Origin of the sequence: Aquimarina aggregata (genome assembly GCF_001632745.1) — a bacterium.
Classification (GTDB): domain Bacteria; phylum Bacteroidota; class Bacteroidia; order Flavobacteriales; family Flavobacteriaceae; genus Aquimarina; species Aquimarina aggregata.
This window is the reverse complement of the sequence record NZ_LQRT01000060.1, coordinates 173015-230685: the sequence shown is the minus strand read 5'-3', so window position 1 is coordinate 230685 and position 57671 is coordinate 173015. Positions and strand designations below refer to the sequence as shown.

Below are 57671 nucleotides of genomic sequence, written 5' to 3'. Positions count from 1 at the left end.
GCAAAGGTACAAATTATGTACTAAATACTGATTACTTACGTATAGTCGTATGCCCCTAATTTAACTAACATTATGATTTTTTTATTATCAATTAAGCATTGTCTATTAATTTTCTTGTAAAAACATCGTTTTTTTGTTCTAATAGAAAAAGTAATCACCTATTTAGTAACAAATATGGGTATTTAATGTCTAATAGTATGTAGACAAAATATCAATAGATAATTTCAGTTATCTTTACAACCCAAAAAAATATCGTACATGATTAAATGGTTTGCAGCCATATTAGGAGCAGGATTTTTTAATGTCCCAGGAGCAATTCTTGGTTTTATAATTGGTAGTTTAATCGATGCCTCTACAAATAAAGGCGGCAGTGTATTTAAAGAAGTTTTTAAACAAGAATCTAATATTACACCAGCAGATTTTGAGCTTAATTTATTGTCTCTATCTTCTATGGTTATCAAAGCTGACGGCAAGGTAAATCAAACAGAATTAGACTATGTAAGACAATATTTTGTAAGTGCCTATGGTAAAGATAGGGCTAATGCCACCTTTAGAACCTTTAATGAAATAATCAAAAACAGAGAAGTTTCTGCACAGCGTATTTGCATGCATATTAACCAACACACCAGATACCCTTCTAGATTACAGATTCTTCATTTTTTGTTCGGAATTGCAAAAGCCGATGGTCATGTAAGTGAGTCTGAAGCCGAAGAAATACAAAAAATCGCAGGGTTTATGCGTATCAACTTTAGAGATTTTGAAAGTATAAAAGCCATGTTCTTTAAGACTGGTGACCATGCTTATAAAATCCTTGAAATTGATAAAACTGCTACAGATGCAGATGTAAAAAAAGCCTTTAGAACTATGGCAAAAAAATACCACCCTGATAAAATTCAGCATATGGATGAAATCCATATTAAAGGTGCAGAAGCCAAATTTAGAGAAGTGCAAATGGCTTATGATCAAATTAAAAAAGAACGAGGTATGAGTTAGTTATTCATCAAAAGTGCTTATCTAAAAATACGTTGCCATAATACTTTTAAAAATAACCCAGCAGGAAGACTTGTTGTTATCTTTATTTCCTCTACAATTGAAGTTTCTTCGTCTAGAAATTTCAGAATTTTAACTCCTTTGTTCTTTTGAAATAACTTTGAAAACAATGTCGCTCCAATATAATTTTTCTTATACAAAAGGTCTATAAATAGTAGATCGTAATACCAAAACCTGTTTCTTTTTCCAAATTTAGACATATTGGTATTACCAGCTTTTAAGTAAAAGGTAAGTTCCTTAATCTTTTTTAAGGTTAAGCTAAAAGTAAATCCAGTACTGGGTTTGGTCCAACCACCTGCGGTACCAATATGTATGATATTTTTCGAATTATGTTTTCTAAAATCATAGCATGTCATAGGAATACAACCTTGCTCCTTTTCGACAATTTCGTAATCTGTAATTCCTTTGTTTTCTAAATACTTAATGATTTCTGTTTCATAATCCTGATATTCCAAAAGATCTTCAGAAAATAAAGTATACTCAAACAATGCTTCATTTTTAGAAAGTGAAAGCATATACATAAATCGTGTATTTCCTTGCTGGGCTAGTTCAAAATCCATAAAAGTGGCTGTATCAGCATCAAAAATTGAAGTAGTAGTTTTTACAAACCAACCAACAAAATGTTGATTTAAAACAGGATATTGCTTTTGATTTTTAAAATCAGTGGATAGCATCACACTATTAAAGATTTTTTGACCAATATAAATTCGAGTATCCGTTTTAACAATAGCTTTATCTCCTTCATCGCTAATAGAGATAATACTTTCATGGTGAAAGGTTATATTAGATTTTGTCTTTATTGTATCAAAAATATATGTATAAAAATCTTTGCTTCTGATCAATTTATATTGATATGGGAGGATTTTTATAGTATCTGAAAATTTTTGACTCCCAAAATAAATGGTATTCCACTTTTTACTTACAATTTCATCCCAAATCCCCAAGTCTTTTTCCCAAAAACACCAAGTACGATCATTTTGATTTTTGACTTCTTTATCTAAGATTAAAATTTGCTTTTCATCAAAAAAAGGATCAATTGCCATGTGGTAGGCCAACATTAATCCTGACGCTCCAGAACCCGAAATGATATAATCAAAATTTTGCATCTACAGAAAAGAAAAAGTCGTAAAAAACACCAATATAGCAATAAAAATATGTAGCGATATCTTGAAATGAAATACTTTTACGCTTTTTTGAAAAAGTATGTGCGCCAAAAATGCAGTAAAAAACCACCCTACGTAGTTTTGGATAGGAACTACATTATTTTCAAATTGCCAAAAATCAAATTTAGGAGCGACTCTTTCGATAACCACATCTAAAAGAACCATTAGCATAGCGGCCAAAGCAGATGTTAAAAATATGTTTTTATGAATTTTTATCACCAATCCTGCAGAACAATATACTAAAATCGCCCAATTCACGCCAATAATCCAAGGTACACCATAAATCTTAGCACCTAAATTATTTCCGTATTCATAATTCCCAAAAATCAAACCGTAGTTAACTCCCAAAAATTCTGTTATCATTCCTATGCTAAACGGAATTAACAAAAAGAGCAATAAATTCTTGTTGAATCCAGCGTTCCAAATAATAAGTATCAGATAAATAACTAGGTTAAGGCAGGTAAGTGGTAAAAACCAATCTTCATACCCGATAAGAATACCTATAATTCCCGAGATAGTAAACAGCCAAATGATAACAGCAGATATTATATTTTTTGTACTTGAGTGCATATAAATTATTTCTTAAAATCTTTTTGAACTAGTTCTGAAACTATCTTTCCTGACAATAAACACAGTGGTATGCCACCGCCTGGATGCACGCTGCCACCACAGAAATACAAATTTTTAATTTTACCAGAAAAATTAGCATGCCTTAAGAAGGCAGCATACTTATTATTACTTGATGAACCATACAATGAGCCTTTATATGATTGGGTTTTAGATTCTATAGACTTTGGATCCAAAATTTCTTCAGTTTCTATTAAACGCCGAATGTCTACTTTCAAAATCCTAGATATTTTTTTCAAAATATGCTGTCTTGACGTTTCTATGATCGTATCCCAATCTTGATTTTCATTGCACGGCACATTTATCATTACAAACCAATTTTCGCAACCGTCAGGGGCATCATTAGGCTCGTTTTTTGAACTTATATTAATATAAACCGTAGGATCTTTTGAAACTTCTTTTTTATTAAAAATAGCATCAAATTCATCCTTATACTCTTTTGCAAAAAATACGTTATGCAACTCTAATTCTGAAAACACTCGTTTGATTCCCCAGTAAAATATAAGAGCAGAACTTGATCTAGATTGTTTGAGTATTTTATTAGGATGCTTTTGATCCGGAAGCATTTTTTGATACGTAGGCACAATATCCATATTTGAAACTACTATATCTGCTTGAAGATATTCATCTTTGATTAAAACCCCTTTAGCCTTTTTGTTTTCAACAACAATTTGATCAACTGTAGTATTAAATCTAAATTTTGCTCCTAAATCTAGTGCTAATTGATATAAGCTTTTTGTTATGCTATACATTCCTCCTTGCGGAAAAAACGTTCCGTAGTGTTGTTCTAAATGCGGAATCATAGACATGATCCCAGGAGTTTTATAAGGAGATGAACCATTATATGTTGCAAATCGATCAAAAAACTGTACCAATCTAGGGTCTTTATATGCTGATGTATTAACCTTATGTAATGTTGAATCAATATCCAACACACCAATCTTCGCAATTGCCTTTAAAGTATCTTTAGAGAAGTATGTAGAAAACTTATGCAGAGAACTTGATAAAAATATTGAGCTAGTAAGGTCATATTTTTGCTTGCTCTTTTCGAAATATTTTAAAATTTGAGATGCTTTTACATCAAAAACGGATGAAGCCTCTTGGGCAAACTTGTTTTTGTCTGCAAATGCAGTAAACCGAGTTGTATCTTCATAAAAGTAATTGCAAACTTTCTCTTTTTTTACATAGTTAAGGTACTTGCTAATATCTTTTCTGCTGCTCTTGAATAGTTCCTCAATAAACTGTGGCATTGTAAATAAAGAAGGACCACAATCAAATCGGTACCCATTCTTTTTAAACTCTGTTACTTTTCCGCCAGGTGTGGTATTAGATTCTAAAACCAAAACATTGAAATTTTGGTTTTGCAGACGTATCGCAGCTGCAAGACCTGCCATACCTGAACCAATAACAATTGCTGTTTTTTTATTCATATCATACTTTAGAAGTATGTTCAAAATTCCGAAATAAGATCAGACTTTAAAGCTATACACGTTGTTTTTTGTATATCTTTAACTTCTGTTAAACGCGCTATGAGACGATTACTTATTCTACTGCTATATATAGTATCGACTGCTTCAACAATTGCTCAGGATACTACCAAAATTGAAATCCCAAAAATAATTTCAAAACTTAAAATCGAACATAGCTTAGACTTTGACTCAAAAAGCATCAAATTTGTTCGTGTACTTGAAGATTCTAGATGCCCAACAGGTGTATCTTGCATGTGGCAAGGCGAGGTAAAAATTCTTATTGAAATCTCTGAGAACAAAAAAGTAATTGAAGAAAAAGAACTTGTTTTTGATTCAAAATCTTCTTCACCTGATAAAGCAATACAATTACTTGTAACAGACCAAAAAACAATTTATGCATTTAATGTTAGCCCTTATCCAACTTCTGAAGGACCTATTATGAAGACAGCATATTTTCTTGAATTAATTGTTAAATAACGAAGACAGTACCTCATGAATCCAGTTGGTTTTGCTTTCTTTGCCAAATGATTTCAAATAAAGCTAAAGCTCATCTCGCCTTATTAACAGTTAATATTACTTATGGTGCTAATTACCTTATTGCTAAAGGGCTAATGCCGCATAAAATTGAAGCTTCTGCTTTGGTGTTTCTTCGTATTAGTGGCGCAGGACTTTTATTTCTATTTCTGAAATTTTTTATTAAAGAAAAAGTAGAGAAAAGAGATATCCCTAGACTTGCATTATGCGGAGTTTTAGGTGTTGCTACAAATCAGTATTTCTCTATGAATGGTCTTAGTCTAACCTCGCCCGTTGATGCTGCAATTATAATTACGGCAATGCCTATTTTCACTGTAATCATAAGTTATTTTTTACTAAAAGAACCTTTAACAACTCAACGAATTCTTGGCATATCAATTGGTGGCCTTGGAGCTGTTTTATTGATCTATTTAGGAAACTCTGGACTAGGAACCGGATCTCTTATTGGCAACGTTTTTATTGCTATTAATGCATTAGCTTTTGCTTTTTATTTAGTAATTATTAAGCCACTCATGGCCAAATACAAACCCATGACAGTTATCGTATGGACTTTTTCTTTCGGGTTTATAGCGATGTTTCCATTTTGTATCAGCCCCTTAATTAATACGGATTTTCACGCATTCGAGTTTTCAAATTGGATATCCCTATTTTATGTAGTGGTAGGTCCAACTTTTTTAGCTTATTTACTTAATATGTTTGCACTACAATATGTAAAGCCAACCGTTTCTAGTAGCTATATTTATGTACAACCGGCAGTTGCAATGATATTAGTTGGTATAGTGTCTTATCTTGTAGTAAATAGTCAATACCAAGGTGATATAACAGTCACGAAACTTTTATGTTGTATTCTAATTTTTGTTGGCGTATACTTAATTAGTAGCACACCTTTAAAGCGATTAAAGAAGTGATGATTTCTTTTTAAAGTATTGTCTTAATATTAATGTCATGGGTAGTACAATTGCTATTCCAAAAATAGCATACAAGACTCCTGAGTCCAATATATACAATACAAAAAGGAAAAAGAATATAAGTATTGATAGAAAAGATAATCCCCCTTTAAGATCAGATATAAACTGCTTGGGATTGTGTTTATAATCTAAGTAATATCCTATGATTATAAGGATCAATGACATCCACAACCAGAGTTACCGCAGGATTTTGAGCTTTTTTTCTTAGCAGAAGCCATTGATGGTTTCCAAAAAAACTTTCTAACAATAAAACCAATCGCTCCCGCAAACACTAGTAATACCAATATATTTTGTACAAGAATATTCATGATTTTTAAATTGTCGTTTAAAGATATTAAAAATTACATTATTTATTTCAAAACCTGGTAAGCAATTAAAGAAATACTATACGCTAAGACACTCATAAATACAAGTTGTGCCATTGGCCATTTCCATCCATTAGTTTCTCGTTTTACAATAGCTAGAGTACTCATGCACTGCATTGCAAAAGCATAAAATAGTAATAAAGAAATTCCGCTAGCTAGATTAAATAATGGTTCTCCTGTTTTTGCACTTACTTCTGCAGCCATTCTGTTTTTTATAGTTTCTTCTTCGTCACTACCAACGCTGTAAATTGTTGCCAATGTTCCTACAAAAACTTCTCTAGCAGCAAAAGAACTTATGATTCCGATACCAATTTTCCAATCATATCCTAAAGGAGCAACTATAGGTTCTATTGCTTTACCTGCATATCCTATAAAGGAATGTTCTAGCTTATACGAAGCAATTTCATTTTCTAAATCTTGTTCTGATAAATTCGTGTATTTCTCGGTTACTATTTCTTTAGCATTATTAAAATTATCATTAGGTCCAAAGCTTGCCAATACCCATAATATAATTGATATTGCTAAAATTATTTTTCCGGCACCAAAAATAAAAGCCTTAGTTTTTTCGATAACATTTATAGCCACATTCTTAAACAAGGGCACCTTATATCCAGGCATTTCGATCACAAAGTAAGATTTACTTTTAATCTTTAATATTTTATTTAATATCCATGCAGATCCAACCGCTGTTGCAAATCCAAGAAAGTACAACAACATTAAAGTCAGACTTTGATAACTAAATATCCAACCAATTTTTTTATCTGGAATCACTAATGCAATTATAATAAGATACACTGGCAATCTAGCCGAACAAGTAGTAAACGGTACCACTAGAATAGTAATCAATCTTTCCTTCCAGTTCTCTATATTTCGAGTAGCCATAACTGCCGGAATTGCACATGCGGTTCCTGAAACTAATGGAACAACACTTTTACCACTTAATCCGAATTTTCGCATTACTCTATCCATCAGAAAAACCACTCTACTCATATAACCACTTTCTTCTAAAATGGATATAAAAAGAAATAAAAATGCAATCTGTGGAATAAAAATAACAATACCTCCAAGTCCAGGGATAATACCCTCTGTAATTAAATCTACAAATGGCCCTTCGGGCAAAATAGATTTTGTAGTTTCACTTAACCAGGCAAAACCCTCATCGATAAGATCCATCGGGTATGATGACCAATCGTAAATTGTCTGAAATATTAATAAGAGAATGCAAAAGAATATAAAATACCCCCAAAATTTATGAGTAAGCACTCTATCTAATCTTGCACGCATACCAGTCGCTGCCTTTTCATCAATAACTTGTCCTTTTTTGAGAACATTATTAATAAATTGATATCGCTTAATGGTTTCCTTTTGCTGTAATCTTTTGAGCTCACTTTCTGACTTAATCTTAAAATCTGGTGCTAATGATATATCCTGCTTATCAATCTTTCTAAAGTTTACATCTTGAGTAATTACTAACCAAAGTTTATATAATGATTCGTTCGGAAACGCTTTTTGTAATCTTTCAAAATATTCTGGAGCAAATGATAATGCATTTACACAAGGTGTTTTAGATAATGATCCGTAAGATTCTATCAATTTTTTAAGCTCATCAATACCCTGATTTTTACGAGCACTTATTAACGCTATTTTAGTATTAAGTTCCTTTTCCAACAAAGGAATATCTAAAGTAATCCCTTTCCTATTCATGCGATCAGCCATATTGATCACTAAAATTGTCGGAATTTCTAAATCTTTAATCTGTGTAAAAAGAAGCAAGTTTCTTTTCAGATTTTCTACATCACTTACCACTACGGCTACATCGGGAAAATCTTTGTCTTTTTTATTAAGTAGCAATTCAATCACTACATTTTCATCAAGAGATGAAGCATTGAGACTGTAAGTTCCAGGTAAATCAAGAATATGAGCTTTTACACCACGAGACAACTTGCAAATCCCTTCCTTTTTTTCGACTGTGATTCCTGGATAATTACCTACTTGCTGATTCAGACCAGTAAGCAAATTAAAAACAGATGTTTTTCCAGTATTGGGGTTTCCTATAAGTGAAACTTTAATTTGCTTTGCCATAAATACTCCTTGCAATTATATAATCTGAACTTCTATCTGAGCTGCAATTTCTTTTCGGATTGCAAGATGACTACCATTTATAGTAAGATACATAGGGCATTGAAACGGAGCCGTTTGAAGCAATTCTACTTCATTACCAGGCAAACATCCCATTTCTAGTAGCTTAAGAGGAATAATATCTGAAGTAATCTCCTTAATTAATGCACGTTGGCCTCTTTTAAGATTAGCTATTGTAGTCTTCAAGTATTTATTTAGATTAATTTTAAACAACGCAAAAATAGGGGAAAAAATCGTATTCGAAAAGCTAAATTTTTCAAAATACAAATGACATATCATGAATTTTGTTTTTTAAATCAAAAAAACACATCTCAAAAAATAGGTTTTTAACGCTGTATGTATAGGCATACACCCCATTTTGAGTCCAATATCTTTGAAAATCAAAATTTTCGGACACTTAAATTTCATCCACAAAGTAGATTCGCTAACATCTAAATTTAGAAACAGGCGGAAACCGAAAAGCCTTAAAGAGAGTAGGTATTTATTAAAAATACCGCACAATGATTTCAAATTTTAAAACTTATGTATGCATCATCTTCTGTAGTCTCTTCATTATTTCATGTGAAAAAACAGAATATCCTACAGATAGCACAATTCTTGATCAGGAAATTTCTGAAAACAAAGCTGAAGTTATCCTAGAAAATGGAAACAAAATCAGTTTTCATAATATCGAGGACGGAGAACTTAAAGGTACTTTTTTACTAGAAGAGAGTGATTGTAATGAATGTTCTGTTCTTGCTAATATTAATGAAATGAACGATAATATTAGTGAAGAAGAGATTTTCTGGGCACTTTCTGAACCGGGAACACCAGTGCCTTCTTTTTTAACCATTAAAAACAAAAATACTTTAAACAAAACATCAGAATCTCAGGGATGGGCACGTAATGCTGCTATAAATTTACCTATTGGTATCGCTGGAAACCCAAGAAGAACTATTGCTTGTAAAAACAGCTCGTTTACCAACTCTATCGCTGGCGGTTTTTTAGGTACTCCAGAGTTCGTTGCTTTAGATAAAACGCCAAATAATTATCAAGGTTTTGTAAATGATTGTGCAAGTTTATCTCCGTCTGCATGTAATAAAGGTACACGTTACAAACTACATGCTGTAATGAATGACATCAAAAAGTGGCGAGGAAAAATTTGCAGTAAAGCTGTTCAAAACAGCAGCAATGATCATTATACGTCGAACAGTCCTACAGGTGGTTTATGTCAAAGTCCTCCTTGTAGTGCATATGTGGGTCCTGAATTATATTTTGAATATTATGCCAATAGAAGGTGGAAATCTATGAAGAATCCTTCAGAGTTAATCCCAAAAGGTTTCGAAGTTCCTGCAAATAGTACCAAAGTGTATACTTATGCATGGAATACCTCTAAAAAAACCTCATTTCGTTTACGAGTAAAAAATGCCATGGGTAAAGATCAATTTGATTTTATGATGGATAAAAAAGATGTAGAAATCGACCCTGGAAATGGCGGAGACAATGGAAATGTAACCCCAGGTGATTTTCCACAACTTCCTGCTCATATCGACCTGTCTTATGGTACGCTTGGATCCCAAAATTATCGAATTGTTGTAGATTTCACCACAATCATTGATGAAAAACCAAGAATCACGATTCCTGTACAATTTTTACCTACTCTTCCTTTTTACGAAGACGAAGTAATATTACCCAATAATTTTTGTGGAATGAGAATTAAAAAACCTTCAAGATTTATTTGGGAAACTGGAGATGGGCAATTAGTGAATAGTGATCCGTATAATTATGTTCCAGAAAATGGCCCTAATAGTTCAGTACAAAATATGTTTGGAAACAGTTATTACTTTGACGGCATACACTTTTCTGGTCCTATCGGAGCCTGCTCTACAAGTAATGAAAATTGGCATTTCCCATTTCCTTTTACAGATACGGGAAATCTGACCAATCAACCTCTTAGACTTACCATAGAACTAGAAGGAGAATCTGAAATAGAATTTCTAAATCACACATTATTAAATCCTGAAGAACCACTAGGAGCTGATGAATTATTTGAAGATGTTGATTTTAATGAGTTAATCGAATTCTTTAACGAAACTTTTTACGAAGGATTCCAACCTTGGATCGATGCAGTATGTGACGAAAATCCAGCAGAATGTCCTTTACAAGGGTAATAACTAAATAACTGAATTTATATTCAAAAACATTTATTTAGACGAGTTCGAAGTAAAAAACCTAATAGGTCTTAAGATCTTAGACCTTTACAGTTTCTAATTTCGGACTCGTCTATTTATAAATTTGAAGATCATTTCTTGACCTTTTCCTTTTTTAAAATAGCAATATCCTCTAAGAGCTTATCAATATCTTCTGGATTGGTACCATCATAAAACCCTCGAATCCTTTTTTTTGTATCAACTAACACAAAATTTTCTGTATGCACCATATCATAAGGCCCACCGTCTCCATCAGATTTTGCTGCTAAATATGATTTACGCGCTAGATCATAGATTTGCTTCTTATCCCCAGTAACTAGATTCCATTTTGTATCATCAACCCCTTTTTCTAAAGCATATTTCTTTAATCTAGCAACACTATCAATTTTTGGCGTAACGCTATGTGATAGTAATAACACTTCATTATCATTTTTTAGTCGATCTTGGATTTCTTTCATATGTCCAGTCATTATTGGACAAATTGTTTGGCAAGTTGTAAAGAAAAAATCAGCAACATAAATCTTATCTTTATAGGTGTCTTGCGTAACTTTCTCCCCATTTTGATTAGTTAAATTAAAATCTGCGATTTTATGGTACTTCCTGATATATTGTACTGTAGTATCCACTAACTCTGCATTTACCATTTCAGGTTTATAAACCAATAATTTTTTATCGGGTTTAAGAATGGAATAAATAATTGAAATAATAATCGAGGATAATACAAAGAGCACTACCGCAAAAAATTTATATCGAGAAAAAAACTGAAGCATAACCACCTTTTATATCTGCAAAATTACAAGGATTATTAGTTATAAAATCCTTTGCATACATTAAAAATATACTAAATCTTATGATATGAGTTATCGATATTTTTATATGCTCGTCTAAAAGGTTACTTTTGCGTGATTTAATTTTCAATTCGACCCATGAGTCCATTTTTTATAAAAGCAATACAGCTACTATTAAGTTTATCAATTCTTATCGTTCTTCACGAGTTAGGACATTTTATTCCTGCCAAGTTATTTAAAACTCGAGTTGAAAAGTTTTATCTCTTTTTTGATGTAAAATATTCACTTTTCAAGAAAAAAATAGGTGAGACTGTTTATGGTATTGGCTGGTTACCTTTAGGTGGTTATGTTAAAATTGCCGGAATGATTGATGAAAGCATGGATAAAGAACAAATGGCCGGGCCACCACAACCATGGGAGTTTAGATCTAAACCAGCATGGCAACGATTAATTATTATGCTTGGTGGAGTTACCGTAAACTTTATTCTGGCAATTATCATTTATATCGGAATAGCCTATAGTTATGGTGATATTTATATTCAGGCAGATAGTTTAAAAGACGGATTTCATGTTACTAATCAAGAAATAGGAGACAAACTAGGTATACAAACCGGCGATAATATTTTAGCTATCGATGGTACTAAAATTGAAGAATTTGGAAAATTACCTTTAGAAATCATTAATGGCAATATCATGACCATCCAAAGAGATGGAAGAACTTTTGATCAAGAAATACCTGTTGATTTTATCGCCAAATTACTAGAGAGTGATGAGAAGACCTCTTTTTTATCGGTACGTGTTCCTTTTATAATTAACGAAATTTCTGCAGGTTCTCACAATACTGGAGCAGATTTGAGCGAAGGAGATCGTATTGTTGCAATTAATGGAAACAAAGTTGCTTATTATGATGAGATTGTTTCATTTTTAGAAAATAATAAAAATTCTGAAGCCAGTTTCACGGTAAGCAATGAGAATGGGTCAGAAAAAATAGTTTCACTTAAGATAAATGAAGAGGCAAAACTTGGGTTAAGTTATCTTGCGGCTTATAGTCAATTAGAAAAATATGGCGCGTTTAGTCTTAAAACAATAAAGTATTCTTTCTTAGAATCTATTCCTGCAGGTATTCATAAAGGTACATCAACGCTTAGTAGTTATGTAAAACAGATGAAAAAAATCTTTAATCCTAGTACAGGTGCTTATAAAGGCGTAGGTGGTTTTGGAGCGATTGGAGGCCTTTTTCCAGATACTTGGAACTGGGGGGCATTCTGGAGTACTACTGCTTTTATATCGATCATATTAGCATTTATGAATATACTTCCTATTCCAGCTTTAGATGGAGGGCATGTAATGTTTTTGTTATATGAGATTATAACAGGTAGAAAACCTAATGATAAATTCATGGAGTATGCCCAACTAGCTGGATTTATTATTCTTATTACATTATTACTTTTTGCCAATGGTAATGACATATACAAAGCAGTCTTTGGATAAGTAGTCATTCTTAAAAATATTTTAAAAGCCCACTCCAAATTTCTTACGAGTGGGCTTTTTTTTATAGTATTCCTATTGATAAATAACAATTTTCATCTTTTTCCATGATTATCAAACCATATCTCAAAATTTGAGACATAGTACGATTAGTTTTACATCAGTTACCAAAATATAAGGTACAGGAATATTAAAATTATAAAATCAATTAAAAGATGAAAAACGTAATCGAATTAACAAATTTAGAAGCAAAAAACATCAATGGTGGAACAGGTCCAACAAATGGGGTTATTGATGACGGATCAGGAAACGGTTGTACAAGACCAAATCATCCTTCTATGCCATCTTTTCCTTATCCAAAAGAAATAATTTCATTCTAAAAAAATTGCTATCTCTAACTATTAAGAATAATGGGTAGGCTTTTTATGACGAGGTAGCTTAATAAATCCCTGAGTATCAAAAAATGACTTAGGGGTTTATGACATTAATTATCCCAAAATAAAATTGGATTTAGAGTGTGTTATTTTTTCTTGATTTATACTTTATGAAATAAAAAGTATAAAAAATTGAAAAAATCTTTTTGAGAACTAAAAAATAGTATATATTTGCACTCGCAAAAAGAGAAAAACGCTCTATATTTGCAAGACCAAAATTCCTCCTTAGCTCAGTTGGTTAGAGCATTTGACTGTTAATCAAAGGGTCCTTGGTTCGAGCCCAAGAGGGGGAGCAAAATTAAGCCTTAACTTATTAAAGTTGAGGCTTTTTTGTTTTGTAATATTAAAGTTATATCGATCATTTTTAGCATTATTTAATCATCATTGGTTATGAGAACAATGATGTTTTCTGCATTATCCCCTATTTTCTGGTTTTACATGAACTACTTAAGATTAATAACTAAAAAACTTAAGAAAAAACTAGCTACACATCTTTAGATAGTGCAGTTAAGCTACAAACTCTCACCATTAAGCTAAAAAAAGGCTTAGTATCAATACTTCATTTTACTTTTAATATACTTTATAAGAGTAAACAACTATAAAATAACCAAGGCTAACCTGAACATGACAATCTTTATATCTACATTTTGTTGTTTTTAGTTTAATCTCTGTTTTGAAGACCTACTAAATACTAAAAAATATAAATTAAAAAACTTAACTCTTAAAAACCATATTCTCATGAGAAAATTGCACTACTATCTCCAGTTATTTTTGCTAACAACCCTACTATTTACAACGCTACAAACACATGCTCAAAAAAGAGTGGGATATATGCAAAGTTGGAAAAATCAAATCACTTCAGATCAAGCCTCTAAGTTGACACATGTCATTTACTCATTTGCAACCATTCACCCTGATTTAGATGGTAAGTTAAATGCTATAGACGGTACTTACCTTAGTACTATGACATCTATAGCACACGCTCAAGGAGCTAAAGCTATTCTTGCAGTAGGAGGTTGGTTTCCGTGCAGCTATGCAAATCAATCTGGACCTTGTGCTGCTGATGCAAACCCAGAAGCGTTCGATGCGGTATCTAAAGGGATTGCAAAAACAAATTTTGTAAACAACCTCTACAATATGGTTGTACAATATAACTTAGACGGTATCGATATAGATTGGGAATATCCTAGTGCAAGTAGTCAAGGATTATATGTTGATTTATTAGCAGCACTTAGAACAAAGATGAATACACATCCAACAAAAAATTTAGAACTTTCTACAGCTGTACCTGCATCTGCATTTAGAGGTCAATATTTCTCTTCAGCTGCCCTGCAATATCTAGATGATATTCATATCATGGCTTATGATGCTAGCCCAAGGATAAATCATTCAACATACACTTTTGCTGCTAATGCCATAAATTATTGGCAGAGTCGCGGGGTAGCTAGTTCGAAACTACAATTAGGCCTTCCCTTCTACGGTTGGAATTCTAGCGGCGCTTCTATGGCTTATAAAGACATTGTAGCAGCAGATCCTAGTGCTCCAAACAAAGTCTATCCCAACAATAACACTTGCGATCAATCAAACGGCTATGGTTACAATGCAAAAAAATTGATTGAGGATAAAGTACAACTAGCTTTAAATGAGAACATTGGCGGCATCATGATTTGGGCTATTGACCAAGATCACTCAAACCCTTCCTATTCGTTGCTTAACACTATTGATGCTAAACTGAATAACGGAGGAGGTGGAGACGGAGGAGGTGGAGACGGTTCTGGTTCATGTACCGCTTGGTCAGCAGGTACACAATACAATGTAGGCGATATTGTAAAGTATAAAGGCAGTAATTATATCTGCGTAAATGATAATCCTGGTTATGATCCCGTAATTAGCACATGGTTTTGGGACCCAACCTCTCAAAATTGTGATGGTGGTTCTGGTGGAGGAACCTGTGCGCCATGGTCAGCAGGAACCCAATATTATACTGGAGACATCGTATCATATAGCGGATCCAACTATATCTGCGAGCATGATAATCCTGGCTACGACCCTACGATTAGTACTTGGTTCTGGGAACCTACATCTGCTGGTTGTAAAGCGAGTAGATCAAAAACCAATCTCGTTGAAAAAAATAAGAATGTACGCATCTACCCAAACCCATTAAGCAATACCATTCTCAACTTAAGTATTAAATTAACTGAAGGTTCAGAAATTGACATAAAAATTCTTGATATTCAAGGTAGAGTAATTAAGAAGGTTAGCTTAGGTAAAGTAGGTGCTGGTCAAAACAGTTTCCAGTTAGACGCGTCTGAATTGAAAACAGGTTCTTATTTACTCTATATCATTTCTGACCAGGGTGTAAAAACCGATCGGTTCAATGTGCTATAATTTTCAAAGTATAAAAGTAGGTTGATTGATTATTTTATAATTACTTAACATTCAATTCATAAACCTTGTAAGGAAAAAGAATATTTTTCGACTTTGTTGTTAAGGGATTTTTTGTTAGTTGGAATTAGCCCATTTTTCCATAATAAAAAAATCACGATTAGGCCTTAGGAATTAATTTTCTAAGGCTTTTTTGTATCTTATTGTTTACTAGTATTATCGCATAATTCTCCCCCCTTTTTGAAATTCTTTTCGAATACCATTTACAATATATTCATGATAAATTGTTTTTTGTTTTGCCTCTAGCGCACATAAACAAGCATACTGAACAATATTCATAATCTCTGCCCCAGATAGCTCATATTTTTGAGCAATGCTCATTAAATTTACATCGGTGTGTAGTCTTATTTTCTTCGGAAATGCTTTTTGCCATAAAACCAATCGTTCAGATGCCTTTGGTAAAGGAAAATGGATAATAGCCTGAAATCTTCTGATGAAAGCCTCATCAATATTACTTTTTAGATTGGATCCAAGAATTACAAGTCCTTTATAACCTTCTATTCTCTGCAGCAGATAAGAAACCTCTTGATTTGCATATTTATCATGTGCATCTCTAACATTTGTACGTTTACCAAATAACGCATCAGCCTCGTCAAAGAAAAGAATGTTTTCTGTTTTTTCTGCCTTTGCCAAAAGATTTGCTAGATTTTTTTCGGTTTCGCCTATAAATTTTGAAACTACCATTGACAAATCAATTTTATACACATCTTTACCGGTATGCTTTCCGAGCAAACTAGCCGTAAGCGTTTTTCCCGTTCCTGGGGGACCATGAAATAATACTCTATATCCCGGTTTTAGTTTTTTATACATTCCCCAATCATTAAGCAATGTATCTCCATGTGTAATCCAAGTCTGAAGTTCTTGAATTTGTTTATTGGTATCTTTATTCAATACTAGATCTTCCCATTCCATTTCAGTCTCAATGACTTGAGCTGGAAATTTCATACTAAAACCTGGCTTATTTGCTTTTCCTAATAGGAAAATTTCTGCATAATCATTAGATAAGACTAGTTTTCCGCTCATTTTAGGTTCCCCCTCAGGAGCATCTTCTAACCAAAGAATTCTTTGTTTATTAAAAAAGTGGTCTGGCCCAAAAAACTGATGTATTTTCTTTTTCTTTTTAAGGTCATCATCTGCCGCTAATAAAAACAAAATTGTTTCTCCAGTGGGAATAAAACCTCTAAAATTTTTACCTCTTATTCCTCCTAACTGAGGGAAATCCCCGGTAGAAGTCAACTTATTTTGGATAATACTATCTAATAGATTACCATAAATATGTGGACATAGGGTAACCAGCAATACTAACTTTTCTTCTGTAGTTAATTTTGCTTTTACCAATAGATCCGGAACGTGAATAGACCATTTTTTTAACTCTGGCATTACTGGTTCTGGAATTGTAGACTCTAATTTAAAATAAGTATCTAAGCGAAATTCTATTAATTCTTTAAGGTAATTGAACTCTAGTAAATCTGTCATTTTAATTCTTCGTAATTACGTGTTTTTTTAAAATAAATTAATTAAAAAAATGGCCTGCTCCTCCATCTACGCGAGTAGTAGATGTTGAATTATATAGATTCCTTCCTCGACTATCTCTCATATTAATAATTGCGTTTCTTAAGTTTGTATCAATAACCGATATTGAATTACCAATATCGGTTGCTATTTGACTTAAAGATTTTGAAGTTGGTGCTGCACTTAATATCTCATTAAGTACTGTATTATATGTACTCGGCGCACGTTTTGCAGCTGAAACAAAGCCCCAATAATGTGTTAAATTAGCATTGGCTAGTCTAGAAGCAGAAGTTACCCAGCCTGGTGCAGATCCAGAAGGCACATTTCTAATCTCATCCATAACATATTTACTTTGAGACCTATATGCATTCATTTCTAAATCAATTGTGCTTATATCGGTTGCCGTTGTGGTATTAAAATCATCCTGAGCATGAGTTAGTTCATGAATAATTAATGCTCTATCGGTAATTTGAGCTAACTCTAAATTAGTTGGTAAATATAAAGTATCAGCTTTTCCGATATCCTGATCTGTAGAATATTGATATGATGCGTCTCCTTCACCTTGTAATCTTCTATAAACCCTAGGGATCAAAGCGTCTACTTTAAGCGAACCATTTAACAATCTATTTGCTAAGGGGTGGTTATATTCTTTGGCTATAATGTATGTAATCCCAGCCATTACTTTATCCCCAGAAGTACTATCAGAAGATGCATTGTTCATTGCATTAAGAACACTTAACGGCTCGACAGAAGATCCCGACATTAAATGTATTACTATGCTTTCTGCTTGCCTATGAAATGATCTACCTCCTGCTGTTTCTATTTCTTCAAAAATTCTTGTTTCGATTTCATCATTTAAATCAGTAATGTTTTCTGAACTTATCCCTAATCTCACCATAAGTCTTCTAAATCGTAAAGCATGAATATCATTTGGTATTGATTCTCTATTAAAATTAACAATATAATCCCTGTTAACTTGTGATATTGATGCCATAGGCAGTATAAAACTACCTCTTCTATGTGCTGTTAACAAAGTAGCATTGGCGGTAGATCGCATAGCTGCCATTAATAATAACTCTGAATGTTTAACTGTTCCATTTCTAGCTATAGCATATTGTCTGAGTTCTTGGATTTCATTATCAACTAAAGGACCATCCGACACGGCTGCTTTGACCCTTCTAAAAAAAGAGTTCTGTCTAAAAATATAGTTATTCGTGTAATTTCCTGAAGCATCTACTTCTGCTTCTTTTTGGATTTTTTTTTTCCTCCTTGTTGTACGACATGAGTTAACTCATGTGCAAGCAGATGTTTTCCTTTATTCGATTCTGGATTATACTTCCCTGAATTAAAATACACGTCATTACCATGTGTAAATGCCTGAGCACCTAACTCTTTGTTCATTCTAGCCGCTTCTTGATCTGTATGAATATTAACATCGGTGAAATCCGTACCAAAAGAAGTTTCCATTTCTTCTTTTACATTTTTAGGTAATTGTTTTCCTTTTCCAGATTTTTCTTTAATAGCATTAGATAATCCTGTATTGGCAGTTTGTCTGGTGGTATTCGAGTTATGTTTTGCTTGCACTTCTTCCTCTTCTTCACCCTCCATCATTTGCACAGGTTCCTCTTCTTCTTCACCCATCATCTGAACAGGTTCCTCTTCTTCCTCGCTCATCATCTGCACAGGTTCTTCCTCTTCTTCTCCCATCATCTGCACAGGTTCCTCTTCTTCCTTACTCATCATCTGCACGGGTTCCTCTTCTTCTTTTCCTTCCATTTTTTGAACCTCAGGTTTTTCTTGCACCAATTTATCTTCTTCTACTCGCTGCTCTGCCGTACCTAACTTTTCATCTTCTTGTGGTGTTGCTAACGATTCTCTTTGGATGTCACTAATCTCTTTATTCTGAATATCCGGTTTCGCCGAATTGTTCACTACCGCATCCGCCATACTATCCGCTTCTTTTTCATACTTATCACCTGGCTGACCAACAGCTAATTTGGGCTGTATCGCTCCTTTTGAAGTATTAAAAAATGGTTTTTTATTTTCTTTTGCAAAAAAAGGAGTAGCTTCTTTTTCTGCTTCTTCATTTGTATGTGGACTTTTGTTTCTACGACCAGAGAATATATTTTTCATCGCTTCTATTTTTTTAACTACTTTCTTATGTCGAACTTACTTGAACTTAGACAAGAATTCTGTAGTGAGCTCACTGTAATCTTTAGCTCCATTAGCATTCTTATCATAAGAATAAATGTCTTTTCCCTTTTCTTGAGCATTTGCTAAAGAAATATTACTTCGTATGTGTGTTTTAAAAACTAATTTATCAGAAAACTCCTTTAAAAGTTGTTCTTTGACCTGTTGATTCATTTTTTTTCTGTAGTCAAATTTTGTCAGGACAAACCCCAACAAAGAAATCTTTTTATTGAGTTTCTTTACCAATTCAAAATGTTTTAAAAAGCTGCGCACTCCTTTTAAAGGTAAAAATTCTGCTTGGAGCGGAATCAAAACATGATCACTACTCACCAATGCATTAATCGTTAACATACTCATTGATGGGGGACAATCTATAAATACATAATCATAACCTTTCAAAGGCTTAATTAACTGAGAAAGAATCTGCTCTCGACCATAAACACTTGCCAATTCTAATTCTGCTCCTGCCAAATCCAAAGATGATGGTACGATGTCTAATCCCGAGGCATTAATTACTACATCTGTAATCTTAGTTTTTTCCCCAAAGGCTTCTTTATGCAACACAGTATATACAGAGTTTTCTATATCTTCTGTAATTCCTAATGATTGTGTTAAATTGGCTTGCGGATCTACATCGATCAGTAATACTTTTTTTCCTTTCTTTTTTAGACCTGCAGCCAAATTTATTGCTGTAGTTGTTTTACCAACACCCCCTTTAAAATTTGCAATTGAGATTACTTTCATCTATTTGTTTTGATCTTATATTGCTTATCTATTTATCTTTCATATAAATATACAAAGACTTCATCTAAGAAATTATCACATACCAATTCCTTATCCCAGTTCTGCTTCGAAATATTGACATACTTTATCCCAAACTTCGCACCCAACTTTGGTGCCTAATTTGCGCCCTTCAAGATCTCCGTCTTTAAAATGGATACCTCCATACAATCTCGATATCCCGGCTTCTGAAGCTGCATCTCCTAACATTTTCCAATCCAAAGTAACATCTTCACAAGGTGTACATCCAGGTTCTATTTTTGAACCTCCTTTAGGAATAGTAACCGATTCTCCATATTTGCCACTATCACAAAAGCAGGATAACACTTCTGCCGCCGCTGCACTAAATGTGCTATGCCCTGATACATACTCTGCAAAAGGCGGTGTCGGGATATATGGGATCCAGTTTTCACCTTCTATTTGTTTGGTTCCTTCGCATGGGCCACCCCAAGCTTCTATACTCTTACCTCTATACAAATCTTGAATTGCCGATATTGGTCGCACATAATCATAATACACTTTACAATCCCAAGCCGCTATTCCTGCATCAAGCAACGCATTAGATAATGCAAAAAACATTTTGATATCAAATGCATTTTTATAACCGTATTCTTTGGATAAATAGCGCGCTTGTCTACAACATTGTTCTGGCGGAGTGGCATTACGTGCTTTTCCATCTTTTGGGCTATCTACAAATTTATCCTCATGCATCCCTCCCCAAAACTCGGCCATTAGTTTTTGTTCATCTGTTAGGCATGCGCTATAATCCAATACCATATCAGCTTGTCGTTTGTAATTTTTACTATCACAAGACGCCGGCGAAGGTGGTCTAAATTGTCCTCCCCATGTTAATGCAAAAGGTTTTACTAACCCCCAATGTGCAGTTAAAAACTCTTGTGGTTTATGATTTACCAATTGCGCTTGCCAACGATCTTCATATTTTAAGGGTTGTGGCACTGGTGGATTTACAGGACAATAGTTTGTATAATCTACATAACTACCTTCTTCTAAGGTTGCATATTGATTTGCACCATCTCCTGCTCTACATTCTATAATGAGTTTTGCAGATAAATTACCAATTCCAACAGCATTATTAGGCTCCATATCTTTGTTATCGGGATCAAAATTGCATTCGCACATAAAATCCCGAAACATATTCTTTTTTTCTGGTGGTAACTGCAACCAAAATACATCTTGTAGTACCGTATACGCTGCATGGCTATATGCTGTTTCTCGATTTAGAGATGTACATTCTTGATCTGGCTGTTTCAAACGACTACCTGTAGTAGTACTTACCTCACAACCGCCATCATTATAATTGGTCCAGGCATCATACATTGCGGTATGCACCATGGCCAATGCTCTAGCTGCAACTGTTGGAGACATATTTACATAATGGATAGCATCACAGGTTAATCGATTCCATACATGAGCCTTACTTGGTGTGTAATTATTGTTTGTTGCCATGAGTACTGATTTTTGTGTAATTATTGTATTGTATCGTTCTTCTCTTTCTTTTTTATAATCAATCATTCTTACTATTATTATCATCAAAAACACCTACTTGTGTTTTTGTACTGCTTCTTACGAAGTTACATACTTCATAAAGTGTTGTTTTCTTCTTATTCTTGTCACCATTAGTTACAAACTAGCGGTAGTGGGGAAATTGCTAACCAATTTCATTAAGACTACTAATTTTTTTATCATAATACGTGTAGTCAACATCCGGAAAAAGAATTTTTAAAGCACTTAAATCTTTTCTTAACATATCTAGAATGTTTTTATGTAAAGAATCTTTAGGGTCAAAATCACAAAAGAAATACTCCCAATTACCAATACCTTTTGTTTCAAGAAGTGCATTAAGCAGCCCCTCGTAATCCAATTTCATGGGATAAAGCTGTCCTCTATTATAAAACCATAATTCCTCACTATACGTGCCTGGGGTTAATCTAAAACCAATCAACTTATTATCACCAGCATCAGGGCTATCAATCAAAACCCTAAATTGTTTTAATATTTCTATATCTTTTTCGGGTGTGGAATCATTCCATATTTTATGTGGTTTTGATTTTGAGATAGATCTATAAGCATTTTCAAGATTAAAATCTCCTGTACCTTTCAATTCTTCATTTATTTTGTAAAACCAATAAACCCGAGTGTAATTAAAAAAATTGAAAACATCCTGCTTTTCTTTTGGTAAGCTAAAATTTAGGTTTTTTTTAAGCTTATGATCAAAAAAATCTAAATTTGTACCTTGAAGAGCACTAAAATCTGTATCAATTTCTTGTATATCTATGTAATTGTTTTCTTTCAATTCCTTTATAAGTCCAGCAAATAGTTTATTGTAATTTTTCATCTTACTTTTTATCTTCTTCTAATATTAAACCCTATTTCATTTAAATGAGCATCCAATGCCGATTCGATATTATCTAATCTATCATAAAATGCTGATGTTGTCCTATTTCTTGAATTTGATGCTACTCTTTGACTTTCATGCGCTGATATCTTATCAATAACATCTCTTACATTCCTAAAAGAACCTTGAGAACTACGTGCCGCTAAAATCAATCGAGCTTCATCAAGGTTTATTCCCAGTCTTTCTCTAATTTGTGCTGCAATAGTACTACTTTCATTAAGATAAACTTTTTCTAAATCAAAAGGTTGATCAATATTACTTATACCATAGTTCCCTTCATTAGTTTTATTAAAACTTCCATCACTAGCTTCATATTTACCCCAAGAGGCATTTATACTTTTAGGGTATGGAGATGCTCCTCCATTATGATATGAAACTCTTACTCGATACCAAATGGTATCTCCTCCGTCTTTACTATTAATCGCATTCCTCTCTATATTACCGCTGAAAGGAGTATTTACTGAATGCCCTGGCGCAGGAACAAGGTTTGAATCAACTGCATCTCCTCCCAATTCATGTGGTAATAAATGCATTTTAACATAGTCAGAATTGGCAGTTAAACCAGCATTTTGTAATTCAACCCAACCTCTTAAAGTAGCTCCGTTATATGTATTAGCTGCCGAACCTGTTGGCACGTCGCTATTTAGATATTCTGCTGTAAATCCGCTAGCCTTACTACTATTAACCATTGGTGGTAAAATTGGAGGTGGGTATTCATGTGCACTAATACTCATCAATGGAATTAATGAATTTGCCAACCTAGCTAATTCAGATTTTAATTGACTTGTTATACTTGTTCGCTCTTCTTCATTTGTACTGGAATTTAATCTATTTCTATGATTATCCACTGAATCATATAATTCCCGAGCTCTTTGTAAACTTCTAACAGGTACTCTCGCTCTAGGTCCTGTCAAATTTTGAATTACAGGTTGAAGTTCATTAAACAACTCATCTAGAGTTCTAGGTGCACTCCTTACTATAATTTCACCATTAATATCATCTCCTTCAAAATATAATCTATGATCTTCTCCTGTTTCATCTACAAAATGTTCTTCAGCTTCTCCTGCATTTTCTGTTGACCCTCCTTTTAATCTTCCTGTCTCTGTATTATTTCTATCTCCTACATCGATCAGATAATCCCAGGTTTCGCCACCGTCAACGACTCTTGCGCTTTCTATAGCTGGATGTGCTCTTAACCATGATTGTAACATAGATTGCGCAGCGGCTTCTTCGATAGTGCCGTCTTCACCAGCTGCATTTGTTTCTCTGGTTCTTAGATCGGTCATGGCATCACTTAACAACCTTCTTCTTTCGGCTTCGCTCATTAAAGGTACTACCAATAGATGATTACCATTATCTTCTCTGGCATGTCTTACAAATACAGATACGTTATCATCTTGTTTATTTCGTAATTGTATTTGATTTAGCCCATATTTAGCCTTTACTCGTCTTGCTTTGGCTTCTACAACACCTTCTGTTGGTTTAGGATCTACGTTTTCAAGCTGCGACATTTCATCTAATGCTCGCATATATTTCTGCTCATCTGGCAGGTTTTGTAAATTTTCTTCTCGTCTACTACTTGGTGGTAATCCTTCACCATCACCAGTCACTTCTGGATTAGCATTTTGTTCTCCTCCAGGCTCACCAGTCCATTGTCCTTCAGGATTAGCGTCGGCATCACCCATACGTCTAGGAGGGGGATCTGCCATAACATCGGCAGTAAATTTATCTGGATCAAACTCTACCGGAGAAAACTTAAGCTCTGGTGCATCTGATGACCCTACTAACCAATCAATATCTGCTCCAATTCCCATACTATCACCAATTGGATATTGCACTTCGCCAAGTGGTGTTTCTTCTCTACCATCTGGTGCAGGTGACCACCATGGACTATCTAATTCATAGAAGAGCGCTCCTGATAATTGTAAAAATAATTGCGCAGCGGCTTCAAAATGTCCTTTTAATCTTGATTCTCCTACTTTTCCGCCCTCTGGTGCGGCACTCTCTGTATATTGAAATGTTGGCGTGGCTTCTGCATAGGCTCGTAGTCCAGCGGCAGCGGTCACATTCACACCCGCTTTAACATCATGGCCTAATAATGTTACTCCTACCCCAGCTTCTGCCTCTAACCCTAAAACGGCAAAGGCATTAATACCTAAGGTTCCTGTTATACTAAATTGTTGTAGCACTGATGGGTCTGTAGAATAGGTTCCTGTAAATCCAACATCTTTAAGTACTAATGGTCCAAACCCTGCATTAACGAACATCCCGATACCTGCAAATAAGAATACTTGCCCGACTAATGGGATACCATAACCTGCACGTATCTCTACATCAAAAATCTGAACTTTTTTGCCACGTTGCTCCATGAGTTCTATCTCATCTGGCACTACTATTTCTCCTACAATGGTGACATGGCCTTCATGATCAATACCAATCTTGGCTGTTCCTTCTAACCAAGGTGTTATTTTGGCTTGTACTTCTCCCCAACCAGCAAGAACTTGATTGTTTTTAGTTTTGGGTGCTGCTGTTTCTGGAGTTGCAGCAGTTTCTGCCTGTGCATCCATTGTTTCTACACCTAAGGCGGCATTCATCATTTGTCTCGACTTTGCCGCATCTGTTACTAGCAAAGTTATCGATCCAGTAAATTTCTCTGAAGTCATTGTACCGGTACCTTGTATCGTTACTGCACCATCAATATATTCTGCAATTATTGTTGCTTGTACATTTGCAATATCTCCTTGTATCTCTCCTCTACCACTTAACTTTCCGTCTTCTCCTCTAGCTACCGTAAATTGACCTTGAGCTAATCCTTGTATATCTACATTAGCATTTAAGTTAAACGTAAATGCATCACCTGTAATTCCTAATCCACCACCTGCTTCAAGAAAGCCATCTACAACCGTAGTCAAGGCACTCACTTGAAAAACTAATCGTCCATTTTCAAAAGTATTTTCTAAAGCATCAACATTCAAGGGCTCGATACCCAAAAAATCCATTGCTTCTAACTTATCATTAAGTCCTTTAATAAATCCCTGAACATCGGCTACCAAAGCTCTATCTCCCATTTTTACACTAAGGAAACCTTTGGTTTGCTGTTCATCGCCAAAATTACGGAGTACCAAAATTGGCTCTACTCCTGCTTCTCGCATTGGGTTTAGAAAATTCCAACCTGTAATATTCAGGTATTTATGATTACCCTCTGACAGTTCATATTTTGCAGCATCTCCCTGAATATTTCGTGTCGTCTTATTAACCTTTATGGTTCCGCTATACCGTTCACCTATTTTTACATCTACGTCAAAAATTCGTTCCCCATCATTATACTGAGCATCAAGATAATTTGCCCATGCGGTTGTAAGATCAAATCGATGACTAATATCTAAGGCATCATTTGGTCGAATTGCGGCTTCTGCTGCAGTGGGAGTTTCTGTAACTTCTGATGTTGGTTCATCTACTTTTTGTACAGTAGGTTTTGATGCTCCTTGCTGCATTGTATGCGTTAATTCATGAGCCAATAAATGTTGGCCCGAGGTAGAATTTGTATTGTATTTACCTTCATTAAAATAAATATCATTACCATGCGTAAACGCCTGTGAACCTAAATCCTTATTCATTTGTATTGCATCACCACCTGTATGAGTACGTACACCACTAAAATCCGCCCCAAAAGCATTACCCATCGATTCTTGGGTATTGGATGGCAATGCGCTACCTGAACCTTTAGAACTATTAAGACTGCTTTCTAGATCAGTAGTATTAGTACTTGATCCTTCTTCTTTTCTTTGTATGGTAGATTCTTCATTTGGTGTAGAAGGATTTTCTGCACTACTTAATTTTGTATGTATTTCTTCTTCACTTTCAGAAAACTCTTCTTCTTTTTTCTGAATTTCTTCATCTTGATCTCCCGTAAGTGAAGGTTGTATAGGGGCTATCGGTTTAGTCTGAACATTAGGTTCTTGTTGTTCTGCATTACTTTCAAAAATAGGTTTTCGCTGTATTTCTAATTTATTTTGTAGTACCTCATCATCCTCTTTCTTCTGTAGATTTTCTGTTTGCGTTTTTGTTGAAGTAGGATTAGCCGGTTCTGCTAATTTTTGAACCACTTGATCTGCTTTTTTATCTGCTTCGACCTCATATTTATCATTAGGTTGGCCAATGGTAAGTTTAGGTTGGATGCTTGCAGGACTAAAAAAGGGTTCTGATGTTTCTCCAGATTTTGAAAAAAAGCCTTCTTCCCCTTCTTTCTTAAAGAACGGTTCCCGCTTTGCTTGAACTGGATTTTTAGCGGCTGAACTTGTTTTTATCTCAGCTGTCTTCATACTAACGTATCGCGCATATTTTTTGTAACTATTTTTTCTAATTTACTCATTTCAAAAATGTCCTGAAAATCCAACTCCTCCGCTCACTCCCCTTATATCCATCAAATTATCTGGATTTGCATTTAAATCAAACTGCAAATCAAGATTAACACCTCGTCCAAGAGGTATTGGCATATCCAGTTGTAATTGACCGCTTTGAAAAAATTCATATGATTTTAAGCCGATACCTGTTCCATAAGAAAGCACCGTTCCTAAGGTTTCATTGGCACCAAGAAAGCCAAAACTTGTTTGTAATAGATTTGTTCCTAATCCATACCTTAAAAAGGTATTCCACATGAGCTCATTGTTATTTGGGTATAATGATGCTATTCTATAAAAATGATGAGCATTATTGTATAAATTTTCATCGATATTCAGTTTTAAAGCATAAGCAAGGCATCTAAAATCAGGAAATTGGGGATTGATGTAACATCTATCTGCTGGTGAGGTCCCTCTTTGTCGTCGTCTTTGATTTGATGCACTATTTGTCTCGCGTTCTCTTTCTCTGGCAGCATCCCGAGCTGGGTCATCATCCTTTTGGATCGCGGGTTTTCTCTGGACAATAGTATCGGTATATGAAGTAAAAAAAGATGATTCTTTTTGATTAGAATTCGAAAAAAAACCTCTTTTACCCTCTTTTTTAAAAAAGGGGTCTCGTTTAGCTTGGACTATTTCCTGAGCTGGTTTTCTTTTTGGTCTCTTTGTTACTTTCACTTACTTACTTTTTATAGTATCTACTGTTTTATGTTGTTTTAATATCTTTTTACTTAAATAAGACTTTGTTTTAGGGTTTTGCCAAGGTATTTTGCTAATCTGTTCTTTTAGTTTAGCTGTATCTGTTATTGTTCCTTTATTACTTTGAAGGTTCTTTTGTGTTTCTGCTAATTCTTTAATGTTTTTCAACACTTTTACATCGGTTAATTGCCCTTCTTCAATCTTAGAGTTGTCAGAATCTACAGAACTATTATCAACTGTAGGAGTTTCTTGTTTTTTATTTTCTTCTTGTTTTTCGATTGCCTTATTCGCTAGATCAATAACTTTTTCAGAATTTCCTAATAGTAGATTCGCAAAACTAACTGCCTGAATATCTTTTGCCGATGTAGCTCTTTTTTCTAGCTTATTAGAAATTTCTGCTAACTCTTTTTGAGCTTCTGTATCATTAGGGTTTTCTATTATTTTATCTGAAAACTTTTTTAAAGCAAATTTGTCTTTCTCAATCTGTATTTCCTGTATACTCGGATATGCAATCATTATAATAGGAATAGGGAAAAACAGTAGTAATTTTTTAAGGTCATCTTTTTTTATGATAAAATATACCAATCCTGCACAAAGCAACATGAATAAAAATACTCCTAAAAATAGCAGTACAATTTCATAAAGATAAAGGTTGTCAAATATTTTATTCATAACTCTAATTCAAGTAGCACTATCGCCATTCTACCGTAAGTATTTCTTTCATCCACGGTAGTTTTACAATACCGATATTCCATGGTAATCGATCCAATAGTATATCCATTGCTTTTTGTTCTATATACAGTTTCCAACCTGTACTTTCATTTTCTAACTTGCCCTGACGCATTAAAAATCCTTCTCGCAAACCATCTGCTGAGATGTTTCCTAGCGCTCCCCAATGTTCTATAACTATTTTTAATAAACCTACAGCTTCTTCTTTTTCTTCTTCAGTTATTTTTATGGTGTGATCAAGAGGCATATTTGAAGGCATCTCACATAAAAACTTTGGCAACACCATCTCATATTCGACTGGATTTTCCTTACCGGTTGCCAAAAAATGAAGTAACACAACTGCTTTACTTCTAGATTCAAAATCTTTAAAGTCTTTACCATCTATAAGTCCTAATCTTGTAAAGAAATTGTTTATAAAAGGATTCAGTAATACTACTCCTGCTGTGTTGAAATACTGGGGTGATGGTAGCGCTTCTTCTTTAAACACCTCTTCATCATCAGTAAATCCTGTACCTTCTTTAGTGCTTTTATTTTCATTTTTTCTTGTTGTTTCTACATCTATTTTATCGCCATGGTTTTCTGTTGTCTCGTTTGATTGAATTTTATCTTTAGAAACATTATTCGTATTATTTTCTGAAGGTAAAAATTCTTTTTTGTCTTCAGATTCTGACTCTTCTTTTTCTGTTGATGAAGTAGGCCTTATATTTTTTTCTTTTCTCGTGGTATTATTTTTATCTAGTATTTCTAAGAGTATCTGATATTTCTCTTTTTCTTTTTGATCAATAGTGCCATGATCCACTACTTCCTGAAGTTTTGTCTCGCGAAAGATATTTGAATCAAATAAATGTTGGAGTACTTGTCTTCCTATCGAAATACTATCTAATTTTTCTCTTTTTAGGATAACATACTCAAAAATCTTTTTCCATATCCTAATTTCTAATGAGCGAAATATAATTTTAGAGGTTAAAACATTTCCTTCTTGGCAAACAATCTCTATCTCTTTTATCATTTGCAGAACTTTATCTTGAGAAAAACCAGTATATAATTCTACAATTGATTTTAGATCTTTGGGAGTATGCTGTAACACTAATCGGTGTAATGTTATAGGATATTTTTTTAATTTATGTTCTAAAATGGTAACCCCATCTAATGCCATTCCTAGGTGTTCTAAAACTTTGGTGATCCATGTTTCTTGAGGAGCAATGGTATATGATGGTAAAATTCCTTTCTCTAACCAATATAACCAGATATCAAAATAATGTTTTCTTTGGGATTGACTACTTTCTTTTTGATCAATCGACATGCTCGATTGATGAACATTATATTCTTTGGAGCTCTCGTTATTTTTTAAATGACCATGAAGGCCCTTAGTATTATTTTCTTTTGGATCTATGTTTTTACCGTTTCCTGGGGGTGTACTTTGAAACGATTTTCCATTTTTATTAAAAAATTCCTGATCAAACTTCCTCAACCCTTGTTCTTGATTAACATATTGAATACCAATACTATGCAATCTATCCTCTATGTTTTCTCGTAACTGCCGTATGATTTTTTCTATAACTCCATTCATAGTACTACCATCCAAATTAATATTGCCAATATCAATTTCGATGCTATCAAATCTTGCAATTATATGTTCATCAACTAAACGATCAAAGAGGTTTTCTATAGCTGGATTTAATTCTTTTTGAACCCAATCACTTATTTTTTGCTGCACCGCATAGGCATCCTCTGTAGCGTTTATATCTACTTTCAAAACCTGTTTTCCTATAAGATGCTTTTGCCCCATATATTTATTTCAAAAGTTTTTTTATTGTTACTAAAGATTTAGCATTTGCTAGAGACCCTAGTGCTGTAGCATTCCATTCTTTGTTTAATTCTTTAAGAGATAATCCTTTGTTTGACAATATCTCAATACTTGCCGATAGTTGATCTATTTCCTCTTTTTTAATTTCAGATTTTGAATCTAATACCAGATTATCAAACAAATGATATGTTGCATTTTTTAATAATGTTAAGTACTCAGAAATAGCGTTGTCTTTTTGTAAACTATATCTATTAAAGAAGTCCACTAATGTTGAATACCCTTTTATTGTTGGAGTATTCTGAAGAAAGAATACTGTTCGTTCGTAACTTTTTGTTTTCTTAATGTTTTCATTAGCTCCAGTCTCTATGGCTTTTAAGTACATAGGTTTCCTTTGTCTTACAACTGCCAGTTCATCTTTTTTCTTTTGCGCAGTTGTTGTTTTTGTAGATGTTCCCTTAGCAGTAGTTTTTTGTTTATCTGCTTGTGTTTTTGTGACTTTCTTTTTAGTTACTGTCTTTTTTGCTTTTGCTACAGGTTCTGCTTTTTTAACAGCTGCTTTAGCACTGCTTTTTGCTGTAGGTTTCTTTTTAGGAAGTTCTTTTGGTTCTTTCTTGACTTCTTTTAAAGTTTTACTTTCTGTTTGTACTGTTGTTTTAGAAGTTGGTCTTGTTTCGATAGTAGCAGGAACTTCTCCAACAGGGAAATCTATTATATCTCCGTCAATAATCTGCACGCATTCACCCCAAAAAATACTACCCATACTATCCTCTGGTAACGTTCTGCTATCTACAGTATCACAATTACAATCACCTTGTGACAAAGGTGCGGATGCACAAGGTTGTTCAGATTCTAACCTTCTAATATAATTTGATAAAAGGCAATCTGGACGAGGATCATTAGGGTTGCATTTATACGCTTCTGGATCTTCTTTCCAAACTAACCATTTTCGATATGCATCCTCAAAATTACAGAGATCTCTTGGCCCTAGCCATAAAATATTAAGTCCTACTAATGCTGGTACTTCTTTATATAAAAAATTCTCAAAAGTTTCGCGTTGTTCTAAAGTTCTAAATCGTTTAGACCATGCTGGCAATACCAATGTTGCCCAAAAAGAATAAGGGTCGCTACCTGGTATATAATTGATTAATGTTGCTTGGGCATTATCTGCACACGGATCATCTTTATCTAAATCTGGTTGCCACTCAATATCGCAATCATAATCTGGGCAAATGGGCAATAAACAAGAAATCGCTCTTTGCAGACCACCTTCACCCTCACCTTCTCCTGTGTTAAATTCATGAAAACAATCGCCTGATGATGTTGGTCTTAATAAAATATGTTCAAGCAAATGCAATCCCACATCGCTTACTTGTGCTTTTGTTCTTTCTATTGCATCTTTAACTTCTTGAAGACTATCATATTGTTGTGGGTGATATGCTAATTCTTTTCTCTTATCAATAATCTGAAAAGAATAAAGTCCATATTCTGTCTTTGAGATTTCTTCAAAAGCGTATGATGTATTTTGATTTCTAATTAGCAGACAAAATGCTGTAAATGCATTTACTGCCTCTGCGCAACATGAATAATAATTTCTACTTACAAAAGGATAAGGTTCATTACATAATGTATCTGTTGTAGTATCCATATCCTCACAACCACATGGTTGTAAACCATTGGGTGTAATTTGCACATCACTTTTGGCATCATAGATTCTAAAACAATATCCCTGATCAGTTTTATAAATAGGAAAATAGTCTGTTAATTCTTTTACTAACTCACATGTAAAATTTTGCCGATTTATAATGTCAAGAATTCTGGCATCATTCTTATATTTTTCTTCTAAAAATGATGTAATTAAATTATTCTCAATTGCTTCTTCTTCTTGATTTTCTGCAAATTTATAAGGACATGCTATTAAGCTATCTCTAAGATTAAACATGAATTCGCAGAACTCATCATCAGAATATCCATATCCAATAGCATACAAAAACCCAGCTCCAGGGCGTGTTCCTCCTCCATCAGAAGGTTTCCCCGTGATATATTGATCCCAGTTTAAAGATTTCAACTTTGAAATCCAATGATCCATCTGTTGATCTCTAACCTCTCTAGAATTATAATCGCAATTATGATCAACCACAAAATAATCTGGTGAGACTACTTTAAATTTCCAGTATTCTCTATCACATACAATATCATAATTTTGATCATCTTCTGCCGCATAGATAAACTCTCGTACTCCACCAGGAATACAATCTTGACATTCATCTTTTTGATTAGGGTATGCATCATCCCAGGCATCTGCTTCACTATCAAATTCACGAGAGCTTTCTGCTAACACCTCAACTAATCCTGTGTAAAAGTTCCCATTCTTGCAAAAAAGTCTACAGTTATTTGAGGTGCCTGCCAGATTATAAAAATGATTATATGCTTCGATAACAGATTTTTCATCTGTATATGTAGATTCACTAATCCATAATAAACTACCTATATGCGGTATAACTTCACTAATACTATCGCTTGCAGGAATAAGATCTTTTTGAGGCACTACTACTTTAAACTTATAAGACACTGTATCATCTGCATTATCATCGCTTTCAGATACTTTTTTATATATGGGATATACATCTGCTAATTCAGAATAATAAGTAATTATATCTGTACCATTTGCTTCTACTTCTTCTCTTATTACTTTTGGAATCACAACCAAAAATGATTCATTACTACATGATTTAGATTGCGAGTTTTGGTATGTTTCTTCAAGATTTATTTTCCCCGAAGCTCCATATTGATCCGGATTAGCAGCTATGGCGATAACATCTAACCACTCCATTTGCCAAGCTTCTTCTGCCTCAATAGTACTAGTATATCCATTATAACTAATAAGAACGAAGCTATTTTTATTATGATCTGTGAATTCTACCTGATAATGGTACTTATTAGGACTTCCTTCTGGACAAACAACTATTTCTCTTTTAGTGCAGTGTTTTAAATCAATTGGTGGAATAAGGTCACAGATATTCCTTTTTACAAACTCTGCTGTTGATTCGTTACTATACTGATACGGATTTACAGCTAAAGGAGTATTTTTCTTGAAAAATCGCCACTCGAATCTACCATTTTGATTCTCTACCATTCTTCTGGCAATAAAGCTTTCTTTGGGAGCCAGGTCATTACTATAAATAGTAGAGAGGTATCCTGCTAATTTTTTAGCCATCTCCAGCGATGGTTTATCTTTTGAGAATCCCTCAACCATTGGAGTTTCTGATTTAGGAGAATACAATCCAAATTCGGTTGTACTTTTGGGAGATACTTTAAAAGATAGTTTTGGAAGTTCTTTGACAAAATTGGTATATCCTTCTGAAGCCTCACTATGCGTTTTAAAAGTATCGGTACTTAAAAACAAAGGCTTTAATTCATTATTTACATCACTAATACCATACCTATACTTATACAATGCAGGTGTAGCAACCACCTCAAAATTATAACAATGGGGAACATATAACTCATTATTAGGTCGTATCGCCTCTGTAACTATTACTTTATCGAAATCGCTTTGCGCTCTTGCTTTTGAGGTAAATTCGCTAGTTGATTCGAGTATTTTTTTATCATTTTTTGTTAGAGACCAAACATAACGACGCGGTTCTTCTTTTACAAAAACAGGAAGTGTGTTATTCTTAAAATAACGCATCATCGAGTTTAACGCTTTCGTGCGATCTGGTGCGGTCTCAAAATGATCAGGAGGTAATGCTAAAAACGAGTTATATTTATCTAATAAAATATAGTTATACTCTGGATTTCCTTGATCTCCGGATAATAAATAATTCTTTTTAACTTCACCCAGCTTAAATACAGTATCTAGTTGTTCTAGCGCTTCTTTTTCAGAATCATATGCGCAATAACTAATTAGAACAGAGGCACCATCTTTTCCTAAGAGTTGAAATCCAAATTTGTTTTTTTCTTGGTCATAATCAGGTTTTGTATTTCTATTCCCAAATATGGTAGTACATTCTGTTAATATCGTTTCAGGAGTTCCTTGACCAATATCCACGGCATCTGAAATCGCAATTGGATTTCCTTTTTCATTTTTTAATTGTATTCTGATTGATGTTCCTTCATTTTTGATTTCATAATTAGTTTTGCTGCTACCTAAAGCTTTTCCTTGTCTCCAAGCTGCAACAGCCCTATAAGCATCTGGATAACATCCTATACTATTCAGAGTGATCCCATGTTTAACGGGTAATTTCCATCGAATAGCTACATCATGTTTTGTAAGAAAATCCTCGAGCTGTGCTTCTTTGATCATATGATCCCATGCATCCTCATAGACATCAAAAACCTGTTCACTAACTGCTTTTTCTTTAGTATTTACATGCCATCGCCATGTTACTAATGTTTCAATTTCACAAGGTAACGCATTAGCATCAAGGTACGTATTTTCATTCTCTAATGGTAATAACCTATATTCACTTTTTAGAGCTGTTCTAGAGAGAATGTTTTGAGTGTTAATCGTTTTTATAAAATCTTCTTTTTTATCTAGAGCAACTTTTTCAGATTTCATTTTTGTGCTCTTACTCAATACAACTACTTCTTTTTCTGTATTGATTAGCTGCTGGTGATAATCATGCTTAGTTATAATAATATTTTCTTCTTCTCCTTGTTCAGAAAATATGCGACGCATTGTTTTTGCATCAAAACCATTAAGACTTTTTTCTAGTTGCTTGTACGATTCCTGATCTCGTATTTGAGATAAAACTTTTTTTGCAGCCCCATATAATTCCTCTCTACTCTCATATCCTCTATTACTTCTGAAAAGCACATTTTCTGACCAATCTTTTAACTCTAGTCTAAAGTTTTGTACTACTTCAAAATTACAAAGGTTACGTCTATCATAATTTTCAATTCCGGATAATAAAGAAACTCGTTTTTCAAAACCAGAAACGTTATCTGTATTCCATGATGATATTGAATAATCATAGGCTTTACCTCTGTTTCTGCTTATCTCTGCAAATCGATTTACATACTTTGATTGATCATTTATTTCTTCGTGTATATGCGCTTCTGTATCAATTCCATTTTGATATTGAAGAATCGTATAATCTGTAAACTCCTCTCCAAACCTCGCTAATAAATGATCTAAAAATTGTTTTCTTCGTAGTGCATACTCGCTTTTATCCTCTGTAAGTTCCTGAATCAAATCAATATAGGAAATAGGCGTATAGGTGATATCAAAAAAGTGTTGATCCCCTTCCAAAGTATCAGAAGCATTTGTTGTTAACTTATAACTTTGACTTATAGTCCCTAAAAACGTAAGGTTTTTTGCCTCTCTCCTTGCTTCATCGACTGTATCATATCTTTTTGTGCCTACCATTACGATATCATCTGGAAGATTTGTTTGTAGCACAAAGAAATGTCCTCTTCGATCTTGTAATAGTTGTATTGTATATTTTTCGTTAAAAAATGCATCTATCAATTGATTGATATAGATGGATCGAACTCCTGTCGAAGAAAAACTAAACAAATCTATCAATGCATTTGTATCACTGCATATATTACCAATAGTTAGCTCTACACTAGGGTTCTTTTTTAATTGTTCAACAATGTTTGTCCATTGACTATCATTTTTAACGGGAACAGCTAGCAAAGAATTTATAATCTCTGTGTCGTTTGTATAAAATCTAAGTAAATCTTCTACTCCAGGAATAGAATCAGGGATTTGAGTAAAATACGTATGCTTTTGTTCTTTTGTTCTTTGTTCTTCTGGCGTTAATGAAAATAATGATTTAATATTAGCAAGTTGAGATGTATAGTTTGCTAATATTTGATCATAAAACATAAGATACCCTTTTAACTGTAATGCTTGTGTTTCACGCAATAATGATGCTCTATCTGGCAACCCATCTTCTCCTATACCATATACTACAGGAAAATCATTTTGTATAGAATAAAATTCTTCTAAATTTTCTCTATTTATTCCTATTGGTATTTTAGTATTGAGGTTATCTAAAGGCATTTCGAATTGTTTTGCCATAGAAAAAGTGCGCTCTATTCTTTGTTTATCTATCCTTAACGCGCCTTTTGTATTGTATAGATCAATACATGTCTTATCTTTAGAAAAAGCAGGAACTTTACCTTCTTCAATTTGATATTGCCATGTTTGAGGCATGTTTTGAAACTCCTCTCCCTTAATTGATACATTTTTTATTTTTCTAACTCCATCGATACTTAAAATAATATCGTATAAATCTGAGAGATTAATAAACTCACGTCTTGTAAAACTCTCGAGTTCTTCTGTATCAATAAAACCAAAACTTTTCTCTCGATAAGGTCTTCCTGCAAATATATTGTCTATCGTTCTTCCTTTATCTAATAACTCCTCTAAGGTATAATATGTAATCTCTGGCTGGATATACTTTTTAATATTGTTAAAAATTTCTACGTACACCTTTTCTGCATCAAAATCTGCATGAATTTCTGCCTCAACACAGACACCTATTTCTAAAGCGTCTAATGTTTTAACTTCGACAAAATCTTCACATAAATTTCTATGTTGTACAAGAATTTGCTTGACTTCTTGCTCGAGAGTATCATTAATAATCTCATTATCTTTTTCTATATAAACCTTGTACAACCCATTTAACTCGATCTCCCGAAAGAGATTATTTGGATTCTCACAATACAATACAGTACTCCTTCTTTCTATATCCAGATATAATCCTTGTTCCTGTTTTACCGGTTCTAACCATGCATTTCGAACACCTTCAACTTCTAATAGAAGTTTTCTAAAATCTAATATAGTTACAGGATTTACAGTTAGTATTTCTAATGGTGTTAAAAAGTTCTCTTCAGTATCTGTACTAGTATTTAGGGTAGCTATAAGGTCTTGAAAAGGCAAGTTTGTCTTATATCCCAGATCCATTAGTGCATATACCAGCACTTCTAAAATGGTAATACCCGGATCATGCACATTATGATCTGTCCATATCTTACCTGATAGGTTTCCTATATGTTCTAGTCCTTCTCTTCTTAGTTTTTCAAAGTCTAAGTAGTCGGGAAGGTCCGGATCATTTTGCCTAATAACAGTTATATTTTCATTCACAGCTTCTGTCATATCAACTTAATTCAGATGATTTATCTGTTCTTATTTATTTTTTTCAATCCTCAAGATAGAATTCACCACTATACATTACGATTATCATCGCTAATGTCATCATAACTCATTCATTAGTAATTATTATACCTACATCAGGATTACCTCCTTGATCAGGATCTGGACATTTTTCTTCATCAATTGTAATACAAATTTTACCGGCAGTCAAAATAGATCTTGCAGTAAGGGGTTTGATTTCGGGTCCGATTTGTTCTTTTTCTCCTTTTAATGTTAGACTTGTTATAAAATCTACATAATCCAATTGTTCTACAAAGCCAACAACATCAGAAAACAAAACAGGCATACCAAACGCAATTTTTTCTGAATCTCCTAAAAACCAAGGTGCCAACAAATTGGTAATATCTTCTTTAAGTTTACCAGAATAAAAATTCGCAGGTTTTCCTCTAAAAAGTCTTACCGTTATATCAACATCTACATATTCATATCTAGGATTCATTACCTTAATTCTAGCAAATGGAGATATTTTTTTTCTAAGATGATTTCCTATTTTTTCTAAGAGGCTTAAAGGGGCTTTAGGTTCTAATTGATTTCCCGAAGCTAGCTTAGTTAAATCGGGTATTACAGTAATTACAATATATCCAGGCGCAATTTCTAGATCCCGTTGATATTTAATTGCAGAAAGTCCCATTGTATGACTTATGCATTTAGCTTTATATATTTTGGGAAATCCTTCTAAAACAATTTTTTCATAATCCGAAAGCATTTGTGCTCTACCTTTATGTTTAAGATGTTCACTCACTCTTACATAAAAATGACCTTCTCCTTCGGGTTGTCTTCCTTCAAAAGAAGGATATAATTGTTCTACTTTTTTGACACTAAAATCTCCTTCTGATAGTTTACTTATACTACCCTCTGCCAGACCATTATTAAGCCTTAATTTATCATTTAATTCACTTAGTTTTGCAGAAGCTTTGGCTGCTTGCGTATGAATCCCGATAGTTTCTGCTACTGCCTTGGCATTAATCGGAGCCGTAATTCTTATCCAATATAGGTCATCCGGCATTTGTCTGTTTCCTATTTTACTAATCGTATCTGGTATGGCAATTGTAACAATTCCTGAAACTGTTAAACCATCGGTTTCGTCTGATATAATATTAAAATCAGGCAGTAATTCTATCCATACGTTCTCACTTAAATAATGCCATTTAATAGTTGCACGATCCATTTCTGAATCGGCAGTAGCTTCTGCCAATTGAAACAATATTGATAAATTACCTCCTGGAGTTAAGTTTTCTATACCAACAAACAAAGTACCTTCATCATTTAAAAACGGAAACAATCCTGGGTTTTCCTCTATGTTTTCAAATTTCGAAGTGTTTACATAAGGATAAAGGTGTATAATATCTACATCTTCTTTTACTGCCTTTGCCGAATAATCTACATATAGATTTTTAATAGCTGGAGTCCAAGGTTCATTCGGAATTAAAGCCTGATCAGCACTACTAAATAGAAAACTTAAAACATTACTCTGGTTAAATGTGGTTTCTAGTTCCTCTAAAGCGGTAGTTGCCACATCGGTTAAACCTTCTAATTTATCAGTACCGGTTATTCTACTTAGTATATCACTGACAAAGGTATTAAAGGTATTTTGCAAATTTTGAGCTTCAGAACTGGCATTACCGATATTATTGTCAAGAAATTGTTGTATTGACTTATATCCATTGATTAAGAGACCCATTTCTGCAATTAAATCTGTGTCTAGAGCAGTTAAATCTTGTATAAATCCATCAAGATTATTTGTAATATAATCTCTTATTCCTGCTGTTAAATCTAATAATCCCTCGATACGAAAACGCAAGCCATCAGTATCATTACTATTATTATTATCTTGAACAAGAGTTGCTAGATTATTAATCCCAACTTGTATATCCTGACTTGGTACTGTAATAGCATTTAATAATTGAGATAAAGTTAGGTTTGTATCAACCACAGCAGTTAAAATAGTCGTAGCCAAATTTTGTAAACCGGTATTGCTATCTGTAAGTATACTTATTGCATCACTAAAAAAAGCATTCATAATCACAATAATAGCATCGACTTCATCCTCTAGACTTTCATTTCTATTATTTAACTCGGTTCTAATGGTTCCTATTGTTGTCACTAATCCACTTAAGCTTGATAAACTAGGATTTCCACCGCTTCTAAAATCTTCTAAAGAGGTTAAATACGATGGTAAATTATTGTTCATGTAACTTACAGTATTACTTAGTATTGAGTTTACAGTTGTAATAATTGTATCTACACTACCTCTATTATTATCTATATAATCTTTTAGTTCATCTATACCATCTTTTACCATTCTGGTAGCATCCAGAGCGGTTTGAATATTAGTTGCAATATCTGCACTACTTCCAAAATCTTCTAATGCTTGAATAATTGTTTTATTAGATTGTACATATATAGCATCAGTTAATTTATCATTTTGTGCTAAAAGCGCATATGCCAACATTTGTCTTGCTAACACAAAAGGATATTCTGTGTGTAAAAAATCTTGATTAGCAAGTGTAAATTTTAAGAAACCATTACGCGAGGTTTTAAATAATTCTAACGGTTCATTGTAGTCTATAAATTCTGAATTAGCATCATTTTGAACCTCCCAACCATATATTGTATTGTTACAATACAGTTCTCCAAAATCATCTACGGTTTTACTAAATAACTCTGTCTCTTCTTCTATATTAGTCCAGATACCTTCTTTTAATGTATCTATTTTTAATTTAAAATCTTTTTCGGCTAGACCAAGATCTTCTAGTGCAGTAGTATTATCACCACCAGAGTTAGGATCGCCTGTATTTTTTCTTTTTAAGTATGCTTTATAATGGTCATTAAAACTATCTGGTTTGTCTTTCCATTCTATGTTTACTCTAACCGAATTCCATTTTTTAAACAGCACTTCTTTACTACCAATATAAAAACTAGGACCAAGTAATGAATTAGCAGTCGGGATCCCTTCAAATTCTACTACTTGATTCATTGGATCAAAACCGGGAACTTCTGGGCGTAATCCAAAAGGAAAAATTTGACTGTTTATATCTAAAGTACTTTCATCATTTTGAACAATCAGGTTTTTTACTCCACATACATTTACATCGATACATGCATTGGTTAATTTAAGTTGTTCTAAAAAATGATATGGCGAAATCGAAATTTGTCCCTGTTCTTTAGGTTCTCCTTTTAAAACGCAAATACCTGGGCCATCTTTTGGTGTTTCTAAATCAATCTTAACATCCTTATTAAGTTCTATTTTAACTACAGGAAGAGCTTGTTTTATATCAAGTTTTTCTTTTAATTTTTCCTCATCAAAAAATGTAATAGCAGGAAAGCCTAGTGCCAGCTTAATATTAATATCAAAAACAATTGTTTTAGCACCTCCTAAAACGCTAGAAGTTTCTAAAACTCTAATTTTTGTAGTCTCTTGATTAAATTCTGGATTTAGCCATTCTTTTTCTCCACTAAAATTAAATACAAAGATTGGTACTGTTATATGTTTTACCGGAGTTTCAAAACTTTCAATACAGTTTCTTAAACTTGTCTTTTCAGAACTTGTAAATACATCTACTTGCTGGCCTTCTTCAGGTTGTTCGCTTCCTTCGTAAGAATCACCTTCTACATATGTGCGTTTTGCATTTAAGAGTAAAAGTAATTCATTGGGATAAACAATTTTAAAAGGAACTTCTTTAAGATAATTTTCTACATATTCTTGAGCATGCAAACTTAAGGCCGAGCTACCTGGAGCAGCTACAATACATTCATTCAACTTATCTAGCGTAACTAAATAGGCTATTTCAGGAGTTGAAATACCATTTAATGTTTCGAAAAAATCTTCAATTATAAAATTTGCATCATCTTTTAATTGACATTCTAATTGAAAATTAACTACCCTGTTTCCTTCTTGTAACAATAAAACAGGTGATGCTAAAACAAACCCTAATCTTGCATTAGGATGTTCTTGTCTTAATTCTATTTCCTGATCACAGTCTTTTTCTGACTCGCTATTACTTTCTTCGTTAAGTAGTTTACTATACTTTGACCCTAATGTAGCCCAATTGGTAGTTTGATCTTTCTTAAATTTTTTCCCAAGACCATCGACTGAATTTGCTACCGGAGCAATGTATACTCCTTCTATATATGAACCCGAATTATCTGTTATTGTATTTACAGATAAAGTTCGTAGATCTGTTACCTGCGCTTTATCTATAATAACTTCATGATTCAATTCGAATTGAATATCTTCATTATTATCATCCTTTCCATCTTTTAATAATAGTCCTTTTTTCAATGGATATTCTTCAAGATGTTTAGCAATTTCAAAAATAATATGCGCCTTGTCGGGCACAGCATCCTTCGGAGCGATTTTTAATACTTGCTGATAGAAAAAATCCAAATGCTTTTTACCTAAATTATTTACATTTACTTGAAGATTCTTAAACAATTCTAAAAAAGTAAATACTAATGCTATATGGGGTTGATGTCTTTTTTGTAATGATTCTTGAAGCGGATTTAGAGCTTCTTCTATAAAACTAGGGGCCGTTTCGATAATATCCTGAAAACCACTTATTAACTGAAAAAATATTGCATTTACAGCCTCTCCTGCTTTTAGTATTGCTTCTTTTTTGCCTTTTTTTGAAGCTTGAATGGTACTATCCAATGCAAAAACATCTCCAACTTTAAGTTGCCATGGTGCATTTATAAAGCCAGAAAAATTCTTTTTGGTAACACATAAAAAAGTAGCACTTGCATTATGAATCGCAATAAATTTCTTTAAAGGCTCAATAAACGAAGATTTGATTATTGCTAAAAGAGAAATTGCTAATCCGTTGTTTTCTTTATCTGTTTTTGTAAATAATGTTTGAGTGGGTGTTATAAATTTATCATTAATAAAACCCAAAAGAGATTCTAACCCCTGTTTTGATGGATTATTTTTTAATTCTTGGTATATCAATGTAAATTCCTTTTCAAGACTATCAATCGAAGTTTTACTAAGTATTGATAATTGAAAAGGTAAACTACTCTGAAAAAAAGAAGTCCAATTATTTATATCCTGATATTCTTCTTCTCCGTTTTTGATATACTCATAATAATTAATTTGTTGCGCATATCTACTTATGATATATAGTCTGTCTGCGAGTGTTTTGCCATCTATTGGGGCATAGTCAGATTGTAATGCCTCTATAACCCTATTTCTTTGGCTAGTCCCTGTTCTATGTATTAAGGGATGTGATATGTTTGAAGGTTTCTTCATCTATGTCTTATTTATATCCCTTGATCTGCTTCTCTTAAATAAAAATCATACACAAAATTGTATCGAGTATTTGTACCTTCGATTTCATAGTGTACAGTAATCTTTAATAGTCCTTCGATCAATTCCTCGGCATCTGCATCTGTTATGTCTATTCTGTCTAATTTTATTCTGGGTTCATAATACAGTATAGCTCTTTCGACTAAGTCCTTTAAGAAACCGATAAGAGAATTATCCATACTCTCAAATTGATAATCTTTAAGGTTACAACCATAATCAGCTTGCATTACTCGTTCTCCAAGGCTTGTAGAAAGCAGTATTTCTAAACTTTGATTAATATCTTCTTCTGCACTAACCATAGTAATCGTTTCGCTTTCCTTATCAAAATTTGGAGGAAATGACCACCCAGTACCTAAATATGCTTTATTTGTATTCATTTTTTTCTTTTTATCCTCCAATCATTACCGTTGGAAAGCCTTGAACAATTACTCCTGTATGTGCTGTGGTATCACCCATTCTTGCTGCAGGCTTACCTCCAATAAAAACGGTTCCTGACCCTTTAACTATAGTATCTGGTGGTCCTACGCAAACGCACATATCACCCACTACTGCAGCAGGTTGTCCCCCAATTAATACGGTAGGCACTGATGGTCCGGTGATAGGCCCGCCAACATGAGGTACTGGACCTGTAGATAATGGACATGTATGCATATCTGCGATTCTTGCTGCTGGTGGCATTGTGTATGTTTTATTAGTTTATGTTTACTAAAGACCCTTTTATCTCGGTTATCCCATCAGCTGAAACTGATGTAGTTGCTCCTTTTACTTCCATACTGGCACTTGCTTTTGCCGATATTTGAGTTGCTTCTAAAGTCATATTCATTCCCGCTTTGATATCAATATTTCCAGAAGCTTCAATTTTTATATCTCCCGGACTATTAATTTCAATACCATCAGGATTCAATTTCGCAAAATTGTCATTCTGATCGGTAATCGTAATTGAAGTAGTATCTTCATCTAATATGATACTATTTCCTGCAGGAGTATCTATGGTAATTGTTTTGGTATCATCATGAAAATGCAATCGCATTCCTGACCGTGTTACTATTCCTTTTTCGTGATTTACATCTTGTGCTTCTATCGGTGCAGGCTTTGCACTACTATTTAGCATTCCTAAGACAATAGCTTCGCGTGGATCGTCATTTAAAAACCCAACGATAACCTCATCTTCTATTTCTGGTAAAAAAAACGAACCTCTATTTTCACCAGCATCTAGGGTTGCTATTCTTGCCCATACTCCTCTGGCAGAGTTATCAATAATTGGTAATCTTACTAAGATTCTATTTTCACCTTCTGGATCATTTTCTAATTGAACCACTTTACCTATTTGGAGACCATTAATTGCGGGCACTAAACCTGCTGCTGGTATATCAGCTATCGCTTTATGAATATGTGCATAACAATCGGGGTCTAATCCAAATTGTGCATGTGTATACCACGAACCTTTATACACTTCATGTCGTATTGCAGAAACATATGCATTACCGGTAAATCTTGTACCTAGTCCTTGCAGCTCGATCATTTGCCCTGGTTTAATTTCTCCAAAGCCTACAAATTTTGCTCTTCCCCGAATTTTTGACAATCTACTTCTTTGTAATGTAGCTTTAGTCCACTCTGTTAACTCTTCTTCTAATACTTGCCCAGTATGTCTAAGTTCGTATTGATCAGGGCTAATATCTGCAGCCAATTGATCCCCATTAACATTTCCTAGTTCGTTTATAGGTACACTATCTGTAACAGTTTCAAACATGGCTTGCCCACCATAATCCCAAGATTTTGCTTCTACAGATTTCCATTGATTTCTGGCATCCATTTCGGCTTCAAAATCTATTAATGTAGATCCAAATAGTACTGCTAATGCTGCATCTTCATTGGTTTCTGGTTTTTTAATTGTGATTTTACCATCATCGACCATTACTAATTTTGCATTAGCTTCTGCTCTCATCAACATAAAATCCCAATCGGTTACATGATGTTGCACCATTTCCAGATGTTTAATTCCAGTAGCTTCAATATCTTTACTTAAGCCCGAATATCTTCCTATGATTTCTTCGATAATTTCACTATCCTTTCGTTCTTCATAATAGAAGTTATGCCGACCGAGAGTCATTTTTACAGATTCATCTCTGCAATCTAGGACCAATCTGGTATCACCACTTTCAAGTGCTTTTATAGCATGCTTAATAATGATTCCTTTAAACAATTGAACATTTTCTCCATCTCTACCAACTTTTACCACTATTGATTTACCAGGAATAAAATCTTCTTCTTCACTTATTTTAAAAGTTTCTGAAGAAGCGTCTCCATCCTTAATAACAATTTTAGCCGTAGGTATTCTATTAATCTCTTTTGAAATAGAAATAGACAATATTTGATATCCAGGATCTACAACGTTTCCATCTACGAGTATATCAAAGGTGGATACGTTATATGATACATCAATTGGTATTTCTCTATCTTTCATGAGCTTGTTTTATCTAATGGTGGAAAAACTAATTCTGTACCAGGAGCAATCTTTCTAAAAGAAGTTAAACCATTTGCCTTTGCGATCTGAGTGACATATTTAACATTATTATAAATATCAAATGTCATATTATCTAGTCTATCACCTCCTTTAACTTGTCGCACATGGGTAAGATCAGGAGATTTTTTTCCTTCTCTGGCAACTCGTTCTCTTTGGGCGACATAGTTTAAAAAACTAGCACTTACTTTAACACGTAAAGGATCTCCATTAGGTTGAAATAACGTATAATTTAAATCCAGATTTGTAAGGATACAAGGAAACATAAATTCACCCCATTGCACTTGTAAAAAATGCGGACGATGTATTTCTCCGTTCATATTGTAAACGGCATCCATAAAAAGCTTAAGCTGATCTTTTACAGATTTCTTGTTATTATTATACTTATATCCTTGGATAGTGTCTGTACCATCAAAAATAAAGTCCAACTTTAATTCTTCTGGTGCTGTTGCTTTAAAATCAGAATCTGTACCTTGATTACCTTGACCTTGTTGTTGATTTAATTCTACTTTAAAATTACGAGTAAAACTCTCTGGGTTCACAGGCAAAGAGATCGGATTAGGAGATATCTTTGAAGGTATTTGAAAATCTTGATCATCAAAGACATGAATCAATACTTTTATTAAATGACCGTTACCTTCCATTATCGTTCTGATTTTTCTTTGATGATCTCAAAAATCTTATCTGCGATCTCATTAATTTGTGATTCTTCTATACCTCCTCCAGCTGCGTTATTTGCAGATCCGGTCGTACTGGTAGTATTATTTACCGTAGTCTTAATGATCAACTCTCTAATTTCTATGGGCATAGTTTCATGATTTTTTAGCTTACAGATACTAGGTTATAGTAGTTGTAATTAAGTTCTAAGGTTTCGATTAACACTTCTCCTTTTTCTGCATTAAGCTCTCCTACTTTCCAGCTTACGGGCCAGACATGAGCAAGTTGCCATTGCATTAGTACTGTTTGATTTTCATTCAGTAATTCTACATTGACTGTGCTAATAGGGGCGATGTTCATATTTTGAAAAGCATCCTGACACCAAGATGTTAACCCCGACTCTTTAGGGCTTATAATTCCTCTTTTTAAGGTCAAGGTTGTATACTTTCTTCTACCCGGAAGACTGTGTTCAAATCTATTTTCTCCTCCTTCTTTCAAAGATTCTTTTTCGATTTGAACATCCAGACCTGCTACAGATTGAAACTGTACATCTACATCTTTACCTTTAGGTAAGTTTAGAAAAGACACTCTAAAATAAAAACCAACTATTTGGTGCATCGCTACTTATTCTGCTGTTATTATTCTTATTACTTAGCTTCCAGAATTGTTAATCCTTCATGCACTAATTCCATTGTTTCAATAGCAACTTCATTAGCATCTGCTTTTAAATCTGTAGATTGTACTTTGCTTGGCCAAGCATTCTCTAAGATCCAAGTGATAATCGGTTCATGATTTTCGTTTAACAGTTTAATAGTAACTGGTCGTCTAAATAAAGAACCTGTATCATTTCCTTCTTGAAACAAGTATGTCTTTTGCCACTCTGTAAAAAAGTCAAAATCGCCTTGAAATGTTCCTCTTTTTAGAGTTACATTACTATATTTAGTAAGACCCGGTTGTTTTGATTTATTATACTTTTTACTGCTTCCTTCTCTGTATTCTATAACTTCAGTTTCGAAATCCAATCCACTTACTTCAGTAAATCCGATTCTAAAACCATCACCCCATTCTACTTGGAAATGAAACTTTGGAATTGGGTAATCGCCTATTGCTGCCATATTATTATTATTTAGTAATTATACTTTTTAGTTTAAAATTATTTTCCGCTTTCAGCAGCTTCGGCAGCTGTGATTGCTTCGATAAGACTTGTTTTGTGCGATAAATATTTATCACTCTTTTTCTTGCTTTTAATCCACTCTTCTTCTAAATGATCTGTCTTATCCATTGCTACTCCTAAATTTTGCTCTAGTTGCTTATAATAATCACTTTCACTAATTGGGAATCTTGGCATTGGCTTAACAAGCCAGTCGTTACATGGATATGCATAATGATGATGGTGATCATGGTCGTGATCATGATGTGGTTTCTTTTTACGACCTTTTTTCTTTTTATCATCATCGTCATCGTCATCTCCTTCTTCCTGGATTTTTCTTGAGCTATTCCCCTCGAATCCTCCTTGCCCCCATGATGTACCACAGAAAACATCTAGCATATCCTCTAATTTATCCTCTAATCCGCCATGCGCACATATTGAAGATGATAAAAGATTAGCACACTTAAATGTCTCTAAAAGTTTTTTTAACACCGCATCTTGCATATCACATACAAGAGTGATTTTTTGCTCATATACCAAGATACAAGCAAGAACTTCTGCTTTATCTTCGTCACTTGCATTCTTAAGACATTCTACTGCCTTTTTAAAATTGATGATTTGTTCTTTTAAGCCTTCATTAGAATCTTTGTAGGTAAAAAAGCAATCAAAAATTGATTTCACCAATCCTAATAATTTCTCTATCGCTTCAGTTGTTACTTCTGAATTATCACATACGATTTTGGCTTGTTCTAAAAAGAAGTTTAATTCTTTTACAATAATATCGGCCTTATCATCGGTATCTTTTATAAGTTCGTTCCAGTTGATAAGTCTTTTCTCCCAGCCTAATGAATTTAAGTACTCTTCTTCATCTTTTGATGTTTCGGCACTTAATTCATTATACTTATTACTTACTTCTTCTAATTTTTCTTTCCACTTATCCAGGCATTCTCTAGCTTCTGGATCATCGCTGCCTCCGTCTACACAGCAGGCTTTGTCTTTCAAAAAATCTATCATGAGTATATTATTTTTTCTAATTATTGCTATTTACTAATCCCTGTCTATGGTTTGTCTTTTTTGAAGTCTACCTTTTTTTCTTGCATCATAATTATCGTGATCTGCATCATAACAATCCCGAGTTTCTCGACATAGGTCTAAAAGGTCATCATTATATTTTCCTTTACATACATAATCGATAACATCCTCAAGGCCTTGATACTTGACAGCTTCTGTCTTTTTATCACAAACGACTTGTGCTAATTCTTCTTCGATTACATTAAGTTCTTCTCTGCATACGGTTACATCTCCAGAAGTTGAAGTGATGTTTTGTTCTACCGTACTTTTAAAGGTACCCATGGCCACTGATAATTTTGCCATAAAGTCATTAAGACTATGTGTATTGGTAAACGTTTGGATTCCTGCAATGGTAACTGAAGAATCAAAAGCATTTTGGCCTTTTTCATTAAGTTCTTTAGTCTTTTGCAAAATCTTTTGCAAATCCTCATGAACATCTGCTTTCTCACCATCTTTTGTAGATTTTCCTGTTTTTGGTAAAATCTTATTTTCAAAACAGTTAGACATTGCACATGCTGCATTATGAGCATCTTCGATTTTGAGTCTCATTTCATTTAATAATTTCGAAGACTCTTTAATCAATTTTTCTATCTCATCATCCTTTTTAGTATACTCGTTTACATTTTTTTGGATGATTTCGGTTTTTTTGCTGCTCCCTATAGTAACACAACTCATGATATCTTCATATACCCCTTGAGATTCTTGTGCTTTATCTAAACCACACACTTTATACCTGCGTGCTGCTTTTTTAGACCTTCTAAGTATCTCATTAGCAACATACAAGCTTGCTGCGGTCTTTTTATCATTTTTAATGACTTTCAGACTTTCACAAATTACCGTATCGGCATTTCGCGAAGTGTTACTGTCATTATTATTCTTGCTAGCCATATTTAATATTTTTACAGTTTATTAATTTTACTCGGATAACATTTTATGGCTAAACCTTAAAATGATAAACTCAGCTGGTCTTACTACTGCCATTCCTATTTCTACGATCATTCTACCTTCTAAAATATCTACTTCGTCCATCGTTTCGTTAAGTCCAACTTTTACAAAAAATGCTTGCTCTGGAGTTGTTCCCATTAAGGCTCCCGCTCGCCATTGTTGTACCAAGAAATTATCAATCATTGATTTAACTCTAGACCAGGTATTAAGATCATTAGGTTCAAAAACAAATTGTACACTTGCTTTTTTAACTGACTCTTCAACCATATTAAAGAATCTTCTAACCGATACATAACGCCATTCGTTACTATTACCTGCCAAAGTTCTTCCTCCCCAAATTATTGCTGGGCCACGACCTACAAACGAGCGTATTACATTAACAGATTTACCACCTGTAGTATCTACGTTTAGGTTTTCTTGTTGCTTATCTGTAACCTTTAAAACCGGTTTGATTACAAAATCCATATTTACATTAGCTGGAGCTTTCCATACTCCTCTTGAAGAATCGACAGCTGCGTATTGTCCTACAACTGCGCCAGATGGAGACATTTCTAATGGTAAATTTCTAAGTGCATTTTGTGCTTGAAAATACAGTGCATTATCTTTAGATCTAAGTTCTGCTAAAGTTCCCGCTAATGGACCACTACTATCAATTGTAACATTTGCGTCACCAGAGCCTTCTCCTCCGTAGTAGTAATCTAAGATAGTCTCTACATTAGGAAAATATGTCGCTCCGTACTTTAATATATTCTCTTCAGAACCTACTGCAGATGAACGCATAGTATCGATATGCTTTAATAAATCAGGCTCACTGGGATCTGGCCAAATATCCATTACCGTAAAACGGTCTTGTAACTCTACGCACATATCTAATGACGCTTTATATAAATTATAAAAATCATCAGAACTTGTTAATCCTTGTGCATCCGGATATACGTAAAGTGTAATTTCATCAACTTTTTCTGTTGCATTTAGTCCTTCTTGAAGATCAACAAAACTTACACCTCCTGTAGAATAATCTCCAACAGAAACTATCCAACATGGTCCACCACCATTAGCAAAAAACATTTGCAAAGCATAGTACATTTTATATTTTGATGCATCTCCTATAGAAGCTTGTACTATTGGTGGAGTGGTATTTTCGTTTATTATCACAGATAATCCAGTTTCTGCAAATGGGTTACCAAAAAGACGTTCATACTCTAGTAAAGAACTAATTCTTTCGGGTTCATTTATTAGTACTTGGCCTGTTCTTTCATCTGCTGCTTTTTCTGTGTATCCTATAAAGGCAGGAATAGCCGTATCGACCTGTGCAATCGATGGCGGAAGTTTTGGAATTTCTTCTATATAAACTCCTGGTGTTTTGTAATTCATAATATCATTTTTATAAAAAGTTCCATTTAATTATTCAACAATCTGTTTGATTTATTAATAAAGATCTCAGAGAAAATTCTTTCTTTCTCTATTTTAATAGCGGGCATTCTGGGATGAGGTAATACTAGTGTTCCTCCATTTATAAAAGGCACTAAAGTCTCTGTTAACCCTTTTGGGTTTTCGGAAACTAGTTTCTTAGGGTCAATAATGGGATCTGGTTTTAGAAATGCAGAAGTTGCATCTACATCATCTTCACTAAAACCGCCTTCATTATTGTATCTCCAATATGTTTTTCGATTTTTAAACCTTACCTCATATACAGGATGGGATATTTTTTGGTCAGCAGCATCAATTCTGGTTTTAAGAAAATTTTCTGCATCCAAAAGGCTATAAGGTTCTTCTTTTTCATCAAATCGTATGTCGATTATGGCTAAGTGATTTCTATTATAAAGCACATCATTTAGATAAAGTTGATATGTGATCTCAGGAAATACATTGGTCTTTACCTTTAGCATATACATTCCTGCAGGAATAGCATCAGAATCTGGATCATTATCATCTACCTTTGTAAAATCTAAACGAATTGTTTCTAATACTTCGGTTCCAACTCTTGATATTGTTTTAATCACGGCATTACTCTCATTTTCAAGTACAAAATCTACTTCGGTAACATTTTGAGAGCTTTTAAATTTATAAGCAAAAACATGAGGGAGTAATACTCTGTCTGCATCATTAACAAATCGCTTCTCGGCAACGTCATCCCAATGATTTGGATCTGTACCGTCTGTATATTGTCTTGCCTCTCTAATCGTTCCTGCAAAATCCAAAACGGCTCCCATTTCATAGGTTTTTCCTTCTTGCGGACTACTAGTTTTGTTAGAAATTGGTAATGCTATATGAGTAGGGTCTACAGGATCTTCGAATTTATCTTTTCCTTTATTAGTTAAATAATATATTGATGGTAATGGCGGGCGAAGACTTATGTTTGTAATACTAGTAAACAAAGGGACTGTAGGCTTAATCGAAAACGTTAAGTTTACGTCTGTCCCGATCTCAAAGCGCGGCTTATATAATGTCTCACCTGCTCTATTCTCTACCTTAACTTCTGTTCCTATAAAAAAACCTAATGCAGTTTTAGCTATTTTTAACTTATACTCACTCATTCTCTTGATTGTATCACCAACAGGCTCTATCGAAAATAAATCTTGTACATCATATATCTTATTAGTGAGTTTTTTTGATATTTCATCATCCTTCTCTATTTCTGTCTTGTCAAAAAAAGAAGAACCATCGACAGAAGTGAGAAAATAATCATGTAGTACTCTGACCTCAAACAATCGTTTAAAAATTATAGTGCTCATCTTAGTTTATTTGAGATTCTCGATTTTCTATTTCTTCTATCACTGGCGCCACTATACTAGTTTTCTCATCTATTTTAACTAGCCTTATTTTATACATCGCAAAAGGTACTTGCTTGCCTCCTAGTGAGCCCCATAAGTGATTTATTTGCTCAAATGTCAAGGTGTATAGTTCTACATTAAGGCGCACCTCATCCTTATCTTCTTGTGAAATATTAGTATCGCTAGCTATTGATGAAAACGGTGAGTTCTTAATGGTAAAGCTTTTCTTTGCTTGAAAAAATTGAATTACCAATGACAGCCGTTGTAATGCTAATTCGTAGGCATCCGTTTCTTGACCTAAGGTGGCTGAAATAAGAATGTAAAGATTTAAAAAAACCGGAGGTTCGACATATTTTACTCCATTGAGTGTTCTCAAGATGTGACTTCCATTTTTTAAGGTACTTTCTTCTTCTGTATTAACCAGAGTTATAACAATCTTATTGCTAAGTTCACCCTGAGACTCTCCTTCCATCAATGATATATTGTGTAGGATAATGTCTTTATTTTCAATAGTAGTATCGTCAGGTCTTTTATTGGAAATGACGTACGTGCTTAATTCATCCCTTAATAGTTTTAAGGCAGATCCTATCATAATTACTACGATTTCAATTTGTAATGAGGGGTAAAAATCTACTACTAGAACACCTAGATAAACTATCAGGTATTTTTTCGGTGTATTGCTAATATTTTAGCAATGGGGTAATACAGTTACAATATTTAAAATATTCTTGTGAAAATCAATCCCCAAAAATGGGGATTTTAACAACTTCTGATCTTATACTATTCTAATGTGCATAAGGAAGTTATCTTATAACTCTATAATTTTGGAAGCTTTTTTAATGAGATGAGCTGTATTTTTCACTTCAAATTTCTCAATCAAATGCTTACGATGAGACACCGCAGTGTGATTACTAATAAAAAGTTTATCTGCTATTTGTTTTGAAGAAAAACCATCAGCAATAAGTTTTAAAACTTGCTCTTCTCTAGACGATATATATGTTTCTGTCCTCTTTGATAAAACACATTTTTTATCTACTTTTTTAAAATTAAGACAGCGTTCTATTTTTTCTTTTTCTGATACATCAAAATAATAATTTAAAGCTAATATTTCTCCTTCTATAGTAAACAATAGAATTTCGTGTTTCATACATATTCTTTCTTTAAAAAAGTTTGTAATATGATACTTGAGAGATAGCAATTGTTGATCTTTTGCACTTGAAAAAAAATCAACTATTTTGTTTTTAATTCGCGATGATTCATTTGAATCAATTATTGAAAACCAAAAATCCCATCCTTTTTGTAATAGTGCTGTAGAATGTTTTCCTATTTTTTGTTGTAACATTTTATTACAATAAACAAAATTGTTTTTTTCGACATTACAAATACTTATCATTAAATTTCTTGACTGGTCACATGTTTTAAAGATTTCAGAAAATTTTGAAATAAAATCGGGGTCATTTAGAGAAATTGGGTGAGTGCTTTTGATTTTTGTGTTCATTAGGTAGTGGTTGTTTTTAAGAGTAAAAGATGATTGAATAAGCATGATAAAATTCAAGAAATATTTTTTGAATTACAAGTACTTAACAGGGGGGAATACACCCTTTTTTTAGGGTCTTCTTCCTTACCTAACTATTTATTTTCAAAGATCAATACTATTAACCTATTGTAAACAAACACTTTATCACTTATTCTTTTTAAAAGACTTAAACGTATGGTAATAATTACTTAAAAAAATCCTAAAAAATTTAAAGGGTACATTACAAAAAATTAAAACATCAAATTATTGAAAAGATGAATTATAAATAGTACAAAATCCATTTACACATTTTTATAATACTATGATAAAAATGGCATAAAAGTATCCCCATTACTTAAAATGGGGATACTTTGCAACAACATTGGTGCAGCGTTTTGGGATAAAAAAAATTCATTACTTTGATTATACCACTAAAGAATTTACACCAATTATTCCTTTAGGGTTGGTTATCTTATTATACTTATAAAATTCACTTGTTTACTACGTAAACGACATCATAGTCTACTAAAAATGCTATTATCTAAAAAAGCAAGTACACTATCGTTTTGTTCTTTTAAACAAATAAATTTTTAAAAACTGTTGTAAAAAACGTTGAGGTATAGTTTTTAACGTTAAGGGGTAAACGTCATTTATTTTTAATCGTATTATAAATGATGCTACGTAAATATACGATTTATTTTTATTTTTTAAAATTTGTTTTTTTTCATATTGATCCCTGTTTTAATTAAGAAAACAAGTACATACAGCATCAACAAAAATTCTTTTATCTTAGAGAAGAATTATTTAAATTTATATGAGATGAAGAATCTAAAAAACCATCAATTATATAGAACTACATTATCCAGCATAAAAGGAGGAAGTTTCACGGCAACTGATGATCTTGCAAAATGGAGAAAAAATATTGAAGACGGAATTATTGATCGTAGATCTAGTTCTGCGAGCACTAGAAAATCTTAACTAATACACCAGAAATGATATTATTTCTGGTGTGTTAAAATTATGATTTGGCGGTGTTCTTAAATTTTCGAATACCCCAAGCAACTTTATACGTTCTATATAAAAGATCATAAATAACCATTTCATGTAAACGATTTTTTGACCTGAACAATCTATTCATTAACATATGAATATAACTACCCATTATATCATCTAATCTTTCTTTACTTACTATTGGCAAAATAGTCTTTACTATTGGTTTAGTAGCTAAACTTTTTTCTTGTAGCGCATCAATAATAGGTACGTAATCAGGATTCATTTCTTTCTCAAAGACCAAAAAATCATTTATTTTATCTTTTTCTTCTCTAAATTTTTTGTCTAGTTGTTTTTTAAGTGCTTTGTTCATGCCAAATTCTGCTCCAAAACCCAATTTAAGTCTCTCTAAAAGTGCTAATTTTCTATCATCATCATATTCAAAATCATCAAGAAGCATATCAATTGCACGAACTCCAAAAAGCCAACGCAATTCTTCTCCCTCATCCCCATCAATCATGTCTAAGAAATCTACGATCATTTTACTCTCATAAAAAAACAATTTTTCTGATTGTACCATCGTCTTATGACCATAACGTTCGAGTTCTCTTTGATAGGTGTCTATCTGGATTTTCCAGATCATTTCTTCATTAATAAATTCATTAAGTTTTGTATACAAACGATTGATTACTTTACCTACGTTTTCTAGATCTTTAAAATGAAATCGTACTCGTATATGATGTTTTGGATCTGAATACCTTATAAAAAACCATTGATCAATAATGTTATTACTTAGTAACCATTCTGCCTCTGGCTTTATAATTTCGGTCAATACCAAATCTGAGGTTTTGGGGCCTGTATATATTTTATAGTAGAGCCATTCACTACCTAAAATAAAAGATCCTTGTACTTTATCCATGGTTTTGTGGTGCTGTATTTTTAATTTTTTGTTCATTATAAAATGACAAAACGATTTGGTTTGTATACCCTTTATTACCCTCTTTTACGATACTATTTTCAGAATGTAAAAACTCTTTAAGTATAAAACCTCTTCTCTTTTTAACCGTTGCCAGTAACATTTTAATCGAAGTTGTATTTTCTGTATTGATCAATAACTCGTTATCACCGTCTACCAAAAGAACAAATTGCGGGATCTTTTGTTCTGTCTTAAATTGATTAAAATGCGTTACTAATTGTGTTTCATCACTCATACTTTTTAGCATTTTATCGATGGTTTTAATTGTGATGTTCCAAGTTGCACTTGATATAATTACACCTGAATATTCTACTCTAGGTAAAAATTCATATTCATCAGCCAAAGGCCCCCAATTAAAACCTACTCCGCCTCTTAAATTTTGAGTTTGCATATTTGCCAAGAACTGATAAATTGGTAATGCGTTATTAGAATAGTTATGTGCGTTTGCCAGATACGGAATCACTTCCTTATTATATTTTTTTGATCTTAATCGTATAGGACCATTTGGTCGTGTGGAGAGCATTAGATCGTCCAGAGTAATTTGTTTCTCTGATGTCAGGATAGATTTAGCCAAATACGGAATCTCATATTCTCTAAAAGAGGGGCGCATTAAAATATTACCTACTCTAGATTCTGGTAAGTGTACAATTTCTGCCAAGATTTTATCTGGATTCATTGCTGTTTCTGTAGCAATAATCTCTCTCGTATATGCATCAAGTTTTGAATCTCCATGACAAAAGCGCCCTAATAAATTTGCTGCACTTGAGCCCCCTACATTTGACATTACTATTTTTTGTTCTTCATCGGTTTCAATAATTTCAACCATTGCAGAAATAGTATCTGGTAAATCATCCCATTTATTTTCGAAATCTTTAAAATCATCATCCTGTATATACAAGATTGTCTCCTGGCTTTGCAAACATTTGATTAGTTTTTTCTGAAGAATGGCATGTATAGGTGACCATTTTATGTCTTTTGATGTGACCCCTGTATTTCTGTTCGGCAATATTAAATCGTCTACCAATTTACTAATATCACCAGAATCATTACCCTGTAAAAATCCTATTCCTAATTCAACATCCATTGCTTTTGACAAAGGCACTTCGCGATCTTCATAACGCTCATAAAAAGCTGATTTAAATTGTGTAATTAATGTTTCTTTTGACTGCGGTGTAATTTTATTAAACAAAGACATTGCTTTTCTTACTTTTCGTAAAACATCTTTATCTAATGTGTTAGTTTTTGGAGTCAGTACCATATCGGTCTGAAACATATATTTTAACTCATACCCAGTTCCTAATGCTTTTAAGGATTCGCCTATTTTTATATAAGCCTCGGCAGCATTTCCTATTCCTTGATCTATAGCATGAATAGCCTTTTGTGTCTCTTCTAATGCTGTAACAAAATGATCTGCATTCTTTAATTTTTTTAAAACTGGTAATAACTGATCCAGAAATTCTGGTCCAGAAACCGAGGGCTCTAATTCACTTATTAATAATTGACTTTCTACTAATTGGTCAATAAAACCATTAGCTTCTTCTAATGTAATTTCGTCATCAACTAATAGTTCTCCTAAGACACAAAGTAATGCTCCTTGGCTTGCTTTTGTAAGTACTTTTGACAAATACTCAGAATCTTCGACAGCAACAATATGATGAGTTCTTCGGCTATTAACATAAGTATATTCTACATAACGTAATTGGTGTCCCGCTTTGTAAATACTCGTATTGGGGTAGAACAACAATTGATCCTTGATTGTTTTATCCTTAACAATATCCTGAGATAACGCCACCAGATAATTCATATCTAATCGCGTATGGCGTTCGTTTTTTGTTTTTTCCTGAAGCTCTATAGCAGTCCTTTCAGAAAACTCTCCTACTGCTGTTCCTGCAAATAAGCCAAACGGCGTACATCTGGCAGACATTCTGCTTATATATTTTAATACAGAATACATCATACGTTCTGATGCTGCTTTATCTTTAAGGTCTCCTTTAAGCCATTTTTCGAACTCTGTATATAAAGAAGGTGATGCTAGAAAAATTGCCTCTTTAATCACGGCATCATTACATACTTTTTGTAATGCTTCTTCAGACAATGTTTTGTCCTGCGTTAGACTTTTATAAAAAGAAAAAGAGAATAAAGGTGCTCTTAAAACGTATTTAGAGAAGTTTTTATATGACATGTATGATGAAACCGCTTAGATGATTCTATTACTAAATATTCTTGATATCTAATATCGCAAGATAGGAAATTATACAAAGTGAGATTAAGGTTATCAAAGCTAATATTTACAAATAAAAAAAGCCCTGTAAAAACAGGGCTTGTACAACATTTAATGTTATCATATTATAAAGGAACACAAGTTCCAGAATGCGTATGAGGATTTCTAGAGCATGCCCAGTCATACTCTCCTGT

Annotated in this window: 43 protein-coding genes and 1 tRNA gene (1 of these 44 cut by a window edge); 9 read left to right on the top strand and 35 right to left on the bottom strand. The window is 33.4% G+C overall.

The annotated features are described in order from the left end of the window. Positions 1–258 precede the first annotated feature (258 nt). Positions 259–993 carry a TerB family tellurite resistance protein gene (locus AWE51_RS25600; RefSeq protein ID WP_066320167.1) on the top strand — a complete coding sequence of 245 codons (735 nt, stop codon included), beginning with the start codon at positions 259–261 and terminating at the stop codon, positions 991–993. Positions 994–1010: 17 nt separating this feature from the next. Here AWE51_RS25600 and AWE51_RS25595 read toward each other — a convergent pair whose 3' ends face one another. From AWE51_RS25595 to crtD, 3 genes are read right to left on the bottom strand one after another with little or no spacing between them, the layout of a single operon-like run. Further along, complete coding sequence (locus AWE51_RS25595) at positions 1011–2156, bottom strand: lycopene cyclase family protein (RefSeq protein WP_066320165.1); 1146 nt, start codon at positions 2154–2156, stop codon at positions 1011–1013. Then, positions 2157–2783: a carotenoid biosynthesis protein gene (locus AWE51_RS25590; protein WP_066320163.1), complete on the bottom strand. Its 627-nt coding sequence runs from the start codon at positions 2781–2783 to the stop codon at positions 2157–2159. A 5-nt stretch (positions 2784–2788) separates the two neighbouring features. Further along, positions 2789–4270: a 1-hydroxycarotenoid 3,4-desaturase CrtD gene (gene crtD / locus AWE51_RS25585; RefSeq protein WP_066320160.1), complete on the bottom strand. Its 1482-nt coding sequence runs from the start codon at positions 4268–4270 to the stop codon at positions 2789–2791. A gap of 99 nt (positions 4271–4369) precedes the next feature. Between crtD and AWE51_RS25580 the strand changes: the two genes are divergently transcribed. Then, positions 4370–4786: a hypothetical protein gene (locus AWE51_RS25580; protein WP_066320159.1), complete on the top strand. Its 417-nt coding sequence runs from the start codon at positions 4370–4372 to the stop codon at positions 4784–4786. A gap of 47 nt (positions 4787–4833) precedes the next feature. Next, complete coding sequence (locus AWE51_RS25575) at positions 4834–5751, top strand: DMT family transporter (RefSeq protein ID WP_066320158.1); 918 nt, start codon at positions 4834–4836, stop codon at positions 5749–5751. 215 nt (positions 5752–5966) lie between these two features. On the opposite strand, the gene AWE51_RS26925 is transcribed toward AWE51_RS25575, so the two are convergent. The 3 genes from AWE51_RS26925 to AWE51_RS25565 are packed head-to-tail and all read right to left on the bottom strand — an operon-like array spanning position 5967 to position 8501. Continuing rightward, positions 5967–6119, bottom strand: coding sequence for a hypothetical protein (locus AWE51_RS26925; protein ID WP_162900344.1), 153 nt, complete (start codon positions 6117–6119; stop codon positions 5967–5969). 42 nt (positions 6120–6161) lie between these two features. Continuing rightward, positions 6162–8258 carry a ferrous iron transport protein B gene (gene feoB, locus AWE51_RS25570; protein WP_066320373.1) on the bottom strand — a complete coding sequence of 699 codons (2097 nt, stop codon included), beginning with the start codon at positions 8256–8258 and terminating at the stop codon, positions 6162–6164. A 15-nt stretch (positions 8259–8273) separates the two neighbouring features. Next, positions 8274–8501 (bottom strand): FeoA family protein, encoded by a 228-nt coding sequence (locus AWE51_RS25565; RefSeq protein ID WP_066320370.1) that lies wholly within the window; start codon positions 8499–8501, stop codon positions 8274–8276. A 314-nt stretch (positions 8502–8815) separates the two neighbouring features. On the opposite strand from AWE51_RS25565, the gene AWE51_RS25560 reads away from it, so the two are divergent. Next, a complete protein-coding gene (locus tag AWE51_RS25560; protein ID WP_066320156.1) occupies positions 8816–10465 on the top strand; it encodes a hypothetical protein in 1650 nt (549 codons plus the stop codon). Positions 10466–10596: 131 nt separating this feature from the next. On the opposite strand, the gene AWE51_RS25555 is transcribed toward AWE51_RS25560, so the two are convergent. Next, positions 10597–11274, bottom strand: coding sequence for an SCO family protein (locus AWE51_RS25555; RefSeq protein WP_066320154.1), 678 nt, complete (start codon positions 11272–11274; stop codon positions 10597–10599). A gap of 156 nt (positions 11275–11430) precedes the next feature. Between AWE51_RS25555 and rseP the strand changes: the two genes are divergently transcribed. The 4 genes from rseP (at position 11431) to AWE51_RS25535 (ending at position 15602) form a co-directional block, all read left to right on the top strand. Continuing rightward, on the top strand, positions 11431–12783 hold the full coding sequence (gene rseP / locus AWE51_RS25545) for an RIP metalloprotease RseP (RefSeq protein WP_066320147.1): 1353 nt from the start codon (positions 11431–11433) through the stop codon (positions 12781–12783). A gap of 212 nt (positions 12784–12995) precedes the next feature. Next, on the top strand, positions 12996–13160 hold the full coding sequence (locus AWE51_RS26795) for a hypothetical protein (RefSeq protein ID WP_157766231.1): 165 nt from the start codon (positions 12996–12998) through the stop codon (positions 13158–13160). 273 nt (positions 13161–13433) lie between these two features. Next, positions 13434–13507 (top strand) — tRNA-Asn (locus AWE51_RS25540). Between the two features lie 445 nt (positions 13508–13952). Next, on the top strand, positions 13953–15602 hold the full coding sequence (locus tag AWE51_RS25535; protein ID WP_066320140.1) for a glycosyl hydrolase family 18 protein: 1650 nt from the start codon (positions 13953–13955) through the stop codon (positions 15600–15602). 213 nt (positions 15603–15815) lie between these two features. Here the strand turns inward: AWE51_RS25535 and AWE51_RS25530 are convergent, their stop codons facing one another. The 25 genes from AWE51_RS25530 to AWE51_RS25415 form a co-directional block, all read right to left on the bottom strand. Beyond that, positions 15816–17135 (bottom strand): ATP-binding protein, encoded by a 1320-nt coding sequence (locus tag AWE51_RS25530; RefSeq protein WP_066320138.1) that lies wholly within the window; start codon positions 17133–17135, stop codon positions 15816–15818. Between the two features lie 37 nt (positions 17136–17172). Further along, positions 17173–18333, bottom strand: a complete 1161-nt coding sequence (locus AWE51_RS25525; protein WP_066320136.1) for a hypothetical protein — start codon at positions 18331–18333, stop codon at positions 17173–17175. 71 nt (positions 18334–18404) lie between these two features. Next, positions 18405–19304: an eCIS core domain-containing protein gene (locus tag AWE51_RS25520; protein WP_066320134.1), complete on the bottom strand. Its 900-nt coding sequence runs from the start codon at positions 19302–19304 to the stop codon at positions 18405–18407. A gap of 36 nt (positions 19305–19340) precedes the next feature. Continuing rightward, positions 19341–20105, bottom strand: a complete 765-nt coding sequence (locus tag AWE51_RS25515; protein ID WP_066320132.1) for a ParA family protein — start codon at positions 20103–20105, stop codon at positions 19341–19343. A 90-nt stretch (positions 20106–20195) separates the two neighbouring features. Then, positions 20196–21674: a vanadium-dependent haloperoxidase gene (locus AWE51_RS25510; protein ID WP_232517456.1), complete on the bottom strand. Its 1479-nt coding sequence runs from the start codon at positions 21672–21674 to the stop codon at positions 20196–20198. A gap of 136 nt (positions 21675–21810) precedes the next feature. Continuing rightward, positions 21811–22497 carry a hypothetical protein gene (locus tag AWE51_RS25505; protein ID WP_066320125.1) on the bottom strand — a complete coding sequence of 229 codons (687 nt, stop codon included), beginning with the start codon at positions 22495–22497 and terminating at the stop codon, positions 21811–21813. An 8-nt stretch (positions 22498–22505) separates the two neighbouring features. Continuing rightward, positions 22506–26879, bottom strand: coding sequence for an eCIS core domain-containing protein (locus AWE51_RS25500; RefSeq protein ID WP_066320123.1), 4374 nt, complete (start codon positions 26877–26879; stop codon positions 22506–22508). 51 nt (positions 26880–26930) lie between these two features. Then, positions 26931–27632 (bottom strand): hypothetical protein, encoded by a 702-nt coding sequence (locus tag AWE51_RS25495; RefSeq protein WP_066320122.1) that lies wholly within the window; start codon positions 27630–27632, stop codon positions 26931–26933. Beyond that, a complete protein-coding gene (locus AWE51_RS25490; RefSeq protein ID WP_118503800.1) occupies positions 27633–28325 on the bottom strand; it encodes a hypothetical protein in 693 nt (230 codons plus the stop codon). Between the two features lie 19 nt (positions 28326–28344). Then, entirely contained in the window at positions 28345–30171 is a 1827-nt protein-coding gene (locus tag AWE51_RS25485) for a contractile injection system tape measure protein (RefSeq protein WP_066320118.1), read from the bottom strand. A 4-nt stretch (positions 30172–30175) separates the two neighbouring features. Further along, positions 30176–37297, bottom strand: coding sequence for a hypothetical protein (locus AWE51_RS25480; RefSeq protein ID WP_066320115.1), 7122 nt, complete (start codon positions 37295–37297; stop codon positions 30176–30178). A gap of 106 nt (positions 37298–37403) precedes the next feature. Further along, positions 37404–42599, bottom strand: a complete 5196-nt coding sequence (locus tag AWE51_RS25475) for a baseplate J/gp47 family protein (RefSeq protein ID WP_066320112.1) — start codon at positions 42597–42599, stop codon at positions 37404–37406. Between the two features lie 11 nt (positions 42600–42610). Continuing rightward, positions 42611–43033: a GPW/gp25 family protein gene (locus AWE51_RS25470; protein WP_066320110.1), complete on the bottom strand. Its 423-nt coding sequence runs from the start codon at positions 43031–43033 to the stop codon at positions 42611–42613. Between the two features lie 10 nt (positions 43034–43043). Beyond that, positions 43044–43334 (bottom strand): PAAR domain-containing protein, encoded by a 291-nt coding sequence (locus tag AWE51_RS25465; protein ID WP_066320107.1) that lies wholly within the window; start codon positions 43332–43334, stop codon positions 43044–43046. 13 nt (positions 43335–43347) lie between these two features. Beyond that, positions 43348–45120 carry a type VI secretion system tip protein VgrG gene (gene vgrG, locus AWE51_RS25460; RefSeq protein WP_066320106.1) on the bottom strand — a complete coding sequence of 591 codons (1773 nt, stop codon included), beginning with the start codon at positions 45118–45120 and terminating at the stop codon, positions 43348–43350. Further along, complete coding sequence (locus tag AWE51_RS25455) at positions 45117–45821, bottom strand: CIS tube protein (RefSeq protein ID WP_066320104.1); 705 nt, start codon at positions 45819–45821, stop codon at positions 45117–45119. The genes vgrG and AWE51_RS25455 overlap by 4 nt, the downstream gene beginning before the upstream one ends. Beyond that, the gene (locus AWE51_RS26790; protein ID WP_157766230.1) at positions 45821–45985 is read right to left on the bottom strand and encodes a DUF5908 family protein; all 165 of its coding nucleotides are present in this window, start codon (positions 45983–45985) and stop codon (positions 45821–45823) included. Before AWE51_RS26790 ends, AWE51_RS25455 begins: the two co-directional genes overlap by 1 nt. 14 nt (positions 45986–45999) lie before the next feature. Further along, positions 46000–46452, bottom strand: coding sequence for a phage tail protein (locus AWE51_RS25450; RefSeq protein ID WP_066320103.1), 453 nt, complete (start codon positions 46450–46452; stop codon positions 46000–46002). A 29-nt stretch (positions 46453–46481) separates the two neighbouring features. Continuing rightward, complete coding sequence (locus tag AWE51_RS25445; protein ID WP_066320102.1) at positions 46482–46949, bottom strand: phage tail protein; 468 nt, start codon at positions 46947–46949, stop codon at positions 46482–46484. A 38-nt stretch (positions 46950–46987) separates the two neighbouring features. Then, a complete protein-coding gene (locus tag AWE51_RS25440; protein WP_066320099.1) occupies positions 46988–47998 on the bottom strand; it encodes a hypothetical protein in 1011 nt (336 codons plus the stop codon). A 33-nt stretch (positions 47999–48031) separates the two neighbouring features. Further along, a complete protein-coding gene (locus AWE51_RS25435) occupies positions 48032–48943 on the bottom strand; it encodes a hypothetical protein (RefSeq protein WP_066320098.1) in 912 nt (303 codons plus the stop codon). 27 nt (positions 48944–48970) lie between these two features. Further along, positions 48971–50374 carry a phage tail sheath family protein gene (locus AWE51_RS25430; protein ID WP_066320095.1) on the bottom strand — a complete coding sequence of 468 codons (1404 nt, stop codon included), beginning with the start codon at positions 50372–50374 and terminating at the stop codon, positions 48971–48973. A gap of 26 nt (positions 50375–50400) precedes the next feature. Next, on the bottom strand, positions 50401–51735 hold the full coding sequence (locus tag AWE51_RS25425) for a hypothetical protein (RefSeq protein WP_066320093.1): 1335 nt from the start codon (positions 51733–51735) through the stop codon (positions 50401–50403). 1 nt (position 51736) lies between these two features. Further along, positions 51737–52366 carry a DUF4255 domain-containing protein gene (locus tag AWE51_RS25420; RefSeq protein ID WP_066320090.1) on the bottom strand — a complete coding sequence of 210 codons (630 nt, stop codon included), beginning with the start codon at positions 52364–52366 and terminating at the stop codon, positions 51737–51739. 216 nt (positions 52367–52582) lie between these two features. Beyond that, on the bottom strand, positions 52583–53272 hold the full coding sequence (locus tag AWE51_RS25415; protein ID WP_066320088.1) for a response regulator transcription factor: 690 nt from the start codon (positions 53270–53272) through the stop codon (positions 52583–52585). A gap of 837 nt (positions 53273–54109) precedes the next feature. On the opposite strand from AWE51_RS25415, the gene AWE51_RS26785 reads away from it, so the two are divergent. After that, positions 54110–54268 carry a hypothetical protein gene (locus AWE51_RS26785; RefSeq protein WP_157766229.1) on the top strand — a complete coding sequence of 53 codons (159 nt, stop codon included), beginning with the start codon at positions 54110–54112 and terminating at the stop codon, positions 54266–54268. Between the two features lie 40 nt (positions 54269–54308). Here AWE51_RS26785 and AWE51_RS25405 read toward each other — a convergent pair whose 3' ends face one another. From AWE51_RS25405 to AWE51_RS25395, 3 genes are all read right to left on the bottom strand, one after another. Beyond that, positions 54309–55199, bottom strand: a complete 891-nt coding sequence (locus tag AWE51_RS25405; protein ID WP_066320084.1) for a thiopeptide-type bacteriocin biosynthesis protein — start codon at positions 55197–55199, stop codon at positions 54309–54311. Then, the gene (locus AWE51_RS25400; RefSeq protein ID WP_066320081.1) at positions 55192–57438 is read right to left on the bottom strand and encodes a lantibiotic dehydratase family protein; all 2247 of its coding nucleotides are present in this window, start codon (positions 57436–57438) and stop codon (positions 55192–55194) included. The genes AWE51_RS25405 and AWE51_RS25400 overlap by 8 nt, the downstream gene beginning before the upstream one ends. 164 nt (positions 57439–57602) lie before the next feature. Then, on the bottom strand, positions 57603–57671 hold the 3' end of the coding sequence (locus tag AWE51_RS25395; protein ID WP_066320078.1) for a hypothetical protein. 123 nt of this gene lie beyond the right edge of the window; the window shows 69 of its 192 coding nt (coding positions 124–192); its start codon lies off the right edge, out of view; its stop codon occupies positions 57603–57605.

Bases quoted from the DNA above. Each gene is read 5' to 3' on its own strand.
- AWE51_RS25600 (WP_066320167.1), top strand. From the start codon at position 259: ATGATTAAATGGTTTGCAGCCATATTAGGAGCAGGATTTTTTAATGTC.
- AWE51_RS25595 (WP_066320165.1), bottom strand. From the start codon at position 2,156: ATGCAAAATTTTGATTATATCATTTCGGGTTCTGGAGCGTCAGGATTA.
- AWE51_RS25590 (WP_066320163.1), bottom strand. From the start codon at position 2,783: ATGCACTCAAGTACAAAAAATATAATATCTGCTGTTATCATTTGGCTG.
- crtD (WP_066320160.1), bottom strand. From the start codon at position 4,270: ATGAATAAAAAAACAGCAATTGTTATTGGTTCAGGTATGGCAGGTCTT.
- AWE51_RS25580 (WP_066320159.1), top strand. From the start codon at position 4,370: ATGAGACGATTACTTATTCTACTGCTATATATAGTATCGACTGCTTCA.
- AWE51_RS25575 (WP_066320158.1), top strand. From the start codon at position 4,834: ATGATTTCAAATAAAGCTAAAGCTCATCTCGCCTTATTAACAGTTAAT.
- AWE51_RS26925 (WP_162900344.1), bottom strand. From the start codon at position 6,119: ATGAATATTCTTGTACAAAATATATTGGTATTACTAGTGTTTGCGGGA.
- feoB (WP_066320373.1), bottom strand. From the start codon at position 8,258: ATGGCAAAGCAAATTAAAGTTTCACTTATAGGAAACCCCAATACTGGA.
- AWE51_RS25560 (WP_066320156.1), top strand. From the start codon at position 8,816: ATGATTTCAAATTTTAAAACTTATGTATGCATCATCTTCTGTAGTCTC.
- AWE51_RS25555 (WP_066320154.1), bottom strand. From the start codon at position 11,274: ATGCTTCAGTTTTTTTCTCGATATAAATTTTTTGCGGTAGTGCTCTTT.
- rseP (WP_066320147.1), top strand. From the start codon at position 11,431: ATGAGTCCATTTTTTATAAAAGCAATACAGCTACTATTAAGTTTATCA.
- AWE51_RS26795 (WP_157766231.1), top strand. From the start codon at position 12,996: ATGAAAAACGTAATCGAATTAACAAATTTAGAAGCAAAAAACATCAAT.
- AWE51_RS25535 (WP_066320140.1), top strand. From the start codon at position 13,953: ATGAGAAAATTGCACTACTATCTCCAGTTATTTTTGCTAACAACCCTA.
- AWE51_RS25530 (WP_066320138.1), bottom strand. From the start codon at position 17,135: ATGACAGATTTACTAGAGTTCAATTACCTTAAAGAATTAATAGAATTT.
- AWE51_RS25520 (WP_066320134.1), bottom strand. From the start codon at position 19,304: ATGAAAAATATATTCTCTGGTCGTAGAAACAAAAGTCCACATACAAAT.
- AWE51_RS25515 (WP_066320132.1), bottom strand. From the start codon at position 20,105: ATGAAAGTAATCTCAATTGCAAATTTTAAAGGGGGTGTTGGTAAAACA.
- AWE51_RS25510 (WP_232517456.1), bottom strand. From the start codon at position 21,674: ATGATTGATTATAAAAAAGAAAGAGAAGAACGATACAATACAATAATT.
- AWE51_RS25505 (WP_066320125.1), bottom strand. From the start codon at position 22,497: ATGAAAAATTACAATAAACTATTTGCTGGACTTATAAAGGAATTGAAA.
- AWE51_RS25500 (WP_066320123.1), bottom strand. From the start codon at position 26,879: ATGAAGACAGCTGAGATAAAAACAAGTTCAGCCGCTAAAAATCCAGTT.
- AWE51_RS25490 (WP_118503800.1), bottom strand. From the start codon at position 28,325: ATGAATAAAATATTTGACAACCTTTATCTTTATGAAATTGTACTGCTA.
- AWE51_RS25485 (WP_066320118.1), bottom strand. From the start codon at position 30,171: ATGGGGCAAAAGCATCTTATAGGAAAACAGGTTTTGAAAGTAGATATA.
- AWE51_RS25480 (WP_066320115.1), bottom strand. From the start codon at position 37,297: ATGACAGAAGCTGTGAATGAAAATATAACTGTTATTAGGCAAAATGAT.
- AWE51_RS25475 (WP_066320112.1), bottom strand. From the start codon at position 42,599: ATGAAGAAACCTTCAAACATATCACATCCCTTAATACATAGAACAGGG.
- AWE51_RS25470 (WP_066320110.1), bottom strand. From the start codon at position 43,033: ATGAATACAAATAAAGCATATTTAGGTACTGGGTGGTCATTTCCTCCA.
- AWE51_RS25465 (WP_066320107.1), bottom strand. From the start codon at position 43,334: ATGCCACCAGCAGCAAGAATCGCAGATATGCATACATGTCCATTATCT.
- vgrG (WP_066320106.1), bottom strand. From the start codon at position 45,120: ATGAAAGATAGAGAAATACCAATTGATGTATCATATAACGTATCCACC.
- AWE51_RS25455 (WP_066320104.1), bottom strand. From the start codon at position 45,821: ATGGAAGGTAACGGTCATTTAATAAAAGTATTGATTCATGTCTTTGAT.
- AWE51_RS26790 (WP_157766230.1), bottom strand. From the start codon at position 45,985: ATGCCCATAGAAATTAGAGAGTTGATCATTAAGACTACGGTAAATAAT.
- AWE51_RS25450 (WP_066320103.1), bottom strand. From the start codon at position 46,452: ATGCACCAAATAGTTGGTTTTTATTTTAGAGTGTCTTTTCTAAACTTA.
- AWE51_RS25445 (WP_066320102.1), bottom strand. From the start codon at position 46,949: ATGGCAGCAATAGGCGATTACCCAATTCCAAAGTTTCATTTCCAAGTA.
- AWE51_RS25440 (WP_066320099.1), bottom strand. From the start codon at position 47,998: ATGATAGATTTTTTGAAAGACAAAGCCTGCTGTGTAGACGGAGGCAGC.
- AWE51_RS25435 (WP_066320098.1), bottom strand. From the start codon at position 48,943: ATGGCTAGCAAGAATAATAATGACAGTAACACTTCGCGAAATGCCGAT.
- AWE51_RS25430 (WP_066320095.1), bottom strand. From the start codon at position 50,374: ATGAATTACAAAACACCAGGAGTTTATATAGAAGAAATTCCAAAACTT.
- AWE51_RS25425 (WP_066320093.1), bottom strand. From the start codon at position 51,735: ATGAGCACTATAATTTTTAAACGATTGTTTGAGGTCAGAGTACTACAT.
- AWE51_RS25420 (WP_066320090.1), bottom strand. From the start codon at position 52,366: ATGATAGGATCTGCCTTAAAACTATTAAGGGATGAATTAAGCACGTAC.
- AWE51_RS25415 (WP_066320088.1), bottom strand. From the start codon at position 53,272: ATGAACACAAAAATCAAAAGCACTCACCCAATTTCTCTAAATGACCCC.
- AWE51_RS26785 (WP_157766229.1), top strand. From the start codon at position 54,110: ATGAAGAATCTAAAAAACCATCAATTATATAGAACTACATTATCCAGC.
- AWE51_RS25405 (WP_066320084.1), bottom strand. From the start codon at position 55,199: ATGGATAAAGTACAAGGATCTTTTATTTTAGGTAGTGAATGGCTCTAC.
- AWE51_RS25400 (WP_066320081.1), bottom strand. From the start codon at position 57,438: ATGTCATATAAAAACTTCTCTAAATACGTTTTAAGAGCACCTTTATTC.